This window comes from Streptomyces sp. NPDC056224, assembly GCF_042267665.1.
Taxonomy (GTDB): domain Bacteria; phylum Actinomycetota; class Actinomycetes; order Streptomycetales; family Streptomycetaceae; genus Streptomyces.
This window is the reverse complement of record NZ_JBHJTK010000019.1, coordinates 1-57,671: the sequence shown is the minus strand read 5'-3', so window position 1 is coordinate 57,671 and position 57,671 is coordinate 1. Positions and strand designations below refer to the sequence as shown.

The window sequence follows — 57,671 nt, the reverse complement described above, 5'->3', positions numbered from 1 at the left end:
GGTTGCCGTCTCGGTCGGTGAGCGTGAAGCCGCGCAGGTTGACGCTGTCGCGGCCGGTGTTCTTCACCTCGACCCATTCGCGGTTCAGAGCACGGTTGGAGCGGTCGTCGCGGCCGCGGCTGTCGTACTGGACGTCGCCGATGACGATCGAGGAGTGCCGGCCGTGGTGGCCGCGCCGGTCGTCGTCGTGGGCGGCGGCCGGGATGGCGGCCGCGCCGACCAGGGCGCCGGCGGCCAGGGCCACGGCGAGGAAACGGCGAGTGGCGGGAGAAGCAGACATGCAGATGGCTCCTTCGACAGACGGCCCGGCCCGGCCTCGTGCAAGCCGGGCGGACTCCGTACGGTCCCCGGCGTCCTTGCCGGGGAGCCACACTCTGGCCCGCACCCACCATCAACCGCCACAACTCTGGACGCGCGTTGCACAATGCGGACATGTCCGCAACCCTCCCTTGTAAGAGGCAAATGTCAAGCCCAGTTGACGCGGAACGGGCGGGAGGTGGGGGCAGCCCGTCCAGCACCGAAGCGAGGAGCTTTCGGCCACATAAGCAGCTATTCACGCCACGCCGCGTACTGTGCGCCGAATGAGTTCAGGGCTTTGTAACAGGCCCCTCCGCCCTCCCTTCGCACCGAGTTGCGTGCCACCGCTCTGATGTACGGATGCCTGTGACGACGCCGGACGTCCCACACCCGCACCCGGTCGATGGGCAGTCGTGTCGCCGAAGCCCGGCTGCCCGGCTGCTCGGCGGACCGGCCCGGACCGCGCCCTGCGCCCCGCACCCTTCGAGGAAGCGGCCCGAGCGGGCGGCGCGCGCCGTCGTTCCAGGGGCGCTGCGAACCGCGTGCCGCGGGTGCGCGAGCGGGGCCATGCACGGTTCGAAGAAAAACGTCGGCCGGAGGCGAATCCTTTCCGGACCTCCCCGCCTCTTATCCGTGTACCGGCCGACCGGGCCGGCAGAACCGGAAGGAAACACTGATGATGCTCACTGGCCTCGTAGTGATCGGAGCCCTGCTCGTGGGCGCGTGCAGCTGGCACCTGATGCGGCGCTACAAGAGCCGAGGCTGACCAGTCTGCGGGCGGGGCACCCTGATATGAGTCGCACATGAACCAACGTTTCCGCTGGCCGGACGAGCGGCTGATCAAGGCCGCTCAGGACGGCGACCTCGCTTCACTCACCACCGTCGTCATGGAATCGCAGCCCCATGTGCACAAGTTCGCCATTTCGCTGTGCGCCTCGCCACAGGACGCGGAGGACGCGGCGCAGGAGGCGCTGATCATCCTCTACCGGAAGATCGGCACTTTGCGGGCCACTGGCGCGCTCGCCTCATGGATGTTCCGCATCGTGCGCAACGAATGCCTCCGGCAGGTACGGCTGCTCGTCTCGGGGAGCGACGACGCGGCCGAGCCGGAGGCGACTGCGGAACCGTCCGCCGAGGACGCGGTGCTGCGCAGGCTGGAGGCGGAGCGGATCGCGGCTGCGGTCAGCGCCCTCCCCCGTGACCAGCGGCAGGTCCTGATCATGCGCGACGTGCAGGGCCTGCCCGGCAGGACCGTCGCCCATTCGCTCGGTCTGAGCAGCGCCGCGATGAAATCGCGCCTGCACCGAGCACGCGCAGCGCTGCGGCACTCATTGGCAGCGACGACCGGCCAGAGCCCTGCACCCATCTGCCAACCAGTCGGAGGAGACTCACAACCATGAACACCGCGAAGCCCGCGCAGGGCGCGCAGGCCCGGGCCACCGCACAGTCCGCGGCGCCCGAGATGAACTTCGCCAGCAAGTCCCTTCCGCGCCACCTGGCGCGCGGCGCCATCGGCTTCGGGTTGATCATCGGCTCGATCGCCCTGGTGCCCGTAGCCGGCCCGGCCACCCTGCTGGCGGCCCCGTTGGCGCTGATCGCCTTCCGCGGCTGCCCCACCTGCTGGATGGTCGGGCTGGCGCAGACCATCTCCCGCGGCCGCCTGGAACGCCAGTGCGCGGACGGCGTCTGCACCCTCACCAGGGCACACCCGTCGGCAAAGGGCACGGACGAGCCGACAGCCCGCATCGACGTCCCGGCCCCTTCCCGGTGACCAGGCCCGGAAATGGCCGTCGGGGAAGTAGCCGCCATCCGCCCAGTGGAACGTGGGGAGCGCGATTACGTGCGTCAGCGGCGATCCCGTCGTCGAGGGTGGCCGACGGCTTCACTGCCCGGACGTTCCGAGGGTCTGGTCGGCCGTCGCGAAGCGGTGCTCCGTCGGCTCCAGCCCTTCGTAGAGGTAGCCGAAGTACTCCGTTTCCGCCGTTCCGGTGAGCACCGCCAGCAGGAAGGCGAGGCACCCCATGTCGTGGTGCTCCCACAGTGGGCCGCGCCCCTCGTTGTAGAGCACGGTCCACTCGTCGGGGTGCTGACCGGGCCGCGCCAGCCAGTACAGGAACGCCCCCGTGCCCTCCTCGAACGCCCACGGCACGACCCTCGCCCCCGCCTCCAGCAAGCCGGCGGGCTTCGCCTCGAACTCCCACAGGTCGACCAAGATCTCGTCCCGTTCCGTCGTCTGCGCGTGCAGGTCGCAGTCGTCGTAGGCGGAGCCGGGGACGAGCAGCCAGATCGCCTCGTCGAAGATGCCGTCGCCGTACGTCTCGACGAGCTGCTTGTAGTCGGCGGGCAGAGCCGCACCGAGCGCACGCTCGGCTTGCGCCCAGTCCACCGCCGGCGGCGGATCGGCCGGCGGCGGGCAGAGGCGGACGAGGGCATCGAGGGCGGGCATGGCACGGACGCTACGGGAACCCCGGCCGGTGCCCGTGGGCGGGTCGGCAGGCCGACCGAAGCTCCGCGTCGGAACCGGCTGGGGTACCCGCTCGCCGGGGAGCCGGGCGTGACGTCAGTCCTGAGCGGGCATGGTCGCCGGCGCGGATGCTGGGCCCTGTTCGAGGGCGAGCGCCGCCTGGCGGGCCCGGCGCCGCGTGACCAGGGACTCGCGGGCGGCCTCGCGGGGGTGGCGGCGCCGCCAGTACGGGTTGTCGTGCGGCAGCTTGCTCGACACCCGGCCGTACATGCCGAAGCAGGCGATGAGCAGCCCCATGACGAAGCTGAACACCACATTGGCCATGCCGAAGTCCAGGACGTTGGCGGGACGGTCCAGGACGAAGATGTGGCAGAAGCCGCTGATCAGGAACAGCGTGCCGACGGTCATATTGAGCGTTGACGCGAAGTTGCCACCGACCACGGCACCGCCGATCAGGACGAGGCCCACGACGACCGAGATCAGGCTGAGCACGCCGTTGGTCGACATCCCGGAGATCCGGGTTCCGTCCGTGTCGAAGGGAGTGAGCTGGTCCGCGAAGCCAAGACAGCCGAAGACCAGCAGGATGACACCGCACAGGCCGGCTCCGTACCGGTACACCTGGGCCAGCCGGTGGTCGACGGGAAGTTCCTCGCGAAGCCTCATGACGCGTCCTCTCCTCCGTGTCCGGAAACGCCCTGCCCGCGGCAGAGCCGACATTCCGTCCATTTTCGTTAGCTTTTCTACCCAAGAGGGGCAAACGGTTGCAGCGTCTTCACGGACGCATCCGGGGCGCGCCCCGGGCACGACATACGTGAGGCATCCCCGGGCAGCCGGACCCGGGACCGCGGAAGCGAGGAGGCGCTGTCATGACGACCCCGCACTGGCTGTTCGGTGACCAGCTCGGGCCGCATTTCCTGACCGCCGGATCCGACGCGCCGCTGGTGATGATCGAGGCCCGCTCGGTCTTCCGTCGTCGCCGCTTCCACCGGGCCAAGGCGCATCTGGTGCTGTCCGCGATGCGCCACCGCGCCGCCGAGCTCGGTGACCGGGTCCGGTACGTCCACGCCGAGACCTATCGGGAGGGGCTGCGCGAGGCGGTCGGGGACGGCCCGGTGACAGTGCATCATCCGACGTCGTACGCGGCGCTGCGGCTGGTGCGTTCGCTCGACTCCGTGACCGTGCTGCCCGCGCGCGGTTTCCTCGTCGCGCACGACGACTTCCGCGCCTGGGCCGACGGGCACGGCGGGCAGCGGCTGCGGCAGGAGGACTTCTACCGCTGGGTGCGGCGCTCGCACGACCTGCTGATGGACGGTGACGGTCCGGCGGGCGACCGGTGGAACCACGACCACGACAACCGCGAGCCTCCGCCGAAAGGGGCGCGCACCCTGGGTGCCCCACCGCCCTACCGACCGCGGGAGGACGAGATCGACGAGGAGGTGCGCCACGATCTCGACCGCTGGGAGCGCGACGGTTCCGTCGGCTTCGTCGGCCGGGACGGCCCCCGCCGGTTCCCGGCCTCTCGGCGTGAGGCGCTGGCCGCGCTGCGCCGCTTCGTCGAGCACCGGCTCGCCGGGTTCGGGCCGTACGAGGACGCGATGCTGGCGCGGGACCCGGTGATGAGCCACAGTCTGCTGTCGTCCTCGCTCAACCTCGGCCTGCTGGATCCGGCGGAGTGCGCGGAGCGCGCCGAGGACGCCTGGCGGGCGGGGAGGGCCCCGGTCAACAGTGTGGAGGGGTTCGTCCGTCAGGTCGCCGGATGGCGCGAGTACGTCTGGCAGCTCTACTGGTACTTCGGCGAGGACTACCGCCACCGCAACGCCCTGCGGCACCACGAGCGGCTCCCGCAGTGGTTCCTGGAGCTGGACGCGGACGCGGTGCGGGCGCGCTGCCTGGCCACGGCGCTGGCCCAAGTACGGGACACGGGATGGACGCACCACATTCCCCGGCTGATGCTGTTGGGCAGTCACGCGTTGCAGCGGGGCTGGGACCCGGAGGCGGTGACGGACTGGTTCCACCGCTGTTTCGTCGACGGTTACGACTGGGTGATGGTCCCCAATGTCGTCGGCATGTCGCAGTACGCCGACGGCGGGCGCATGACGACCAAGCCCTACACGTCCGGCGGCTCGTACGTGAACCGGATGAGCGATCTGTGCGGCGGGTGCGCCTACCGGCCCGGTGAGCGGTCCGGCGACCGGGCCTGCCCGTACACCGCCGGGTACTGGGCCTTCCTGCACCGGCACCGGGCCCGCCTGGAGCGCAATCCGCGGATGGCGCAGCCGGTCCGCGGCCTGGACCGCCTCGCGGACCTGGAAGAGGTGCTGCACCAGGAACGGCAGCGCGGCGACGGGCCGCCCTGACCGGCAGCCGGCCGGCGCCGCAGGTCGTGCAGCGCCTGGCGCGGTGTGAACGCGCCGGTGATGTCGACATGCGAAGACGTCGGGACGGGGCGGCCGCGGCGTACGGTCGGGGGGTGGGCCCCGTCACTGGAACAGGAGCACCCAGATGCGCCTTTACGCCCAGACTCGAGCACGTCGTTGCCGGCAGGTGCTCGCTGATCTCATCGCCGTGGCCCTGGTGGTAGCCGCAGTGAGGTTCGCGCTGGCCGTCCGCAACGGGATCATGCTGCTGGCCGAGCCGGGGCGGAAGGTGGAGGACGCGGGCGGCAGTCTTGCCTCCGGCCTCGGCGATGCGGGCGATGCGGCCTCGAACGTGCCGCTGGTCGGGGGCATCCTGAAGAAGCCGCTCCAGTCAGCCGCCGAGGCCAGCAACGGGCTCTCCGATGCCGGGCAGTCGATGCAGGACGTGGTGGGCCGTGTGGCCGACCTGACCGCAGTCACCCTGATCATCACCTCGGTGGCGTTCGTTCTGGCGCTCTGGCTTCCCCCGCGCGTGCGCTGGATCCGGCGCAGTGCTCTGATCCGAGACCTTCTCGACGCACCCGGCGGTGCTGATCTGCTTGCCCTGCGCGCCCTGACCGGGCCGGTGGCAGGCCTCACCGCGGTCTCCGTTCCGCCGGGGGGTCTCGCCGACGCCTGGCGCCGGAGAGACGAACAGGTCATCGGGGACCTGTCCCGGGTGGCGCTCAGGCAGGCCGGCCTGCGTGCCTGAGGGCGAGGAAGTGAAAGCGTCGGGCTGTGTCAGTGGCCGGTGGCACGATGACGGCGTGCTGATTCAGGGATACGACGACAGCCCGCTGGTCGCCGGGGAGCCACTGCTGGCTCGCCCCGGCTTCTGGTCGAACTACCTCATGGCGATGTGCGGTGACGGGACGTGTGTCGAGCGTCCGGTTCCGGAGTGGTTCGGCGATGACGGCGCTGATGCCGATGCCTCGGCCGAGACACTCTTCGACCCCGAGCGTTGGCCCGTCTTTCGCGTGCCCGCCGCCGACGGTCGCGGAGTCGTAGTGATCTACCGCAACCTGGTCGGCGACTACGGGATCGACTACCTGCTCACCCACCCGGGCCGCAGCCACGCCCAGCGGATCGCCAACTGGGAAGGTCACTTGTCGGGGAGCGGGCTGACGTGGCAGGAACTGGTCCGGATCGCCAGCTCTCCGTCCTGCGAGGCCGAAGGGGTCCAGGACGTATCCGCACGCCTCCTGCTGGTCCTCCCGCTCTTCAATGACCTGGACATACCCTCGGCGGCACTGCCGAGAGTCAGCGCCGCCCTGACTGCGGCCGGAGCGCCGCAAGACACCGCCGCTGACGCGGCGCATCACCTGCTCGGCCACCTGGTGAGAAGGACCTCGCATGATCCCGGGTGGGGTTCGCCGCTGAGCAGCGGATAGAGGGTGGGGCAGGGTTCCTGATGCGGTTGCGAGTGAAGTGATCGTGGTGAGGCCGGTCCCGGCGTCGGCATCCCCAAAGGGACCGGCTTGCCAGAACCCGAGCCCGAGCCGAACACGCCGAGGCCAGTTGATCGCGCCCTCACTGTCTGCCGGCCCCGTCGCCGCCGAGGGAGGTCCCGGACGAGAATCGGAGCCCAGGACTGTCGACAATTGGGAGATGGCCGTGAGGCACACACTGAACTTGTGGCGTCAAGAGCTCGGAGAGGTGCCCGAGTCGGTCTGGCGACAGACCGAGCTCCATGTGCTGATCCTCGCGGACAACGGACTTACGGCCCTCCCGCCGGACATCGGGCAGCTCCACCGGCTGAACACCCTGGACCTGGGCCACAACGCGCTGACTTCGGTGCCAGAAGAACTCGGCAAGCTGACCGAGCTCAGCGACTGCCTCTACCTGCATGACAACGAGCTGTCTCGAATTCCCGACTCTTTGGGAAACCTGACCCGGCTGCGTTACCTCAACGTCGGTGAAAACTCCCTCACCGCCCTGCCAGAAACCATCGGCGGGATGAGCGGCCTCATCGAGTTCAGGGCGCAGCACAACCGGCTCACCGCCCTGCCCGATGCCATCGGCCAGCTCCGGAACCTGCGTGAGCTGTGGCTCCGGGGGAACGCGCTCGACCACCTGCCGTCGTCGGCAGCCGAGCTGCACGAACTGCGCCACCTGGACCTACGCGAGAACTCCCTGACCGGGGTGCCGGAGTCACTGGCCGGCCTCCCGCGGCTGCGTCAGATCGACCTGCGGAGCAACCGCCTAGGCCAGCTGCCCGACTGGCTCGCCCTGCTGCCATCGCTGGAGAAGCTGGATCTGCGTTGGACCGAGGTCGATCCTTCCCTACCGCTCCTCAGCGAGCTGGAGCGGCTGGGGTGCGTCGTCTTGACCTGACAGCCACGCCCCTTCGCGCCACGGTGCCGCTCTTTCTCGTGCCCACGCACAAGCGAGTTGATCACCAATACTCCAGCCGTAGTTCGTGATCTCGATCGTGAGGGGCGCCGAGGAGGCAGCTGGACGAGACCGACCACGCCGTCGCGGGCGTCCGTTCCTTCTCCGCCTACCCGAGTCCACCGAGACGGAGGGCGTTCCTTATCTCGCTGAGCTTCGCGGTCGTCGCCGGGGTCCACTCCTTCGCCTGCTCACCGAGACGGAGGGCGTTCTCAATCTCGCTGAGTTTCGCGGAGGACAGAACGCCCGCTCGCTCGATCAGGTCGTCCCGGGACACGGTGGTCAGCCACGTGCAAGGGGTAAAGCCCGGACGCGGCAACGCGAACCGCAGCACGCCTTCAAAGGGCAGTCCTTCCACGGCGCCTACTGCCACTTCGACGCCCAGACCGGTGATGTCGACACCCGCCCGAGCGACGACCTGCATCACCCGGATCCCGGACGCGTCGTCTCCCGACAGCAGCACGACCGGCCGCCGCTCGTCGAACTCCACCCACCAGACTTCGCCACGTTGCACATGTCCTCCTGACACAGGAACGGCGGGCGGACGCTGGGCGACCCCGACGCGCTGTGGAGACGGGTGCGGCCACCCATTGATCATTGGTGTGTGAAGACAAACGTTCACGCCGTGGCCGCAGGTCACAGCGTAGACCCTGCCCGCTGGCAGGAGGCGTTCGAGGGCCTGATGAGCCGGGTAGCGGGACGGTTCACACGGGTCGAACCCCGATTCCGGGTCCGGAAGTTGGTGCTCGGACTGCTGTCGGACCTGCCGCGCAAGAACTGCTGGACCATCGCCGAATGGGCCGGGGAGAGGACCCCGGACGGCATGCAGCATCTGCTGGGGCGGGCCAAGTGGGACGCCGACCGGGTCCGTGACGATGTGTGTGACTACGTGGTGAACCACCTGCACGACGACCAGGCGGTACTGGTGGTCGACGAGACCGGGGACGTGAAGAAGGGCACCGGCACGGTCGGCGTCCAGCGCCAGTACACCGGTACCGCGGGCAGGATCGAAAATGCCCAGGTCGCCGTCTACCTGGTCTACGCCGGCCGGCGCGGGCACGCGGCAGTGGACCGGGAACTGTACGTCCCGCGTTCATGGACCTCCGACCCTGACCGCTGCCGGGATGCCGGGATGCCGGACTCGACCAGGACACCGCCTTCGCCACCAAGCCGGAACTGGCCACTCGTATGGTTGCCCGGTTCCTGGACGCCGGCCACCAGGCCGCATGGGTCGCCGGCGACGAGGTCTACGGCGGCAACCCCAAGCTGCGAACCGCACTGGAGGAACGCGGCACCGGCTACGTCCTCGCGGTGGCCTGCTCGCACGAAGTCACCACCGGGGCGGGGAGGTTCCGTGCGGACACCCTGGCCAAGAAGGTGCCCAAGCGGGCCTGGCAGAAGCACTCCGCAGGGGCCGGGGCCAAGGGCCACCGTTTCTACGACTGGGCAGTCACAGACCTCGCCGACCCCCGACCCGGGAGTCGTCAGCTGCTGCTCCGCCGTAACCGCAGCACCGGCGAACTCGCCTACCACCGCTGCTACTCGCCCGCACCCGTGCCGCTGACCGTGCTGGTCAGAGTCGCTGGATCAAGATGGCGGGTGGAGGAGTTCTTCCAGTCGGGCAAGGGCATGGCCGCACTCGACGAGCACCAGGTCCGCCGCTATGCCTCCTGGTCCCGCTGGGTCACCCTCGCCATGCTCGCGCACGCCTTCCTCGCCGTCGTACGCGCAGACGAGCACACCCGCCCCGCACCCGATGCCCTAAAATTCCGCTCACCTGCAACGAGATCCAGCGCCTGTTCATCACACTCGTTGTCCGACCCGTCCACGATGCCGCCCACCGGCTCGGTTGGTCCGACTGGCGGCGCCGCCACCAGGCCCGATCCCAGGCCAGCCACTACCGTCGACAAGCCACTCAGGCATGAAGATCACGATCTAGGGCTGGAGTACTAAGCGCCGCTGAAACTCGTCAACAAACGCTGTCGCTGGAGATGAACGAAACCACCGCCGGCCCCGGTCAGGCCGGCGGCGGCCAGCGCGTTGATCAGAAACGTGCGGAGGGTGGTCAGGGTGAAAGCGCGGTGTTCGGTGCCGATATCGCGCTGGAACAGCAACTGTCGGCGTACACCCCCCATGTGCTCAGTCAGGTACGTGGCTACGTGCTCAGCCACCCTGGCCTCGCCCGAGCGGGTCCCGGGGCCACCTGACGGCGACAGGCGGGAACGGCCGCGTTCCTCAAGGGCGCCGGACGGTGAGCGTTGGCCACACCACGTGACGGCACTGAGGCGCACGGCCCGTCGTGCGGGTCAGCCGTGGTCCTCCCACTGCGCTTGGCAGAACCGGGCCCCGCTGACCATGACGTCCCCGGCCCGGGTGGCTCGTACGTACATGTTGAGGCCGGTCGGACCGGGATCCCCTGCACAGCCGAAGGCCACGCCCAGCCCGCTGTCCTCCAGGTACTGAATCAGGGACGTGTCCACGGCCTGGACCGGCATGCCGATCAGCCGGATGCCGGCGAATTCCACCTGTGGCCCGGTCCGTCCGTCAACAGTGACGGCGCCCAGGGTGGGGGGCCGCCCTGGGCCGCAGGCGTAGTGAGCGGTCACGCCGGCTCGGTCGAACCGGTCGTGGTTCAGGATCCGCTCCCCGGGGCCTTCCCACGGCTGCCCGAACGGATACCGGCCGCGACGGGCCGCCGGCTCCTCGTCCAACGCGCTAGCCACCTGCTGCGGATTCATGCCGAACTGGAGGGGACCGATGCTCTGCAGCGGTGTCCAATCCCAGCGCGGCCGATCTTGCTCGGCCGTCATGGGCCACGCCCCCGGGTTCGGTCGCTCATCACCGACATTGCGCCAGTTGGCGACCGGCTCGGATCCGTACGGATCCTCCGCCAGCTCACTGCTGACGAGCAGGGCATGGGTGATCACCGTGTCCTGCCGCAGCACGTACCCCTCGGGTGCCAGCCCCAGTTCCTGTGCGGCACCCATGGAGACGCCCCACGCCTCGATCTCCGGATCACCGCTCCAGTTCACCCGCACGGAAGTCCCCTCCCGGCGTGCGAGGTCCTGAATATCCGCGCGCGCCTCGGACGGCACTCGCGCAATCAGCTCAATGTCCCGCAGACGCACCAGCGGTCCGTCCATCGCATCGATCGCTACCGCGACCAGACCCGCCTCCGCCCCATAGATCCCTGTCACACCCCAGCCGGTGTAAGAGCCCCAGCCCGCGCCGCTGCCCAGCCCCTGTGAGACGTGGGCGATCGCCCCGTCCAGAGCCGATGCCACCTGGTCCGGGTTCATCCCGAACCGCAACGGCCCCACCCCCACCCATGGCTCAAGCACCCACTGCGCCCGCTCCCCGGGCTTCCTGTTCCACCAGCGCACCCCAACCCCCACGACCATTCCGAACACTCCCGGCACTTCTGCCGGTGATCCGCCCACCCTAGGCGCGACCTCCAACAACGGACTCCAGCACCGATGGCGCACGAGGATTGCGATCGCCCCCGGCGCGAATCGGCCGGACCGGGGAAAGCCGATCGCTCCCGCCGCTCCCGTCACGATGCCCCCGCCGGCGTGTTCAAAGCCGACACCGGCGACCTCGGCCCACGGTGCGGGCGGCCGCGACGGAGCCTCTGCTGGACTACTGGACCGCCCGTCGACGGCGTCGAGCAGCTCAGCGGACGCACGACCCGCTCCCCCGAGCCCAGGATCACGCGGATGCCGTCGGAACTCAGGTGAGTTGACGCCTTTGGCGTTATGTTCTTCCTGCATCGGAATTCGGCGGGGGAACGGACGCGATGATGAGCGAACAGTTATTACAGCCCGGTACGCGGTCCGCGCGTGGGCGACGGATCCTCGACAGCGCCCCGCTCCGGCTCGTCGCGGCCACGGTCACCATGCCGAACCGCGGGCGCAGGCCGTTCCAGCCCCAGGGGCACTCCTGGTCGCGGGAGTTCGAACAGACCCTTCCCGGCAGCCCGGAGTCCGACTGGGCGGACGATGCTGCCTGTCGGGCGGAGCTGCAGCGGGTGCAGCGCGGCGTCCACGCCTACGCCGTCGGCTTCGCCCGTCCGGCCGGCGTACGGGAAGCCGAGTCGGCGATCGGCCGGATTCCCTCGCCACGCGCCCCCGACGACCGGTCCGAGAGGAGCGGCAGCCCTGCAGCAAGCAGCACCCGGGACCCGCGCTGAACGCCCGGGAAGCCGGAGGCGGGGGCACGGCCACGGGCGGGGGACGTGGGATCGGGGAGCTGACCGGGTACGACGCGTTCATCTCCTACAGCCACAGCTGGGACAGGGAGCTCACCAAGGCCTTCCAGAGCCGGCTGCAGAGCTTCGACCGACCCTGGTACCGGTCGAGAAGCCTCAGGTTGTTCCGCGACGAGACCAACCTGGCGGCGAGCCCCCACCTGTGGCGGGAGATCGAGCGGGGGCTCACCGGGTCGCGATGGCTCGTGCTGATGGCCAGCCCGGCCGCTGCCGCGTCCCCCTGGGTCCGGAAGGAGGTCCGCTGGTGGCTCACCCACCGCTCGGCGGACACCATCCTCATCGCCTGGACCGACGGGACGCTCGTCTGGGACGACTCGCGGACGTCCTTCGACTGGTCGAAGACCGACGCCCTCCCGCGCGAGGAGATGGACGGCATCTTCGACCAGGAGCCCCGTTGGGTCGACCTGCGCTGGCTGCACAGCCCGGAGCAGGCCAGTGCGGCCGACCCGCGGCTGGTCGAGTGCGTGGCGGAGTTCGCGGCCCCGATCACGGGCAGGTCCAAGGACGAGGTGATCGGCGACCATGTACGCCAGCACCGCCGGACGATGCGCCTGGTGCGGTCGACCGTCGCCGTGCTCACCGCTCTGCTCCTGGCCGCACTCGCCGGAGGCGTCACGGCGTACACCCAGCGCAACACCGCTCGATCCCAGACCCTGGTGGCCCAATCCCGCCAGCTCGTCGCGGAGGCTTCGTCGATCCGCGACACCCAGCCCGACCTGGCCCGCCAACTGCTGGTCCAGGCTTATCGACTCGCCCCGACGGCCGAGGCGGCGGGGGCACTCGTCGACAGCCGCAGTCTCCCCCGCGTCATTCAGGGGCAGGGCGATCTCCGCGGGGTCGCGTACAGCAGCGGGGGGCTCCTCGCCGTGGCCGACGACCAGGTCCGGCTCTACGACCTCTTCACCGGCGCGCTCCGCGCCTCGCTGGAGGAACTGGAGAGCAGCGTCGCCGCCGTCGCGTTCAGCCCGGACGGACGACTACTGGCGATCGGCGACGCCGACGGCGGGGTACGGCTTCTGGACGTGACGTCAGCGGACAGTCCCAGGACCCTGGCGACAGTGCCCGCGGCGGCGGGCCGTACGAAGGAACTCGTGTTCGCGCCCGCCGGCAAGCTCCTCGTCCTGGCTCGGGCGGGCGGGTCCGTCCTCGACATCCGGGACCCCGCCCGGCCCCGCTCCCTGGGATCCCTACCCCCCGACACGATCGCGGCCAGACCTACGGGCACACTGATCCTCACGGAGGCGCACGAGAGCCCCGTACTGGGTTTGTGGATCCTGTCCGACTCCGCCCGGCTGACCCGAGTCGCCACCGTCACCTCGCCGTCCGACGATGTGTTCGCCACCGACGGCCGCGCCGCGTTCAGCGCGAACGGCCGCACTCTGGCGGTCGGCGGTGGGGACAACCGGGTGCGGCTGTGGGACGTCGACGACCCCGCCCGTCCGGCCGTCCGCTCGGATCTGAACGCACAGGGACGCGACGGCGTCAGCAGCATGCAGTTCTCCCTGGACGGGACCGTCCTGGCCGTGGGCGGCAGAGACGGCGTGATCACCCTGTGGGACGTCTCCGATCCCTTCCGCCCCCGCTCCGGAGCGCGCCTGACCGGTTACCCGGCATTGGCCTCCGTTTTCGGCCTCGCTTTCGGCCCCGACGGGCAGACACTTGCCTCCATCGCCAGCGCCCGGGAGAAGAAGGCGCTTGACGCCCGGATTCCTGCCGAAAATGCGGTACGGCTGTGGGCCTTGTCGGGTGTCGACCGGACCTCCACCGTCACGACCCTGCCGGTGAAGGGAACGTTTCCCCCCGCCTTCAGTCCCGACGGCCACCTGCTGGCCGCCGGTGGCAATCCCACCACCGTGTGGAGGATGGACGACAGGACCGGACCACACCTCGCCGCCACCGTGGAGTCGTTCAACGCCGGCGGTCAGGCTGCGGCCTTCGGCCCGGACGGCCACACCCTGTTCTCCGGTCTGCCCGTGGTCGCGTGGGACATGGCCGACTCGGCGGCCCCGCGGAAGGTGACCCCACAGGCCACGCGCTTGGTCGGTGCGCAGGGCATCAGCCTGAACCCCGCGCTTCCCCTGCTGGCGACGGGAGCAGGGCCCATGGAACCTCAACAGGTGGAACCGGGAACCGTACAGCTGTGGGACGTCGGCAACCGGACACAGCCCACCCTCGTCGACACGCTCGACGGCACCAAGGCCGGCCCCCAGGCAATCTCCTTCAGCCCGGACGGTGGGCTACTGGCGGCCCCGACCGGCGCGGGAACCGTACGACTCTGGAACGTCGCCCGGAACACCAGGCCCACCGTCGCCGGGGACATCGCCGTGGCGAAGGGAAGGGCCACCGCATTGGCCTTCGGCCCGCGCGGCCGCACCCTGCTCGTCGGCGACGACAGCGGGGCGATCACCACCTGGGACGTCTCGCGTCCCGAACGGCCCGTGCGCAGGGTCACTGCCGCCCGGCACACCGGCACCGTCAGAGGGCTCGCCCATCACCCCGACGGCGCGCTCGCGGCCAGTGCCGCAGAGGACGGGCGCATCCGGCTGTGGGACGTCAGCGACCCGGACCGCCTCGTCGAGATCGCCTCGCTCACCAGCGGCGGCCTGTACCTGCTGGCGACCGTGGCGTTCAGCCCGGACGGCAGCCTTCTCGCGGTCAGCGGCGACCGGGGCACGCGGCTGTGGAGCGTGGACCTGGCCGCCATCCTGCGACGGCTGTGCGCGGAGTCCCCCCGCATCACCCGCGAACAGTGGAACCAGTACCTCCCCAACCGAGCGTACGACCCACCGTGCGCCTGAGCGCACGAGAACGGAGGACACCATGGCCAGCGGCTTACGGGGCGCAAGCGCCCTGTCCATCGCGCTGCTCGCGCTTGTCCTGCTCACCGGCGCATGCAGCTCGCCCCGCCCGGCGCCGCCCGTCCCAACCGACACCCCCTCGCCCGCCGCCCCCCGGCCCGTCTCCCCGTCGCCCTCGCCCGCGCAGGGACCGGTGCTCGTCGGCCCGGCACCTGCCGACCTGCACGATGTGGACTGGGCGAAGACCCCCGTTCCGGGCGAGTTCTGCGATGTCCCGGGACTCGTGCAGCCCAATGCCGAGGGCAGGGCCACGGCCACGTCCCGGACCTGGGGCACCGTAGGCATCTCGCGCGGGATGAAGGTCAAGTACGGGGACACCGACGGTGACCAGCGCGACGAGGCAGCCCTCTACATGGGGTGTGATGACAACGGGGCCACGATGAGCGGGCAACTCGTCGCCGCATACGTCGTGTTCACCCGCAAGGGCGACAGCCTCGCCGCGATCGGTGCGATCACGCCGCGGCAGAAGTCCGCCCAATACATCACCGCGCTCGTCGGACTGGAGTTCGCGCCCGGCCGGATCACCGCGCACGAGAAGTGGTACCGCCAGACCGACCCCCATTGCTGCCCCACCGGGGACGCCGCTACGGTCTGGACACGGGAGGGGGACCGCCTGACTCCGGGCGAACCCCGTGTCGTCTCCTGACGCGGTCTCGGACAGGGGGCGATGCACAGGGTGACGCCGGTGAGGTACACGTCGGCCGGCCTCGACCCGGTCGCCATGGCCTCGGCCGGCAGCGTGCCCGACGCGCCGCCGGGGTGTGCCGCATCCCCGGCCGGCTACGGCAGTCGGCTGGTCCGCGGCCGACTCGGCGGCGCGGGCCGGGCGGAGTCGAGCGTGAGCTGATAAGCCGTCACTTGCCACTCTCCCGTCGCTCACCGCAAAGGGGCTGGTCCATGCCGGGCACGCCGACGATCCGACGACGACTCGACCGCCTGTTCGCCGGGTTCCTGGGTGCGCTGCTCGCGGTCGCGATGCAGGCCGCTCCCGCCCGGGCCGACGTGGGGGACATCACGGAGTACCCGATCACGACCCCCGAGAGCTTCCCCGCCGGGATCACGGCGGGCCCGGACCGGGCGCTGTGGTTCACCGAGTCCGACGCCAACAAGATCGGACGCATCACGACCGGCGGCACCGTCACCGAGTTCGCCGTACCCACCGCGTCGAGCTTCCCCTTCGACATCACGCAGGGCCCCGACCGCGCCCTGTGGTTCACCGAGGGTGCTGCCGACAAGATCGGGCGGATCACGACCGCGGGCGCGGTCACGGAGTTCCCCCTGCCTGCGGGCAGCTTTCCCACGGGCATCACACTCGGTGCCGACCGCGCCCTGTGGTTCACCGGGAACGGTACGAACAAGATCGGGCGGATGCGGCCTGACGGAACCGTCACGGAGTACGCCATCCCCACACCGGACAGCTTCCCTTACCACATCGCGGCCGGCCCCGGCGGTGTGTGGTTCACGGAGCTGATCGCAGGCAAGATCGGCCGTGTCGACTTCTTCGGCAACGTGACCGAGTACCCGCTCCCCACCGGGTTCGAGTTCCCGTCCGACATCGCGGCCGGCCCCGGCGGGATGTGGTTCACCGCGTCCGACCAGATCGGGAGGATCACCCAGTCGGGCACCATCACGCTCTTCCCCCGACCGAACCCGGGCGGAGGTGCCGACGGCATCACCCGCGGCCCCGACGGGAGCATGTGGTACGCCGACCAGTTCGGCCTCATCGGGCGGATCACCTCGACGGGGAAGATCACCGAGTTTCCGGTGCCGGGCGGCGCGGACAAGGTGCCCTTCAACATCGCGACCGGGCCCGACCAGAACGTCTGGTTCACCGAACTCCTCGGCAACGCCATCGGGCGCGTCGAAGCCCTCCCGGGCCGGGGGGCCGTCCCGAACGCCGCCGCCCCGCGACCGGCCCCGACGGGTCCGCGCCACGAGCGCCCCCGCCGCTTGCTGCCCTGCGGCACCGGGACACCTCCAGGGGCGGCCTCGTTCTGTCGCTGACGACACACCCGGGGGCTCGCCCCCGGACCGCCCGGTTGACCCCAGCGCGCCGTGCGGTCGAGGGTGAACTCCGGCCGCTGCTGCCCGAGTCGTTGCGGGGACGCAAGCGGCGATCGGTACGGGTGGGCTCCATACCCGTCTTCGCCGGTGGGCGGCGGTATACATGCTGGGGCTGTTCCCCCGGCGGCCGTCACGGCCGCCGGCTGTCAGGGTCGGGTTGTCGCTCCCCGGCAGGGGGAGCCGACCTTCATGCCTTTCAGGTAGCGGTCGTACTCGCCTGGCGGGAGCGGGTCGGGGGCCAGTGAGCACAGCGTCGCGCGCCACGCGGCGAGATCCACTGTGCGGCGTACGAGTGAACCGTCCGCTCCCATGGTCAGGACGGAGCCGTCCGCACCGTTGAAGGTGGTCACACCACCTTCACCGTGTCCCGTCATCGCCCAGCTGCCCCGCGCCTCGCCCGTGGCGGCGTCCCAGAACTGCAGGCCCGCGTCGCTCCCGGTGCCGTATGCGTGGACGAGCAGGGTGTTGTCGGCGCTGAAGGCGACGCCGTCCTGTCCCTCGGGGGAGACCGCGGCTCCCTGGGTGACCTGTCCTGAGGCAACGTCGAAGACGACGAGGCGGTGGTCGCCGTTGATCACCACGGCCTTCTCGCCCTGCCGGCTGATCGCCACCGACATCCGGAAGTCGGAGCCGCCCGGGATCTCACCCTCGTAGACCTGGTGCAGGCCCTTCTCAGCGCTCCAGCGCCACACTTTCAGCGCGTCACGGTCCGCCAGGGCGACGGTCGTGCCGTCCACGCTGACGGCCCAGGGCACGCCCGGGCCCGACCCGAAGGGCAGGGACTGCCGTACCTGCCAGGTGCGCGGGTCGATGACCTGGAGGGCGCCGTCCGTGATCCCGAGGAATTGGACGTGGTCGGGGAGAAAGGTCACCGGCACCACGGGGCGCTGCGGCTGCCAGGGAGCGCCGGTCCGGCGCCCGTCCCGCGGGTCCCACAGACTGAGTGCTCCGTCGTCGTCGGCCGTCACCACGCGCGCCCGGTCGGACGAGCCGATGACCCCGCTCCCCCCACGCTGACCGATCCGCCCGACCCGCCCGATCCGCTCAATGCCTTCGCTGCCTACGGCCCACAGCGCCGATCCGTCGGCCGTGGCCCGGACGGCGAGCCGCCGGTCCGGGGTGAGTTCGGCGGGCTTGAGCTGCTGTTCGTTGGGGAGCGTCGTACCGGCCTGGAAGCTGGTGGCCGAGAACAGAGTGACGGCGCCGTCGTTGGATGCGGCCACCACCCGGGTGCCGTCGCCCGATGCGGCGAGTGATACCGCGGGGTAGGTGAAGGCGCCGAGGACTCGCCGGCGGTTCGCGGCGTCGTGCATGACCACCGACTGGCCGTCGGCTTCGAAGTTGGGCAGGCCTTCGGCCGCGGCCGCCTCGGCCGGGGTCAGCCGCTTCCCGCCGCCCACGTCCCAGACGTCCGTGTGCGTACCGCCGCTCGTCGCTACGGAGACCCGGGCGCCGTCCGGCGAGAGGGTCACGCCGAAGCGGGCGTCCCTGTCGAGGCGGGCGTAGCCATCGAGGGCGCGGGGCGGGCTCCAGGTCCCGGAGCCGGGAGGGAGGATGCGTACGGTCCCCACCGACGAGTCCAGGGCCACGAGCCGGTGCGTGCCGTCGAAGGCCAGCTCGACACCATCGTCGACCGCGCCTTCCTTGAGGATCTGACTGCCGGAAGCCGTGTCCCAGACCGCCAAGTGAAAGACGGCCGAGGAGTCACCGGTCGGGGTGAAGAAGGTTGCGGCGACCCTCGTGCCGTCACCCGAGAAGGCGAAGGAGCGCAGCCTCATCTGTGCCCCGGCCAGGTCCTCGCCGTTGCTGGCGACGATCGTGCGCAGCAGCTTCCGTTGGGGAACGTCCCACAACTCGATCCCGTTGAACGGGGTTTCCACAGCCAGCAGGCGGCCGTCCCAACTGAACGCGAAGCCGCCCCCGTCCTGTGGCCATGCCTTGCCGACCAGGTCGGGCAGCCGTGTGCGAGACCGGATGTCATAGAGGTGTACGGCATACTTCCCGTCGCTCATGGCAGCCTGGTCGAGGCCCGAATAGTAGGCCAGCACCCCTCCATCGCGGCTCATCGCCACCCTGGTGGCCGGGGAGTGTCCGGCACCCTGGAAGCGAGCCACGCTCTCGTTCCCTCGTTGGAGGTGCTGCGTGGCGCTGTCGTTCGCGGCGATCGCGCGGCCCAGGGCCTGGGCCGCCTGGCCGGTGGGCTCGACGGCATAGGCGTACAGCGCGAACTGGGCTGCCTTGCGGGGGTCGCTGGGGGCTACTTCCAGGGCGCGGGCGGCGAGCGAGCGGGACGCGGCCGTCCGCGCGCGAGCCGAAGCCTCGCCGCTCTTCTGCCAGGCGACCACCCCGGCGGTCCCGAGCCCCAGGGTCAGTACGAGGAAGCCGGCGCCGGCCGCACGGAGGCGACGTCTGGCCTTCCGATCCTCCTGAACCGCCCGGCTGTCCAGGGCGTCCTTGCTCATGTCGTGAATCGGCGCGGCGAGGGTGACGACCTTGTCGCGGAAAGGGCGGCCCGGCGTGTATGAGAAGTCTTCGGCGTCCCGGAAGGCCCGCAGGTCCACCCAGAGGGGTTCGGCGCCGAACGCTCCGCTCAACTCTTCGGGGATCGCGGTGGTCCGCGCCCAGTCGAAGTCACCCCGTGCACCGTCCCAGACAATCTCACCCGCGGTGTAGGCCAGCAGCAGATGGTCCATGGAGCGGTTGGCCCGCCAGAAGGCCAGCTCCCGGCGGACCCAGTGGGAGGCGGCGGCTTCGGGCGAGCCGATGAGTACGAGGTACCGGGACTTGGCGAGCCCGGCGCGGATCGTCCCTGGTAAATCGCTGCTCGCGGCGAGGGAGGTGTGGTCCCGGAACACCTTCAACGACCGACGCCGTAGCCACCCCTTGCGCACCAGCTTCTCCAGCCCCTCCTGGAGCCCTTCGGCCAGTGGTACGTCCCGCTGCTGGCTGTACGAGATGAACGCGTCGTACATCGATTCCATGTGGCTCTCCCGGCAAGGCCTCTTGTCATGTGCGATCAGGCGCAATCCGTAGATTGCCACGGAGGTTGCAGCTCCCTCCACGCGTCCGCAGGCACCGATCAGTCGGCTCGCTCAGAATGCGACCGAATCGAGCGCTCCTTGGCACGCTCCCTCAAGAGGTGATCCGGGGGTGGCTGAAGGCCACGGCTTGGTGCAGGTCCGGCCGGACGACCGGATGACTGGGGTCCGCGACGTCCCACAGGCGGACCCGGTTGTCCCGGCTGCCCAGGGCCAGGGCCTGACCGTTCGCGCTGAACGCCACGTGCTGAGGTCGGGGAAGCGGCGAATCGGCGGGAGGGGCGGCAAGGGTGGCCGTCAAGCCCAGTTGGGCGGAACCGGAGAATGCCCACAGGCTCAGGACTCCCTCCTCCTGTTCGGTGGCGATCAGGTTGCCCGCGGGACTCGCGGCCACTGTGGTGCCGGGCAGCGGCCCGAGAGGACTCGGATGGGCCGGGTCCTTTACGTCGAGGACGGTTCCGCCTCGGTCCGCCAGGATGAACAGCCTCCCGCCTGCGGCGAACACGAGGGAGTCCACGGGACCGGCCGCGGCAGGCGTCACCGCCAGAGACATGGGCCGACGGCTCGAGGTCACATCGAAGAGCCGCACCCCGCCCTCGTGCGTCCCCACCGCAAGCAGGCGTCCATCCGGACTGAAGGCAACCGCGGTCGGATGGTTCTGTTGGGCGTTCAGCGCGGTGGGAGGGCCTCCAGCGGCCGGTTCGAGCAACCGGACGTCGTCGTCCACCACCGCCACGAGCCCTTGACTGCTGTACGCGGCCGCGCGCGCATATCCGCGGGCATGGATGACACGGGGCAGCACCCTGCTCTCGACCAGCGCGCCCGTCGCCTCGGCGGTCGGTGCGAGCCTGTAGGCCTGTACGAGCAGTTGCCGCGCCAGGTCGGGTTTGGTGTCCTTGATCGATCCGGCTTCCGTGACGAGCTGCCGGGACTGTGCCACCAGTGTCTGGGCCCGGGCGTTGTTGCGCTGGTCGTAGGCGCTGATCCCGCCGGCCACCGCGGTCAGGAGCAGCGCGGTGAGTACGGCGATCGTGGCTTGGACCAAGCGGATGGTCCGGCGGTGTTGGCGTACGTGGTCGCCGATCAGCTCGTCCTTGGACTTCCCGGTCAAGGGGGCGACGAACTCCGCTACGCATTCGATCAGTCGCGGGTCGGCTGCTGTGACCTCCTCCGGTCGCCGCAGCCAGCGCAAGTCCACCCAGCGTGGCTCGTGAGCGAACGCATGGGCCAGCTCTTCGCCCGGAAGGGCGTCGGTCCGTGACCAGTCGAAGTCCCGCCGCTCGGGGTTCCAGACGAGCGTGCCGGCGGTCCAGGCAATGAGCAGGGTGTCCACTGAGCGGTGGGTGAGCCACCAGCGGACCTCCTCACGTACCCAGGGAGAAGCTGCGGCAGCCGGACTGGCCATGAGTACGAGCCACCGCGACCGGGCCAGGCCCTGCTCGATCTCCGCCCACAGGTGGGGGCTTGCCGCGAGGTTGGTCTCGTCGCGGAAGAGCCTCAGGCTTCTCGGCCGGTACCACGGGCGGTCAAAGGTCTGCAACTGGCTCTGAAAGGCTTTCGCCAGGTCCTTGTCCCAGGCATGGCTGTACGAGATGAAAGCGTCGTATCCGGTCGCCCCGCTCCACTGCCGGCCCACTGCACCGCCTCCCCCGCGCGATGTTCAGCGCGCGTCTCGGGCAGTGCCGGGCGCCGGCCCTCCGATGCCCCCCGGCCGGCCCTCGGGGATACGCGGCCCGGGGACGGGCCGGATCAGTGAATCCGCATCACGTACGCCGGCGAGACGGGCGAAACCCACCGCGTATTCGTGGAGTTCGCTCTGCACCCGCTGCAGATCCGCCCGGCAGGCGGCGTTGTCCGCCCACGAGGACTCGGGGCTCTCGGGGTGGGCCAGTTCGAATTCCCTCAGACGGGGATGCCACTGCGACAGGAAGGGCCTCAGCTCGCGATTGAGCATGGTGATCGCGAGATACTCGACTGTCTGCCCGCCCGGTACCGGAGCGGAAGGGCGGGAGGCCTTCAAAGTCTCGCGTGTCGTGGCGAAGAGTCCGTACATGGAGGTCAGCGCTTCTCGGACCACTCCCTGGTCGCTGGCCAGCGGCTGGGTGGACACCCGCGTCACGGTTTCCACGAACATCTGCCAGGCGACCTGGCGGGCATCGTTGTTGACGGTGAACGTGAGTTCGCTCAGCTGTGGGACGGTCACCTTCACCTCGGTGAGGCGGGCGGTGCGCTGGTACCAGTGCAGGACGAGGACGGTCAGCGCCCCCGCGATTCCGCCGGTGACCACGAACAGGATGCGGCTGGTCACCTCGGTGAGGCTGAAGACGGCCAGCCCCGTCAGCGCACCGATGGCCGTCGCCGCGACCAGCCGGATCGCCGTACCCGCGCTTCCCCGTCGCCATCCAGACCGGGCGCCGGAACGCTCTAATCGTGCACTCATCGGCTCCCCTGCCAATCGTCAGTGAGGAAAACATATCGCCAACATCAGTCACGTGGAGTCGAGATGAACGCACTACCCCCGCGTAGCACGCCTGGATGCTGGAGATGCACGCACGCCAACCGGGCCATAGGGGGCGATAGCCCGCCTGCTCGCGCCGCGCGGTCCCCGAACCGACGCTGGACGCGATCGACCCGGGCCCGGCACATCGTCGAGCCGTCGCCAGGCGACCACGAATCTCTCCGCGACAATGTCTGCGGCGTTGTCGGCCGGGGCGGCCCGGCGGTACGGCGGTACGGCGGTACGGCGGTACGGCGGTACGGCGGTACGGCGGTACGGCGGTACGGCGGTACGGCGAAGCCGAGGACCGGGGCGATGTGCTCGGCACAGACGCAGCGGAGGCGCTCCTCGGCGGTGTCAGGGGCCACCGTCCGCCCCTGACCGGCGAACCGCGGCGGTTGGAAGGCGCTGCGAAGGCCGGCGGGGCCGTAGCCGGGCGGCAGGGCCCTCGGGGCGAGACTTCGCAGCGCGGGGAGGTCAGATACTGAGCTTGTTCTTTATCTTCTGGCGCTTCTGAAGTGGTCCGGGCAGGGTGGGCGGCATGACAGACAGTTCCGACCCCGTTCCTGCGGATGTGGATGACCGCCAGGTGATAGAGCACGTCCTCGGTCGCCCCTTGAGTCAGACATGGCCGACGGGTGCATTGGCGCCGGGTAGCCGGGTCACGGTCGTTCGTGCCCCGGACTGGGACGGTCCTTGGCAGGTCGAGTTTCCCGGAACGATCGATGCCATGGGTGCACCCGAACCCAACGAACATGCCCAGGCGCTCAGCGGCGAGTTCCTGTACTGGGTCTCCTTTGACACGCCGCAGTACGACAGTGACGGGGCCGGCCCCTATCGCAAGGCCCAGATCTGGGGTCGGTACCTGACCGAGCCGGAGCCCGAAGCGTAGGGGTGCCGCAGGTCACGCTGCTGCGTTCGAATCGACCGTCGAACTACGTCGCCCGCCTGGGCATTCGCCGGACGTGCGGGCGGCCTTCGTCTGACCATGTGCCGAAGCCGCGGACCCGCTGGACCTGGATCCTGATCGTCGCCCCCACCAAGCTCCGGATCGCCCGGCCGCTCGCCCGGCCGCTCGCCCGGCCTCTCGCCGCGGACCTCCGCCGGCCCTGGGCGAAACCCGCCACGGGTGACAGGTGGGGCGGGATGTGTGCGTCACCGCACCTGGCCGGCGAGAGCCTTCGCCAGGGCGCTGACGCGCGCGCTGTCCTGCGCACCGGGGCCGGCTCCTACCGCGACGACCAGGAACGCATCGCCCTTACCGTCGAGCTTCAGCCGTACGGAGGCGAGGTTCCCGCTCGCGGTAACGACCGGCTTGCCGGCTCCGGCCTCGCCGGCCTGCTTCAGGTAGGCGCTCAGGGCTTCGAGGTCCATCCCCGTCTGCTGCTGGATCGTTGGGGCGAGCGGGTTGATCGCCTGCCGGTCTCGCGTCGCAACGGTGTGCACCACGACGTCCTCCTGGCCGATGAGGAAGTCGCAGCTCACCAAGACGCCGGGATTCTGCGCCAGCACGTCCCCGGGCCGGGCCCGCTTCCCGCCTTCGGCGGTAGCGACAGGTTCGTCACCGCCGTCCGCGTGCCCCGGCCGGGCTTCCCCCTCCAGGCCGGCGGCCTTCGCTGCCTTGGCGATGTCGTAGGGAAGCGGGCAGGTATCCGCCCCCTTGGCCCCCATGGAGTCCGCAGTCTCGGTAAGCCCGCTCAGGCTCAGCGGTGTCGCACCGCCGCTCTGACAACCGGCCAGCAGGGCTGTGGCTGTCACGACGGCGATCGTCAATCCGTACCGACGGTGTGTCACGTGCGTCCTCAGCTCTCGTCCCGCCCGTTCCCTGTGCCCGCCGATCATAGGCATGGCATGCACACGCCCCGGTGAAGCCCTCCATGTGCAGGCGCAGCGCGCTTCGGGTCCACAACAGCCGCACGACCGGACGCCCGTACCCTCCTCGCGCCTTCGGCCCTCACCGCACCGAAAGACCGCAGTTCAGGGTCTACCTCGCCGCCCGGCCCCGACATCCACCGCGCCAGGACACGACAACCGCAGCGCCGATCGGACAACTCGCGCACCAAGTCCCACCTGTCACTGATTCACAATCGTCGTTCACCTCACTCGCAGCAACCCTTGATCACAAGCCGGTGTTTTCCCTAGAGGGCGCCGCGCGGCGGCTTGAGGCTGCTGAACGTCGCCCCGGCAGCGAGGACCGCGACGCCCGCCAGGAGGGCGGGCATGCTGGTTGCGGGGTGCAGGACGACGGCCCACGGCTGCGCTCCCCGGCCGCCGCTCTTCCAGCCTCCGACGGCGAGGACCAGGGGTATGGCGGTGAGAACCGGGGCTGCGATCCGGGCGCCGGTGAGGGGGTTGAGGATGAGCGCCAGGCCGAGGTAGAAGGCGGCGTTCCGGCCGATCGCCAGGGCCACGGCGTCCGCGCCCGCGAAGTGTCCGAGTACGGCCATGGTCAGGACGAGGATCGCGCAGGCGGCGGCGAGGGAGGTGTCGAAGCGGTGGACGGCGCGCACGGCGACTGTTTCAGTGGCGTCCCGGGCCCGGCCGGTGAAGGCGAGCCATGTCACGGCGGGGATGACGGTGATCAGCGCGGCGAGAAGGAAGTGTCCGGCCCCGCCGACCATCGCGGGCACGGGAATGCGGCTCTGTCCGAATGCCAGGCCTGCGCCGGCCGTCACAGCGGTGACGGCGGCGAGGGTGGGGACCTTACGGGATGCGGCCCACCAGTTCACCGGCCTGCTCCTTCAGGGTTCAGGGTCGGCTTCTGGTCGCAGCCGGTGAGCGCGGCCCGGTTCGTTTCGTACCACGCGTGCTGACGGTCGGAGGGCAGCGTGAGGACCTTCTGGGCGAGTTTCGCGTCGTCGGGGGAAACGCGGCCCTGGACCGGAGCCGGAGGGGCTTGGGTGGCGATGGCGGTCAGCCATGCGGTGAGCGGTCCCCGGGCCGGGAACGCCGGGTACTTGTGGCTGGTTCGGGCGCATTCGGGGATGGGGGGCAGGAGGGTGTTGGTGAGGTTGGCGGTGATGTCCTGCTCGCGGACCTGGCCTTTGCCTCCGAAGCCGGCCTGTCCGGGCTTGAGGTCACGGTTTTGGGTGAGGGAGGAGTGCACGGGAAGCCCGGCGTCTCTCAGACGGCCGGTGTAGGTACGGGTGGTCGCCGCGATCCGGGTGCGTCCCGGGGTCTCGGGCCACAGGCATACTTCCGGGACGCCTGCGGTGTCGCAGACCAGAGCGTCGGGGTTCCGGTCGGCGACCGGGTCATAGTCCATGTTCACGACCAGGAACACCGAGGCCGCGGACGCGGCGACAAGGGCGGCCAGAGGCTTCCAGCGGCCGGCCCCGGCGATCGCGAGCAGGCATGCGGTGATGATCCCGCCGGTGAACAGGAGCGGCGCCCACACGGCCACGGGGTCGATGACCGATCCGACCGAGCAGCAGCTGTCGTACGCGCCGGCGACCAGGTGGCGGGGCCACGGGGTGTCCCAGGATCCGGGGAACGCGGTCAGGCAGAAACCGGCGACCATCGCCAACGGTGCGGCCGCAAGGTGCGGAAGACGGCCGCCCAGGAGGTATCCGGCCAGCGTGGCGGCCGCCATCAGCAGCGCGTACACCACGAACATGCCCAGGTGGGAGAAAGGCGGAAGCGTTCCCGCGGCCGAGACCGCGACACCGACCGCGATGAGCATCCCGGCAACACCCATCGCCCACACCGGGACGAGCAGCGGCAGCGCGATGGCGAGCCGGCTGCGGGAAGGGGTCTGCCCGAAGACGTTGCCCCGGCGCAGGCGTGCGCTTTCCCACGCTCCGCTCGCCGCGCACGCGGCCGCGGCGAACGGGATCGTGTAGGAGGCGTTGCCGAGGACGGACGGCCCGTAACCGGGGACGGTGCCCGTGGTGATCGGCTCCGACAGGAGCAGCAGGACGTAGCCGGCGAGGAGGACGAGCATGAGTCCGGCGGAGGAGGACCGCAGGAGAGTGGCGATACGCATCGGTCAGATCTCCCGTCCGACGAGCATCACGTAGGCGGCTTCGGCCTGCTCGCGTCCGCGCGTGCCGGCCGGTGCCAGGGCGTGGAAGTCGGCGGGGCTGCCCTGGAAGCAGGTCTTGCCGTGGGCGAGGACGGCCACGTGCGTGTACAGGTCGGCGAGGTCTTCGGTCTGGTGCGTGGAGACGACCACCTGCACGCTGCCGGCGAGGTCGTCAACGAGCTCGCGGAACACCAGGCGCTGCGTGGGGTCGAGGCCGGCGGTCGGCTCGTCCATCAAGATCAGCTCACTGCGGTGGGTCAGCGCCCCCGCGATTCCCATGCGGCGGAGCTGCCCGCCGGACACTTGGTGGCTTTTACGCTCCGCGAGGCGCGTGAGGTCGACGCGGCGCAGCGCGTCCTCGGACGCTTTCCACGCCAAGTCCTTCGGCATGCCCTTGAGCCATCCCGCGTAGGCGACCTGTTCGCGTACGGTCAGCCCGGGCATGGGGGTGATCTGCTGGGGGATCCACGCCACGCTTTTGCGGTAGGCGGCCAGATGGCGGCCCTTTGCGGTGCCTCCGTCGAAGGTGACCGACCCGGAGGAGGGGTGCAGGTGGGAGGCGGCGATGGCCATCAGTGTGGACTTGCCGGCTCCGTTCGGGCCGAGGAGGACCGTTGCCCGCGCATCGATCCGGAGACTGAATTCATTGAAAACGGGTGTCTTCCGCCCGTACCGGAACGAAACACGATCAAAAACCAGAGGCATGGAGGAACGCACAATCCGCCACCCCACCGCCAGCGGGATGGCTTTCGTCGTGGGACAGTTGACAGGCGAGGGTCCCGGTGCTGAATCCACCGGGACCCTCGGCTACTTGTTCAACAACCGTACTACCAGGCGACCTTCACGTAGTCGACGGAGATGTACGTGCCGCTGGACACGTCCGTCAGCGCGAAGTAGTAGTTACCCCGGTCGTCCGGGTCGCCGTAGTCCACCCACCCGCAGTAGTTCGTCCGGGTCCCCTTGGAACGGTCCGGAGCGGAGGAGATGTCCTTCCACAGCCGCAGACCGGCGTAGTTGAACCCGTCACCGCCGTCCGCGACGCAGCCCTGGAAGTAGATACCCGTGTAGTCCCAGGTGTCGTTGTTGTCCCACCAGCGGCGCGACTCGTTACCCGCCCGCCACGAGTCGATGGACGACTCGAACTGACCCTCCGCCGTCACGCCGGCGTGCGCCGGAATCACCGACACCGCACCCAGCAGCGCGGCTCCGGCCATCGCCCCGGCCCACGACTTCAAACCGATCTTCACTCGATCCCTCTTCCGTGTATCCGGCACCGCCCCCAGCGGGCGGCACCCTCGGGGGTCTGCAATCCGACCCCTGATCCGGCCTGCGACTACCAGGCGACCTTGACGTAGCCGATGTCGATGTAGTCGCCATTACCGACGTCCGTCAGCGCGAAGTAGTAGTTGCCCGCGTCGTCCGGATCGCCGTAGTCAACCCACCCGCAGTAGTTGTTCCGGGTGCCCTTGCTGCGGTCCGGGGCGCTGGAGATGTCCTTCCACAGGCGCAGCGACGCGTAGTCGTAGCCCCGGTAGTCGTCATCCGACCGGCATCCCTCGAAGTAGATGCCGGTGTAGTCCCAGGTGTCGTTGTTGTCCCACCAGCGGCGGGACTCCGTCGGAGCCGTCCACCACGAGATGCGGGACTCGAACTGGCCTTCCGCGGTGACGCCCGCGTTGGCCGGCGCGATGCCGCCGATCCCGAGGAGCACAACACCTGCCATCAGACCGGCCGCTTTCTTACGCCGGGTACTCATCGGTTTCCCCTTCCCCTGCAGCACGTTGGCCCTCTGTGAGGGCATGGCGGAGGGAGGAGATGTCGTGCGAGGCCTCCCCCCGAGGCGAACCGAACGCTGACCGCGGAACGCCCCTGGCACAGCCGCCGTGGGCCGAGTGCGACGTCCTCACTCCAACGGAGCTCGGAGGCGCTCCATGGCCGGCGTCCAGACCGGAGGGGGCTCGCCTCCCGGCGTGGCTCCGCTTCGCGGCCCAGGGCCGAACTCTCGGGCCGGAGGTCCTGCGCGTTCCCTGGCAATACTGGAACCCACGAAACACCCCCTCACCATTGGCACTGACCGGCCCACGACTCAAAGCTGCGGCGTTACTCCCGCCACTTCGAACCTATGCCCGCGTTGCGGTCCGTACTGTGCGTGGAGTGCGCGACTCCTCAACACTGCATGCAACCCCGGGGGGGGTGTCTCTATGTCCTTCGTCAAGAATGTGATGCCGTGTATGGGGCTGTTTGGGGTGGTTATGCGGCGAGGGTGACGGTGGGGGTTCTGGACTCGTAGAAGGTGCCGTCGCGGAGCGTGGCGAACAGGACGCTGATGCGCTGGCGGGCGAGGCGGAGGAGGGCCTGGGTATGAGTTTTGCCGCGGGCTCGTTGCCGGTCGTAGTAGGTGCGGGAGGCCGGGTCGGCGTTCATGCAGGCGAAGGCAGAGAGGAACATGGCGCGTTTGAGCTGCCGGTTTCCTCCCCGTGGTGCGTGTTCGCCGTGGATCGAGGTCCCCGACGACTTCGTCGTCGGGGCGAGGCCGGCGTAGGAGGCGAGGTGGGCGGCGCTGGGGAAGCCGGCTCCGTCGCCGACGGTGACCAGCAGGACGGCCGCGGTCCTGACCCCGACTCCCGGCATCGAGGTCAGGACCGGGTGAAGAGGGTGGGCCTCCAGCAGGGTGCTGATCTGGGCTTCCAGGGCTCGGCGCTGTTCGTGGACCGCGGCGAGGGAACGGGCCAGCGACGGGATGACCACGTCGAGGGTGCCGGTGCCCGGGACCACGACGGTCTGTTCGTCGAGGGCGTCGAAGACCTCGTCGATCAGCCGGGCGGCCATGCGGGGGGCCTTGGGACGGATCGCCTCGACGAGTCTGCGGCGGCCGGCTTTCCGCAGAGCGTTCGGGGATCCGTAGCGCTCGAGGAGCCAGGTGACGGCCGGGTGGTCCAGTCGCGGACCGAGCACGCGTTCCAGCGACGGGTGGAACTGGGTGAGCAGGCCGCGTATCCGGTTGCTGGTGCGGGTCGCCTCGGCCGCGAGGTCCTGGTCGAAGCCAGTCAGCACCGTGAGCTCGGCGGTGATTTCGTCGGTCAGCTCCAGCGAACGCAGAGTGTGGGGCATCGTCCGGGCCGCGTCCGCGATCACCGCCGCGTCCTTCGCATCGGTCTTCGCCTCTCCCGGGTAGAGGTCGGCGATCCGCCGCATGGCCAGTCCTGGCAGGTAGGCGACCTCGCAGCCCGCGTCCCGGGCAACGGTCAGAGGCAGGGCGCCGATGGACGCGGGCTGGTCCACGATCACCAGCACGGCGCCGAACTTGGCCTTGAGCTTGTCGAAGACGGCCCGCAGCTTCGGTTCGCTGTTGGGCATCGGCTTGTCGAAGACCTTCTTCCCGGCCGGGGTCAGCCCGTGGCCGTGGTGAGCGGTCTTGCCGACGTCCATCCCGAGGAAGACGCCTATGCCTTCGGTGTTTAACATCGCACCCTTCCGCAGGTGTTGACCGTGCCGGCCTCGGCGGTGGCACCGTGCTCGCGCATCCACGTTATGCAGACCTGCCGCCCGCGAACTGCCCGGCATTGCACCGGGCCGGGCGGTGGCCGGGTCTCTCATCAGCGTCTCCGACGGCACCCCTCGGGCCCGGCGACACCACCCCCCAGGTCATCCGATCGACAGAGGGGACACAGTCATACCGGGCCCGGAGGCCAGTGGCCCCATTGCAGGACCGCGAAAAACATAACGGGGGGAACAGCTGAGGCTGTCACTTCTCGGAAGTGACAGCCTCAGGGCGGTCCACGCGCCAACGCGGAGCAGCCGATGTCCCACGCAGCATGGTTTGCAGCCAGTAGCCGTCAGGGGACTGTCCAAGCGGTGCCTCACCGGCCTGGTTGCTCCAGCGTCGGCCGGAGGCGACCGGAACACAACCTCGACTTGGACAAACCAGAGCCAACACATGGCTCATAGCCGCACCTGTGGCTGAAAAAAGCCCATCACAGTGCCCCGAGACCGCGCCCCGGATGCCTCTCGGTCACAAAGTTCCCAGGTCAGGAGCGAGTGAGAACTGCTTCAGGACTGGCTCGTTCACGGCGTCCCACGGCGTCGTCCCGATGGAACGCCGGCGAGCCAAAAGGCCCGGCGACCACGCTCGTCCGCCCGTTCACGGTCATGGGGCTGAGATGATTGCGAACGGCACCACAGCCGTGGGGGGAACGCCAAATACCCCTGCGTGCACGCCTTTTGCAGCCAGTAGCCGCTGGCGAGGCGCCACCTGCCGGCGTCTCGCCAGTCCACTCGTAGTGAGGACTGTCCTTCCATGCCCATGAAGCCCAGTACGCCCGGCTCCAGCACGCCCGGCTCCGGCATGCCCGGCTCCGGCATGCCCGGCTCCGCCGCGGTCGAGCCCCCGGTCGCGCCGTTACCCCGCCCCGACGAGCCGCCCCGCCTCACGCTTCCCCTGGTGACGGGCGTGATCTCCTTCCCCGTACTCGGTACGATTCTGGCCGTCACCGGCATGCCGAGCTCTGAGATCTACCCTCTCCTCGCGTACTGCGGGGGCATCGGAGCCGCCGTCCTCATCGCGGCCAGCGGGGGAAGGAAGCTGATCACCGGCCTCGCGGAGCTCGTACTCCGTGTGAGCCAGTGAGGGGACGGACATGGGACGCTCCGAGAACCCCGTCGACTTCTCCGTTCCCGAACGCGGCCGCCTCGCTTCTCAGCTGCGCCAGTGCCGGGTGGCGGCCGAGCTCACCTACGAGCAGCTCTCCCTGCGGAGCGGGCTGTCGTCCGCGACGCTGAAGCGCGCCGCCGCCGGCAGGAAGACCCCGACCGAGGTCACCGTCGTCCGGTACGTCAAGGCGTGCGGGGGCAGCGATCTGGAGATCGCTGCGGCCAAGGCCTACTGGCGGCGGGCACGGGCCGCCGAGCGGGGGTTCACCGGCCGGAGTCTGCCCAGCCCCTCGCTCATCGGCACCGAGGGCGAACTGAGTCAGGCGTTGGTCAGCCTGTACCAGAAGGACGGCGCTCCCTCACTGCGCGAGATGCAGCGCAGGGCGGGCAAGGAATGGCTGGCTCTGAGCAGCGCCTCCCGGATCGTCAACCGCCAGGCGCTGCCGACCACGCCCGCCCAGATGGAAGCATTCCTCCGGGCGTGCAGCGTCCCCGAGAAGCAGCACAAACCGTGGCTGGACGCTTGGAACAGGGTGGTCGGACCCGGGCGGTTCGTGGTCACCAGGACCGAGCGCCTGGAGAAGTGGCGGCTCCTCAGGAACTCGGTGGTGCACCAGGATCCGCGGACCTTCGCCGAGATCGTCCACTCCATCCCCGGCATCCCGCAGAGTGAGCGCGCGACGCCCGGGGCGATGTGGGACCGGCTGCTCTACGAGTCATTCGTGACCCTCGACCACGAGGTCTTCGGCAAGCACCTGCGCGCCACGATTTCGTAGGGAGTCGTATCCGTCAGGCACACGCCTGCTCCCCCACGAGCGGGAGGGCCCGACCCCAGAAACCGCCCTGTCGCCGCGGGCCCCTCGCGTGTCAGGGACCTGCAGGTCGCGGCCGGAGTGATGACCGGCCACGACCGCTCACTGCCGTCCGCCGGCCAGGCCGTGCCAGAGTCGGTACGACGCACCGTCCTCCTCACGTGTCCTTGAGGGAGCAGTCACTCCGGGTCTGCGTGCTGGGGTGAGCGGCCTGGACAGCACAGCACCGCCGCCCCGGACCCCCACGTCATGTGCGGGGGCCGGGCCGGCGGTGCCGTGCTGCGTGTGTCGGGGTCGTTCTACGGCATGGTGAAGTAGCCGAGGAGGTCGGTGATGACGTGGTTGCTGCCGCCCCAGCTGTTGAAGACGCTGACCTTGCCTGATCCGACCGGGGTGGTCACGTGGTTGGGGACGGTGGCACCGGGGAGGGTGTTGAGGCTGCTGGCACCGGGAAGTGTGCCGCCGAAGGCGTACGCCGTCAGGAAGCCCGGGCCGGTGGTGTCGGTCGCGGTGACGTTCAGGACCGCGCCCACCGCGTTCGCCGGCAGACCCGACACCGTCGTCGTGGCACCCGGGGCGAGCTTGCCCGTGGTGCGGGTGTCGGCGAGACGCTTCGGGACGACCGGCTTGAACAGGGCCTTGCCGTCCTTTCCGTAGTAGCCCACGGCATCCAGCACCAGGTGCGTGGAACCGGAGTTGGTGAACAGGGTGATCGTGCCGTCCGGGCCGACCGGCACGATGGCCTGGTTCGACTTGTCCTTGCCCGGCTCCACGTTCAGGTTCGAGGTGGCGGTCCGCTTGGCCGGGTCGGGGTAGGCGATGACGTGCGCGTTCTCCGTGGAGCCGGTCCCGGTCAGGTTGAGGGCGACGGCGGTGGCGTCGGCGGGGATGCCGCCCACGCCGGCGACCTTGACGGTGCGGGACGTGCCGCCGGGCAGCGCGCCGCCGGTGGCGCGGGTGTCGAGCAGCCGGGCCGGGGCGATCGGGGTGAACCGCTGCCCGATGTTCGGCTGGTAGTAGCCCACGAAGTCCACGATGATCGATGCCCAGCCGGAGTTGAGCTGCATCAAGGCTCCGTCGTAGCCGCCGATGGGGACGGTGACGGTGTTGGAGGTGGTGCTGCCGGCGAGGACGTTGACGTTCGAGGTCGCGGGACGGTCCTGCCCCTCGGGCCAGACGGTGAGGTGGGTGTCCTCAGTAGCACCGGTGACGGTCACGTTGAGGACGACCGCGGTCATGCCGCCCGAGAGCGGGAACTCCGGCCGGTTGAGCCCGATGGGCAACTGCATCGAGAGGGGGACGCCACCCGGCATGGAGGGGGTGTCGTCGCGGCTGTCGTAGAACCGGAACGGCTCGGTTGCGACGTACCCGGACGCCGCGTAGTCGGCCTTGAAGGTCTGGCTGGAGGTGGACGTGGTGCCCTTGGAGTCCTGGACGGTGAGGGTCACCTTGTAGTCGCCGGGTGTCCGGTAGGTGTGCGTGACCTGGGACAGGTCGGCGACCTGCTTGATGGTGCCGTCGCCGAAGTCCACATCGACGCGGCGGAGCGGCCACGGCGCCGCGGTGGCCGACGGGTCGACCCGGACGGTCAGCGGAGAGATGCGCTCGGTCGGGCCGTCCGAGGAGGGCAGGACCTGCGCGGCGGTGAAGGCCGCGGTCAGCGCACCGGCCGCGGTCACCTTGACCGCCTGCTCGGCGAAGACCTTCTTCCCGGCGGCGTTGGACGCGGTCACCTTGACCACGCACGCGCACGGAGAGCTGTAGACGTGTGAGGCGACGGCCTCGGCGGCCTCGCCCTGCCGGGTGACGACCGGGGCGCTCCCGTCGCCGAAGTCCACGCTGTACGACATGGCGGTGGGCCAGCGGCTGTTCGACGAGGCCTTCACCTCAACCTTGGTGCCCACCGGCGCCCAAGGCTGGTCGACCGACATGGTGACCGCGCTCAGGTTGTCGTGGCCCTCGTAGGCACCGCGGTCGAGGAACCCGCCGTCCTTGCCGGTGTTGGCCACGCGGGGGTCGTCCATCGGGCCGTAACCGTCGAAGTCCAGGGAGGCCAGCGCACCCGGCGCCGTCGCGTCGGCGGAGTCGACCAGGGCGGCGTTGAGGTCCGCCGGGTTCACGAAGTCGTGCAGCCCTTGGCCGGTCGCCGCCCGAAACTCCGAGAGGGTCTTGTAGTCGGTGCCCGCCCAGTTATAAGGAGCCGCCGTCACATCGGGCTGGCGTACGAGGACGTTGTAGTCGGCGCGGGTGCCCGCCGCCGCACTCTGCGCCACCAGGAGACTGTGGCGCGCTGCTGCGGGCGTCGCGCAGGAGGCCTGGGAGCTCTCGGTGTAGACCTCGTTGTTGAACACCGAGGAATCGGTGGAACCGCCACTGACCGAGATGCCCGCACCGCAGTAGGTGATGACGGTGTTGTTGGCCAGTGCCGTGCCGGGGGCGTCCGCTACGGCGACCGCGGGCCGGGAACCGCTGTTGCGGAGGCTGTTGCGGTTGAGGACCGTGCGCTGGGCGCCAGCCCCGATCTGCGCAGCGATGATGTAGCTCCGGCTGACACGTACGTCCGCGCTTCCCGTACCGATCACGAGCTCGCCCGGAAACTCGGAAGCCTCCATGGTGATGTCGCTGGAACGCTCGACCTTGGTGCCCCGCAACGTCCTGATCCCACGGAACACCAGGTGCGAGGCACCGTCGATGGTCAGGAGGTTGACCAGTTCCGCCTTCGCCTTCGAGATGCTGCCGGGGGCGGTGGCGAAGGTGATCGGCTTGCCCGGCTCTCCGGAGCGGTCGATCGTGACAGCGCCAGGGTAAGAGCCCGGCGCGATCCACACGGTCTGGCCCGCTTTGGCCGCCTTGGCCGCCGGCTGGATCGAGCAGAACGGGGCGTTCTGCGTTCCGGTGCCGATATCGGAGCAGTTGGCGTTCGTGCCGTTGTTCACGAACAAGTCAGTTGGGGACTCGGCGGCGGAAACCGCCGGTATGCCGAGGACGGTGACGAGGCCCGCAGTGAGCAGGACCGCCGCACGAGTAGGACGCACCAGCAATATTCCTTCGAGGCCAGGGGCTTCGTGGATTTCGGCGCGGCGCTGCAGGATGCTGACGCCGAACGGCCCGTTTCCCCATGGGCATCAGGCCCATGAGACTCCACAGAGACGCTGCTCATGATCCCTTATCGGGCAGCCGTTGTCACTAGAGAATTGAACACGCTCAACATTCGTGCAGCCGTGTGCTTGTCAGCATCCGCCTCGGAGCCTGATGGGCATGTTCCGGCGGTTCTCAGCGCTACAGCGGCGCGTTGAGCGCGGCGTCACGGCGGCCCACCTCGGCGGCCGCCGGATGCGCTGCGGGCGGGGTCGGGGGCATGGCGAGCAGCTTCTCGACGTTCCTGTCGCGGAAGGTCAGCCTCATCCGGACCTTGATGGGCGGCAGGTTCGTGTACTGCACGATGGCCGTGAAGTCTCGAACCAGGCGCAGTTCGGATGCTCATGCATGCCTGAAGGCGTAATCTGGACTCGTCGGCTGCTGGAGACCCGAAGTGTCAACCGAGTTGCAGGGCCGAGTCCAGACTTCTTCTGAATTTCTCTCGGATGTCCGGGCCGCAGAACGGCGCGTCCTCATAGCGCAGTGCACTTGACTGCAATTCAGCATGAGTGACGACCGTCGTTTGCGTGATTTCGCATTTCCCGTACATCATGCTCGTGAGAGCGACACGGCGCGAACTTCGCCGTGCCTGCAGGGAGGGCATAGTGGCGTGCAACCGATGGGCGACGTGCTGTCGCCGGCCATTACCTGGACCGGGTTGCACGGGGAGACTCCGTCCGCGTGATTGCTATATATGGCGCGGCAACGTGCGCCCAGACGGTAGGTGGCGCACCCGGCGTGCCCACGCCCTGCTCATCCGTCGCTCTGGTCCACCGAGTATCGCCGTCGGATATGGCAGCACGGCGACACCTAACGACGGTGGATCTCTCACTTCACCGAAGCACCAGCTCCCGGCCGTTTAAATTGGAGCCAGGTCACTTACCAGCTCACAGCAGAGCTTGAAGGAGGCATCGTACGAGCCCCGGGGCTGCATACACAAACGAGACTGTAACGGGCGGGCAGATCCTCGAAAATGAGTACAGGATCGATGTTGACTTGAGCCCTTGGTCGTTCGCTCGACCTTGCTATTTGATACGTAAAGCAATCCGTGGCACATGAGATTGTGCCCTTGGAGGTGATGAACATGCGACGCCTGTTCACTACTGTGGCCCTAGTGATCCCTCTCGCCTTCGCGGGAGGCACGGCGGTCGCGGTACCCGAGAGCGCCCCTTCTGCGACCAGTGCGGCGATCGGAGCGGAGGCGCGTCATGTGGCGACACCGAAAGCATCGGACGTCTGCAACTACACCATCAACCGTCCAACAATCAAGTTCGGCTCCTCAGGAAGGGCAGTGAAACAAGCCCAGTGCTATCTAAACAGAGCCATGAGTGAAGCAAACCTGGCCGAAGACGGGAAGTTCGGCCCGGTCACCAACGCAGCGACGAGGCGGTTCCAGTCTTGCGCCGGCATTACCGTGGACGGAATCATCGGAGCCCAGACATGGTCGTCTCTTGTTTTCTGGGCCAACGGGTCGGATTTCGTATGCTGATCGCCAGCGTCACGCAACCGGCGTCCGGCGCCTGGAAAATCCTGTCCCGCATGTGCCGTGGACGCGGGTGCGGGGCATCCCCTTGGTCTGCGGGATCAGCGGGATCAGTACGAGACGACTGACGAAGGGGGACTTGCCTGGAGTCCGGGCCGGAGTGGACATCGGCAAGGATCACCATGCCGTGGTCATCAACGCAGAGGGCAGCCGGCTGCGGTCGCTCTGCCCGGTCCTTGCTCGTCTGGCGAAGAGCCTCAAGCCGCAGTGCAGCCTGTGGATCTGTTCGAACCGTACAAGGGGTTGAGGGCGGGCGACCAGCGACTGGGGTGCTGCTCTCCAACTCCCTGAAGGGTCTTGGTGGGACTGGGATGTGATCGCCTGGGACGGCAGGCAGTTCCGGCTCGCTGCTGGCCATGATCTGACCTACCACCATGGTCTGGAGCTGGTTCTCCGCGAGCCGGTCTTCATCAGTTGCCCGTCGAGCTTTCACGATCCGACCTTCCGCGCTCCGTCGCCTGCCGAGCTTCGGCAACTCGCTTGTCAGCTCGGGGAGAAGCCCGAGAACCCCTCCGTCGTGGTTGCCTTCGAGGCCGACGCCGACGGGCAGCAGCCTGTCCCGTGCCCATTCGCCGCCGAGCGACTCAACATCGTCCAGGAGACCGTTCCGAGGTACCGGGGCGTTGCAGCACCCGGGCAGCGCTTCGCACCCTGGGTGCGGCTTCCCTCCGAGTAGACGCGGGGCCGTGCAGCCGCCACTTCGATCGTCGGACGGGCGGGGAAGGCCCGTGTGGGACTCCGGGTACATGGATGTGCCAGCAACAGCGGACTGCTTCCAGGTAGGTTGATGTGGCATCCCCGCCTCATAGGGCCAGAAGGAGCCGTCACGTGAGCACCCCGCCCCGGCCACCCAGCACTCCCACGGCCCCGCCTTCAGCTCCGTCGCCCGACCCCGCACCCTTACCGCCCGGTCTCCCGCCGGTGAGGCGCTGGGCAGAAGTCGCGACGTTGATATCAGCGCTCACCGGCCTTGCCGGTCTGCTTCTCGGATTCTTCGGGCTTCCCGTGGTGGTGAACTCACCCACAGCGAGGATCGGCACGGAAAAGCCTCAACCGACCGTAACTGTGACGGTGACCGCAACGCCGCAGGCCGCAGAGACGCCAGCTCCTGCCGGCACGGGGCCCGCCCTGCCCTCCGGCTCCAAGAGCGTCTCAAAGGCGGGCATCCGGATGCCTTCCGACTACCACGTTCTCCTCTCGGATGACCCGATCGAACTCCATAAGGGCTACAGCGGCGACCTCGGATTCATGAGTGACGTAGGCCGTGGCATTGAAACCGCCCGCGGAGGCACCTTGGTCCTGCTGGATCGCGGCCAGCAGGGCTCGCTGGAAGCCTGCAAGGCCGAGACGCGCTTCACCGACACCATCCTCCCGCAGCGCCTGATCAACGGCTCCCAGATCTGCGTACAGCGAAACGGTCACGTCGGACTGATGACCATCCGTGAGGTTCCGCAAGAACGTGACGGAAACACCTTCATCACCTTCGACCTAACGGTCTGGCCGTAAAGGGTGTTGCAAGAAGGCTGTCGGCGGGCGGGTAGGGCTCAGTGGTCGTTGACCTGCTCCTTCACCCGTGAGGGCGAGATCGTAGCGGGGCGACGACGGCCTGGACGGCGCGGTGGAGGCCGCCTCGTTCTGGCGCCGGTCGCGGAGGATCCACCAGTTCTTCAGGCGTGCGAAGGCGTGCTCCGCTCGGGCGCGGACGCGCCGGTGTTCGGTGTTCGGTGTTGTCCTCCTACTGCCCGCGCAGCAGCAGCCGTCCAGCCCTTCTGCGGTACGGACGATGAGCCCGGCGCCCAGGTAGGCGCCGTCCGCGAACACGGTGCTGCGGGCGGCCGGACGACCGCCGCCGGTTTCACCACCGTCGCCCGGCCCGCCGCCTCCCCCGCTCTCCGCGGCAACCGACGGACGCTGCACCCACCCGGGTGTTGAACAGCATGAGGGCGTTGAGGACCAGGCCCAGCGCCCCGGGACGTCCTCCCAGTGGCGTTCGAATCGGGCGGGGTCGACCCGGCCGCGGGCGGCGTCCTGGCAGGCGCCGCAGTCGGGGGTGGGCGGGGGCCTTCCCCTTCCAAGGTCAGCCTTCGATTCCCGTGGCGGTGTGTGGGCGCGGCCACGGCCAGGAGTTCCGACTGCCAGTTCTGCAGCGATCGGTTCCAAAGGCCGGCGGAGCCGAGGTAGCCGCCCCAGGACACCGGGGGCAGGAGGTCACGGAGTTGCCGATCGTTGTAAGCGGCCGTACCGGCGATGGACTGGGCGAGCCAGGACAGTCGGATTGCCTACCAGCTCCGGCAGCCGGCGGTCCGGCCGTGAGAACTGGGCGGTGAGACCTGCGCGGGGCGGACCGCTCGGGGGGTGGGTCCGCCCCCGGGGATGCCGGATCAGGTGTGAAGGAGGCTGTTGGTGCCGTCGTGGCCGTCGGCATAGTCTTCGTCGAACCAGTAGTCGCCCGCCGCCAGGTAGCGGAAGGAGTGCACGCTCTTCACCGGCAGGCCGACGGTGACGGCGCGCGTCCCGTCGCTGCGGGGCTCAAGGGTGTGGGCGCCGGGCTTCCACTCGTTGAAGTCACCGACGACGCTCACCGGGCCGGGCGGGATGTCGGCGGGCAGGACGAAGGTGACCTGAGCGCGGTCCTTGAGCAGCTTGCGTTCGAGCATGGCGGGGAGCTCCTGCGGATGGGATGGGCTGTTTCCCCTCATCCTGCGGCCCACACAGAGCCCGGGCACCCGCACGCGGCCGCGCGGCGCCCGGGCTTCACCCGCCCGGTGCCACCATGGACGAGCGCGGCACGCGCCGGGCGTCAGCAGCCGGCCGCGAACCGATGTCGTCGCTGGACCTGCCCCACCAGAGCGCCGGGCCCGATCGCGAACGCCCAGGAAGGTTCGGCCTTTCCGGGAGCCGGAGCCGGAGCGGGAGCCGGGGCCGGGGCCGCGGTGGTTCCGGGGCGCCCGGCCGCCTGGGGTCAGCCCGGGCAGCCAGTGGTGCGGCCTAGCGGTGCGGCCCCTTGAAGTCAGTGTCCGAGGGCGCTCTTGAGCTGCTGCTTCGTCATCGTCGAACGGCCCTCGATGCCCCGCTTCTTCGCCTCCTGATACAGCTCGTCCTTCGTACGTTCCGACGAACCGCCCCCACCGGATCTCTCGCCACCCCGCTGCGAGGCCGACTTGCCCTGCATGGAACTGCGACTGGCCGTCTCGCTCTCCCCCGAACGCGCACGTTCTTTGTTCACCGTGCGGGAAGCCATCTCCTTCGCACGGCCCTCCGACATGCCTCGCTTCTCCCCGGACTCCTTGATGTGCTCGTACTGACGCTCACGCTTCGGGCTGGAACCTCTGGGCATGACGCACCCCTTTCTCGACGGTGTCGGGTCACCGCCATGCTGGGCGCAGGCAAGCAACGGCGCACCTCCGCCCGGCCGGACGAGGGGCCCGGCCTGCCCGCCGGTGTTGTACCGGGCCTTCGCCGAGTCCGTGGACGCGAGCGCTGTCAGGCGGACGGTGCCCCTTCGGGAATGCCAGTACGCCAGAGGGCCCAGCACACCGGTTCCTGGTACCGGGCTCCGCCGCCCTGCGCCGGCCTCGGCTCCACCGGGCGGCCGCGACACCCACTCGGGCCCTGCTTCGCAGCGCTCAGCACCGTGTGAGGACCTCGACAGCCGATGAGGATCGGCAAGCTCAACGCTCCGTTACGGGAAAACGCTCTCTCCGGGCACATTGCCCGGATCAGCCACCCAGGAGCGGACTGGGCGCCGTCAGCCGAGGGCACTGAACCACACGCGTATCCGCTGCTGCGAACAATCAGGTGGTGTGTGGCTCGGACGGCACGGGTGTGGCTTGTGCGATGAGAAGTGCCACGTCGTCGTGGTCGTCGGGGTGGCGCAGGGAGTGCAGGAGCCACTGGCAGGTCTCGTCCAGGGAGCGGCGCGGTTCGTCGAGGGTGTGCAGCAGGGTCTCGAGGCGTTCGTCGATCGGGTGGTGACGGGTTTCGACGAGTCCGTCGGTGTAGAGGACGAGCCGGTCGCCCGGTTCGAGGTCGAAGGCGCTGGTGTGGAAGGGGACGCCGCCGACACCGAGTGGCGCGCCGGTGAGCAGGTCGAGGAGTCGGGGGCGGCGGCCGGCCGGGGCGAGGACGGGCGGGAGGTGTCCGGCGTTGGCGATGCGGCACTGGTGGGCGCGGGGGTCGAAGACGGCGTAGATGCAGGTGGCGATGTAGTGCTCGAGTCCCTGCGTGATCTTGTCGAGGTGCTGGAGTACTTGGTCTGGGTCCAGGTCGAGGTCGGCGAGGGTACAGGTGGCGGTGCGCAGGCGGCCCATGGTGGCGGCGGCGTCGATGCCGTTGCCCATGACGTCACCGACGACGAGTGCGGTCTTGTCGTCGGCGAGGGGAATGACGTCGTACCAGTCGCCTCCGACCTCCTGGGTTGCCTGGGCGGGCTGGTAGAGGGAGGCGACGTGGAGGCCTGGGAGCGGTGGCGGGTGGCCGGGCAGAAGGCTGCGCTGGAGGGTCTCGGCGGTGTTGCGGACGCTTTGGTGCCATCGGGCGTTGTCGATGGCCACGGCAGCCCGGCCGGCCAGCTCGCCGGCGAGGAGTACGTCGTCCTCGTCGAACGGGAGCGGGCTGCGGGCGCGCAGCAGGTCGAGGGCGCCGAGGATCTCCTTGCGGGCTATCAGTGGCACGACGAGGTAGGAGTGCACGCCGGCCTGGGCGAAGGCTGTCGCGGCATCGGCATCGCGGGCGATGCGCTGCAGATCGTTGCCGTCGACGTGAGCGATGACGATGGGCTGTCCGGTGTGGACGCAGCGGGTGATCAGCCGGTCAGCTCCGTACGCCGCAAGGTCGCCGACGCCCAGGGAGGCGGTGGCCGCGCGGCTGGGGTAGGCGGCGGCGACGGCGAGTGCCCGGAACGTCTCCGGGCCCGGCTCTCGGGAAGGGGTGGTGCGGCGGAAGGCCAGGACGTCGTCGAGGACGTCGACGGCGGCGACGTCTGCCAGGTCGGGCACGGCGACGTCGACCAGCTCCTGCGCGGTGTGCTCGACCTCCAGGGTGGTGCCGACGCGGGCGGAGGCGTCGGCGATCACCGCGAGGCGGCGTCGGGCCCGGTCCGCTTCGGTGGTGGCCCGGTGGCGTTCGCTGACGTCGACCACCGAGTTCGCGACGCCGATCACCCGGCCGCTCGGGCCGTCGATCCGGTAGTACGAGACCGACCAGGCGTGGTCGTGGTCCGGGTCCGCGAGGGTGCGGCCGACGGTGTACTGGTCGATCAGGGGTGTGCCGGTGAGCAACACCTGGCGCAGCGCGGACTCGATGGTGTCGACGTCGAGGAACGGCAGGATGTCGTGGGGGTGCTTGCCGATGTGGTCGGCGGCAGAGATGCCGTTGATGCGTTCCAGGGCGGGATTGACCAGCAGGTAGCGCAGGTCGGTGTCCATCAGGGCGATGCCGATGGGAGCCTGCGAAACCAGGCGCTGGGACAGGGCCAGGTCGGTCTCCACCCGCTGCAGCGTGCTCTGGTCGGCGGCGATGCCCAGGGCGTAGACGTCGCCGAGGTCGTCCAGCAGCCGCATGTTTCGGAATTCCACCAGGCGCGTGCTGCCGTCCTTGTAGCGGATGGGGAACGCGCCGGCCCAGCTCGCTCCGGTGCTCATCACCTCGGCGAACAGTCTGATCACCAGGTCTTGGTGCTCCTCGTGGACCAGGAGGTTCGCCGCGTATTGTCCGAGGGCCTCCTCGGCGGTGTATCCGAACACCTCATCGGCCTGCGGGCTCCAGAACACGATCCGCCCACGGGTGTCAAGCACGACGGCGGCGACGCTGAGGAGGTCGAGCAGCCCTCCCGGCGGCGACGGCGCCGCCCGGCGGTCCCGCTCCTTCGCTGAGAGCGGTTCGTGGGCACCCATCGTGGAAGGCTCCCTCCTCGCGGAGCCCCCGGAGGACGCGCGCCTACCGCGGGCTCTCTCTTCCATGCTGCGCCCCGAACCCGCTGCTGCACGATCCGAGGCAGCGGGGTGCTCGGGGCGGGGCTCGTTCAGCGGCGGATGATGGTGGGGCCTGCAGCCCCTTTGCCGGATCGGGTGAGGCCGAAGGCGACCGGCTTCCCCGCGCGGCTCCGCAGCTCTCCGGCTCCCCGGCTCCCCGGCTCTCCGGCTCTCCGGCTCTCCGGCTCCCCGGCTCCCCGGCTCTCCGCCTCCGCAGCTGCAGGATGTGTATTTCGACGGAGGCAGGCTGTGGCCAGGGAGACACAGTCGGTCAGCGCGGGATGCCTGCTGGTGCCGGATCGAAGTGGCCCGATCGAAGTGGCCGGGTAGGGGTATTACCGGCTTGTCCGCCCATCGCCGCAGCCGACCACCAGCCCTCGGTCCACGCGAACAGCGATGACCCCGCCCGGCAGTTGGCGTGGCGTCGGCTGAAACCGCGCGGCATGGCGACCGGCCCGGCGAGATCCTTCGGGGCTGCTGGCGACCCTTCCTGTTCTGCACTCGTCACCGACCATGGTGTTGTACGTTCACCCCATCTGGCGGGCCGGTTGGTTCGCGCCGCGCGGATTCGGACGTGGCCGTGGCGGGAACCGCTGGTGGAGGGGCCGGGGAATCCTGAGGGGGAGACATGGCGTATCAGGTGGAGTTGCCCATCGGCGCGGCGGGCGGGCCACAGGACGTGGTCAGGGTCGAGATCTCGCCGATCGGCGAGGACGGCCTGGTCAGGGTGGCGCGGCCGGGGCAGGTGATGGCGCGTGCCTCGCGGTCCCTGGGTGAGATGGTGAACGGAATCCGGCCGGTCGCGCAGAGTTTCGTGGATGGCTTCCGTGGCATGGTCCACGGACCTGACGAGCTCAACCTCGAGTTCGGGCTGTCGTTGTCCGCGGAAGCTGATGTGATCATCTCCAGTACGGCGGCCCAGGCCAACTTCAAGATCTCGCTCACCTGGCACCGTCCCCCGTCCGACGGGATCGGCGCCCCCGCGGAGCCTGTGCAGTGACCCCGTTAGGCCCGCAGGCGGCGGAGGGTACCGGACCGAAGGCTCTGAATGCGGCAGTACTGCGGATCCGCGATGTGCGGGGAGATGCGGTGGGCCTGGGATTCCTGGTCTCCCCGGAGCTGGCTCTGACCTGTGCACACGTGGTGTCCGCGGCCCTTGGAACGCCGCTGGACCAGGGGCCGCCGGCCGACGCCCGGCTCCACGTCGATCTGCCGCTGCTGGCCGCTTCCGGGTCGGGTGGCACGGACGTGACCGCGAGCATCGACACCTGGCTGCCACCGCAGGAAACGGGTGGCGGGGACGTGGCGGTGCTGCGGCTGGATTCCCCGTTGCCCGGTGCTGTCCCGATTCGGCTGGTCGAGGACGACATGGTGTGGGATCACCCGGTGCGGGCCTTCGGCTTCCCGGCCGGGCGCCCGGGCGGGGTATGGCACTCCGGTGTCCTGCGGGCGGAGCAGAGCCAGGGGTTGCTGCAAGTCGACCTGACCGGAACGGGCTATCCGGTCTCCAGGGGCTTCAGCGGCACCCCCGTGTGGGATGAGGACTTGGGCGGCGTGGTCGGCATGATGGCGGTCGCCGAATCCGGGCAGCCCTCGGCCAGCTATCTGATCCCGACCGCCAGCCTGCGGAGTTCATCGCCCGAGCTGCGCGGTCTGACGCTGCCCCCGTCGCCGTTCCGCAGCCTCAAGGCGTTCCAGGAGTCCGACGCCCCGCTCTTCTACGGCCGACAGGCTGAGAGCGGAGAACTGGCCCGAGCCCTGGCCGGCGAGCGATGGGTCACGCTCGTGGGAGCCTCCGGAGCCGGAAAATCGTCTCTTGCACTGGCCGGGGTCGTACCGAGGCTACGGAAAGGGGGTGCCGTAGCCGTCGTCGTGCGCCCCACTCTCGGCAGCAGTCCGCTGGCGGCCCTCGCGGCCGTGCTGCTTCCGATGCTGGAACCCGAGCTGTCGGAGACACAACGCCTGCTGCGGCTCTCCGAGCTGACCGAGGTTCTGAGGCAGGGCGGACTGGCCGATCTCGTGCCCCGGCTGCTGGAACTGCGAAACAGCCGCCGACTGCTTGTGGTGGTCGACCAGTTCGAGGAACTGCTCGCGCTCACCCCGCAGGCCGTCGGCGAGCTGGCAGACGTCCTGTTCGCCGACGCTCTCCCGCGTACGGTCCGGGTGCTGACCACCTTGCGGGCCGACTTCCTGGAGATCGCACTCGCACACCCTCGCCTCGGGCCCGCCCTCAGCCGACGCGTCCACGCGCTCGGACCGCTCAGCCCCGAGCGGCTGCGCGAGGTAGTGACCGCGCCCGTCGACGCCATCCCCGGCGTGCGGTACGAATCCGCCCTCGTGGACCGGATCCTGGAGGACACCGGCACCGAGCCGGGTGCCCTGCCGCTGCTGGGCTTCACCCTCGACCTGCTGTGGCAGGAACAGCGCAGCGGCCTGCTCACCCACCAGGCATACCGGGACCTCGGCGGAGTCACAGGCGCGCTGAGTGCCCACGCCGACCAGGCCTGGAACGAGCACGTCCCGAAAGAGGACGAGCCGGCAGCGCGACGTCTGTTCACCCAGCTCATCCGCGTTCCGATGGGCTCGCCGGCCGCGACGCGCCGGATGGCCCTGCGAACCGAACTGGGCGAGCAGGAGTGGCGCATCGCCCAGCAGCTCGCCGTCACCCGGCTGTTGGTGACCGGCCTCAGTGCCGAAGGCGTCGAGACGGTCGAGTTGACACACGAGGCGCTGATCAGCGGCTGGGAAAAGCTGGCCGTGTGGGCTGCTGAGGACCGGACCTTCCTGGAGTGGCGGGAGTCCCTGCGCCACGACATGGACCGCTGGGAGCGCGCGGAGCGCTCCCCCGAACTGCTGCCGACCAACGTGGCGCTGGCAGCCGCCCAGGCATGGGCGACCGAACACGACGGCGACCTGACCACGGCGGAACGCGCCTACCTGGACAGCGGGCGGACGTACCGGCGTTCCCAAGCCCGCTGGGTGCGGTTGCGACAGTCCGTTGTCACCGTCTTCACGGTGGCGGTCGTGACGTTCGCGATGCTGTTCGCCTACGCGCGCCAGCAGAGCCAGGAACGCGAGGCGCTGGCCACCTCACGCGCCCTCACCCAGGCATCGCAGGACGAAGCGTCCACCGACCCCGCCCGCTCGGTCATGCTTGCCCTGGCCGCCTACCAGACCTCACCGACCCAGGAAGCCCGCAACCAACTGCTGCGGACGTACCTGATGCACTCGAACAAGAGCCGGATGATCTCCGGCCTGCTGGGAACAGTCCGGACCTTCCAGATGAGCCTCGACGGCAACGTGGTGCTGGCCACCTCGAAGACCGGCCGGGCAACACTCTTCGTGCACGCCATCACCGGGGACGTCCGCATCGCACAGGTACCCTCCGTCGGCCAGGTGGAGTACCCGCTGGTCTCAGCGGACGGGAAGCGGGCCGGCTACGTCCAGGAGGACGGGAAGGCCGCCTGGTTCCCCGTCGACCAGGACGGTGACCAGCCGATGGGCGAACTGCACCGACTGCCTGAAGCACTGGGAACAGCCGTCGACGCGAACAAGGGCTTGGGCCCCACGATGTCGCTGGACGGCACCCGGATCGTCGCCAGGGTGCTGGACAACCTGATCTGGTGGGACCTGGACAGCGGCACCATCGCACGTTCGACACCCGCACCCGCGGATGACGGCAACAAGGACATCGACGCTCTGTGGATCGGCCCTGACAACCGGAGCCTGTTGCTGCTCCGCTCCGGATGGGGGAACGGCAACACGGCTCTGCACGTCTACGACCCGGCAACCGGCGCGACACGAGTCGTCGTGACCGACGTGGACCAGATCTCGCTCTCCGGTGACCGCACGGCAGCCGTGGTGTGCCGCCAGTCACAGCCCGGCGCGGCGGCACTGAGCCTCATCCGGATCTCCGACGGTGCCCAGCAGGGAGAGCCGTACAGCGAGCAGGACAAGCGTTTCAACACGGGCACCTGCCTCGTCGATGCAGTCAGCGCGACGGGCGGCACGGTAGGCATCTGGCACTCCGACACCCTGAGTGTGGTGGACCTGCTCCGGAACAAGGTGCTCTCCCGCACCCCCGCGAAGTCGGCTGTCTCCTCCCGCCAGTTGGTGTCCGCTGCCGGAAAGCTCTTCTACGTCACGTGGGAGGGCTCACTGATCACCTACACCGACCTCGCTCCCGGGGGCGGCGTACTCCAGATCGGCCAGCAAGGGCTCACCAACGACGGAACCCGCACGATCAGCGTCCTCGCGGACGGGTCCGCCATACAACTGCGTCCCGCAACAGGAGACAACAGCGTTCTGCTCGCCGAAGCCGCGCGCCGCAAGCCGTACTGGAAACCAGGAGATGCGAACCAGCTGCGGCTGAACGGCGACGGCAGCCTGCTCGCCAGCCAGGAGGGACAGAACGTGATCTCCGTCCGCGAGACCTCCACCCTGCGGGAAGTGGCGGTCATCACCGCCGCCGAACCGCCGCCCCTGCCCACGAGCACGCCGTCCATCCTGGGACCCGCCGAACCGGCCGGGGACGCCGCGAAGTGGGACTTCCACTACTACTTCGACGCCGGCGGAAACGTGCTCACCGTGTCAGGGACCGTGGTGCAGCAATGGGATTCGTACACCGGCCGCGAACTCGCACGCTTCGACGCGAAAGCCCTGCAGCCCAAAGACGCCCCCGAGGGCCGGCCGCACATCTCGATAGGCCCCTATCCGGCCCCGAACAAGGTGGACGTGGTCACCTGGGGTGATCCTGATGTCCGCATCGTTGACATCACCACAGGCGCTGTCACCGAGACTGTGAGGACCACCGAAGACGTCCTGGCCGTGCAGTTCGACCGCAGCGGTCGCTACTTCGGGTTGATGCGCCGCGGATCGATCGTCGAGCTGTGGCGACGTGACCCGCTCCGTAGGGAACTCGGCCCGCTGCGCAGCACCGCCGAGGACCTGATCACACCGACCGTCACGCGGTTCATCGACCGGGACGGCCGCTTCGTGATCGCCGCCAACAACGCCGTACGGATCTACCGCGTTGGGGAGCGTGCCCCGCAGGACTCCTTCGAATTCGGTGAACCGCCCGGCAGCGCTTCGAACCGCTCATACTCGTTCATGGACATCTCAAAGGACGGCAGCACAGTAATCTACGTGGACCCGTCCGGAACCGGCGGCCCCCTCCGGCTCGACCCGCGGATGTGGCAGCGCGACCTGTGCAAGATCATCGGCTACCGCCAGTTCACTGATGACGAGCGGGCCAGCCTTCCGGCACGCGTCCCGGCGCAGCCCTTGTGCGCCGAACGTGAGGCGTGATCCTCGTGGATGCCCCGGTCGTACGCCCCCGCAACGTCGGGATGGTTGATCTGCGCGGCGGCCACCGCCTCCCGTTCGAACCGGCGCGTCCGAGCCGTAGCCCCAACTCTTCATGTGTGGAGCTCAGTTCCCCGAGCTCCACCCGCCACCCCCGATGACGAAGACCGTGTCGGCCGACAGGCTACGGCTCACCGCACCACCGTACGCCGCGTCGCGTGATCGGCGCCTCGTACCCTGCGCCCAGCTGCAGGGGTTGGGCTGGCCCCCTGCCCCGCTCTATGCGCCTGGCCAGGCACCTGAACGCACTGCCTGCCCGCGCCGCGGTGGCGTCGGCACCGGTCGGACGGAGGCGTGCCGAGCCCTCTGCGACGCCCACGCCGAGATGTCGGCGTTCATCAAAGAGGTGACCGACAGCACGGCCATGGCAGCCGGCAGCACCGGGTACGCCGGGGACCAGCTCCAACTCAACGAGCACCGGCCTGGCTCGCTATTCGCCGACGCTTCCGTCGATCGCTTCGCGCAGCAGGTCGGCGTGGCCGTTGTGCCGCGCGTACTCCTCGATCATGTGGGTGAGGACGTAGCGGAGTGAGATGGTCTCGCCCCGGAAGTCGACGGTGTCGTCGAGGGAGCTGAAGGCGGCGGCGACGGCACGGGCGCGGGCACACTCCTCGTACCAGATCTCGAACGCCTCGTCGGCGTCGGCGTCCTCGACGTGGAACTCGGCGAACGTGCCGCCGACCTCGCCGGGCCAAGGCGTTCTGACGTCCTCGGCGTTCAACGTGAAGCGGAACCAGCCCCGCTCGACCGAGGCCGCGTGGCGCACCAGGCCCAGGAGCGTGAGCCCGGAGGTCGGGATCGCCTTCCGCTTCAGCTGTTCGCCGGTCAGACCCGCGCATTTCATGTCCAGGGTCGCCCGCTGGTAGTCGAGGAACGAGGTGAGCGAGGCGCGGTCGTCGGCCGCCTTCGAGGGGTGCATGCGCTGGTCGTCATTCACCGGACGATCATGGCCCGACCGGTGCGTGGCCGGCGCTCAGTCCGGGCCGAGGTCCAAGGCCGATTGTCAGTGGTGGATGGGAAGATCGGAGCATCGAGTCGGAAAGCGGGGGATCCTTCATGTCCGGAAACCAGAACTACATCAATCACGTTGCTCTCGTGTTGGATGCCAGTTCGTCCATGTCACACCTGAGCCGTAAGGTCGTCGAAGTCGCCGACCAGCAGATTTCGTATCTGGCCCGCCGATCGCAGGAACTGGACCAGGAAACCCGCGTCACGGTGTACGTCTTCGCAGACAAGGTTGAGTGCGTCATCTACGACAAGGACGTGCTGCGCATGCCGTCCCTGAAACAGCTGTACCGGGCCGGTGGAATGACGGCCCTTCTGGCGGCCACGCTGAAGTCACAGCGGGAGCTGGCGCAGACAGCTCAACTCTACGGCGACCACAGCTTTCTCACGTTCGTCCTGACCGACGGGCAGGAGAACGCAAGTCACCGCTGCCCGGATGCCCCTACCAGGGACCCTCGTGAACTGGTGCGGGCTGTGGCCACGATGATCGACACTCAGGAGGACAACTGGACGCTGGCGGTGCTCGTGCCGGACCAGATGGGCAAGCGCGAGGCCATGCAGTGCGGCTTCCCGAAGGACAACATCGCCATTTGGGATGCCACGAGCACACAGGGGCTGGAAGAAGCCGGACAGGTCATCCTGAAGGCCACCGAGAACTTTATGGTGGGCCGCACGAAGGGCATCCGCGGATCGCGGGCGGTGTTCTCCACGGGTGGAGAGACCGTCAACAAAGAGACCATTGAGGCAGCCGGTCTCACCGCGATCAAACCGTCGCAGTACCAGCTGATTCCCGTGGCTCGCGAAACCGCGATCCGGGACTGGGTCGTCGAATGCGGGCACAGCTACCGAACCGGTTGTGCGTTCTACCAGCTGAGCAAGTCAGAAAAGATTCAGGCACAGAAGCAGATTGCGGTGCTGGAGAAGAAGACGGACCAGATCTACACGGGACCGGCGGCCCGAGCCCTGCTCGGCCTGCCCAACACGGAAGTCCGCGTCACGCCGGACCACAACAACGACTTCACGATCTTCGTGCAGAGCACCAGCGTGAACCGGAAGCTGGTGCCGCACACGCGGCTACTGCTGATGATCTGATGCCTTGGAAGCCCCACCAGTCCGACTGACGGGGCTTCCGTCACGGCGACTTCCAGAGCGCGCGGGTTGGCTCGGCGCGCGGGTGAGGGAACTGCGTGCCGAGGCGGGGTCGGACGGGAACGATTTCGCGGCGGCGCCGGGGCGGCAGCGACGTGAGCCGGTCGGTCCTGGGAGAGGAAGCCGACTGGCCCGGACATGACCGGCTGCCTCCTCGCCCCGCCCCGAGGCCCAAGCACGCCACCTGCACTCGGGGCCGCCGGCACATGCGTCGAGGGCCTCAGGCCCGGGGGTGGTGCTGGTCGACCCGGGGGTGGGTTTCTACGATCACAGGCGTGCGTCATTCCTTCCTTCACCACGGCCGTCGTTTGTCCTACCTCGATTTCGGTGGGCCCGGCCAGCCCGTATTGGCCCTGCACGGGCACTACAACGAGGCCGCCGCGTTCGCTCCCCTGGCCGCCGCGCTCTCGCCGGATTGGCGGGTGTTGGCGCTGGACCAGCGTGGGCACGGGGAATCCGATCGCGCCGACTCCTACGGCCGGGACGGCTACGTCGCGGACGTGGCCGCCTTCCACGACCACCTCGGGCTCGGCCCGCTGCCGGTGGTGGGGCACTCCCTCGGCGGGGTCAACGCCTACCAGTACGCCGCCCGCCGCCCCGAACACGTCGCCGCCCTGATCGTCGAGGACATCGGCGCTGTCGTCGACGTCGACACCGCCTTCACCCGCCGCCTGCCCGGACCCCAACCCACCCGGGAAGCCCTGGCCCAAGCACTCGGAACGGCCGCACCCTACCTGGAGTGTTCCTTCCGCAAGAAGGACGACGGGTGGGGCTTCTCCTTCGACATCGACGACACCATCGCCTCCCAGCAAGCCCTCACCGGCGACCACTGGGCCGACTGGACCAGCCTGACCTGCCCGACCCTCCTCGTCCACGGAAGCCACAGCGACGAGATCACCCCCGACCACGCCCGCGAGATGCATGCCCGCCACCCGGGCCCCGTCCACCGCGTCGAACTCGCAACCGGGCACGTCGTCCACCACGACGCCCCTGACGACTTCGCAAACGCCCTCCGTACCTTCCTCACCACCTGACGCCGACGCACACATCCCAGGGCCGAGCACGGCATCCGTGTGTTCGGCCGGGCCCGCCCCAGCGCGCATCAACTGGGCAAGCCGAAGCCATCGAACTCGACGCGTATGGCAAGACGGCCCGTGAAACCACCGCCACGGACCGCACCGTCTTCACCCTGACTCACGACGGGAGGCTCACCGCCCAGGGGTCATGAGTCAAGGAGGTCGTCCTCGCCAAGACCACCGTCCAACCGCTGGTCGCGGCCGGTTGCAAGCTGACCGGCAGAGGCTGGCGCAGCACGTACGACCGCGGGCAGGGGCCGCCGAGGCCGGACGGGAAACGGGTGTGCGATTGTCGGACGCGCGTGATAGTCACTACGTTCACGAGGGGTTGGTCAATGGCACCCCTCTGTTCGAACACAGCAAGGGGTGGGGACATGGCGTTGCTCCGTCAATGGGGGCTCACGCTGGGGAAATGGGTTGGCCGGCCACCCGCGCAGGTGCAGAAGGATTCCGGCGACCCTGACGTGCGGCGCGTGCGGGAGGCCGCCGCGGCAGGAGACTGGAGCACGATACGGGAGGTGCTCGAAGCACGCCCCGAGAGCGAGGACCGCACGGAGCTCCTGTGGGCCGTCGGCGAGACGGCGGGGGCGGAGCGGTGGCTCGCCGAAGTCCTCGAAGCGGAACCGGACGCGACGCTGCCCCGGCTCGTAGCGGGGATCCGCCACATCGGCTGGGGGTGGGAGGCGCGGACCGGAGCCCGCGCGAAGGACGTATCCCGCGGGCAGTTCGAGGTGTTCCACGCACGGCTGCGCACGGCCGAGCAGTGGCTGTACGAGGTGGCGGAGCGCGAGCCGCAGTGGACCTCGCCCTGGTACGGCCTTCAGGTCACCGGCCGCGGTCTCCAGGTGGGCCAGACCACCGCGCGACGCCGGTACGAGGCGACGGTGCGACGTGACCGGCACCATCTCGGGGCGCACCAACAGCAGTTGCAGCAGGTCTGCGACAAGTGGGGTGGTTCGCATGAGGAGATGCATGCGTTCGCGCGTACGTCCGCGTACGGCGCTCCCGGCGGCACGCTGCTGGGCCAGCTCGTGGCGATCGCGCACATCGAGGAATGGCTCTCGCTCGACACGGGACCGGACGCCGTGTACATGCGCCGTCCCGAGGTGAAGGCCTCCCTGCGGGAGGCCGCCGACCACTCGTTCCGGCACCCGGACTTCGTCCGCCGGGGAGCTTGGATCCAGGTCCTCAACACCTTCGCCATGGCCTTCTCGCTGGCCGGGGACCGCGACGCCGCGCGCGAGTGCTTCCATGCCACCGAGGGGCGCGTCACCAAGTTCCCCTGGTACTACCTGGACGGTTCCGACCCGGCCGCAGCCTACCGGGAGCAGCGTTCGTCAACCGGGCGCTGAGCCGGGGTCCTCAACGGCGAGCGGCGGCTGGTCCCGTCGCCGTCTCCTCGGCCGCGTCGCAACCGTCCTGCGCCGCACCGGCCGGGCCCGCCCGTCGAAAACCTCCTGTCCGACTCTCCGTCTCCCGTGGGATGCGCCCGGGACGGCGGATCCGACGCGTCAGGGCCCGCGACCACCCGCGGCCCGCTCCCGTCCACATCGGTCCGAGACCGTTCCTCGCGTCGCACCCCCGTATCCGGCCGTGCCCTTCCGCACCCAGCCGTACCCTTCCATCCGCCTTCCCGCCTGCGCCGCTTTCGCGGCGTGGGCGCGCCCACCGAAAGACTTCGCCAGGTGCCCGATTCCGAGACCGCCCATACCTTCCAGGTCGACTTGCGCGGCCTGGTCGATCTACTCTCGCACCACCTCTACTCGAGCCCGCGCGTCTACCTGCGCGAGCTGCTGCAGAACGCCGCGGACGCCATCACCGCCCGGCAGGCGGTCGCGCCCGGCGCGCCCGCGACGATCACGGTGCGCACCGGTGACACCATCACCGTCACCGACACCGGCATCGGTCTGACCGAGGCCGACGTCCACCAGTTCCTCGCCACCATCGGGCGGAGCTCGAAGCGGACCCCCGAGGGTGTCCTGGACGGTGCCGGGGTCGATGCCGCCCGCGGGGAGTTCATCGGCCAGTTCGGCATCGGTCTGCTCGCCTGCTTCGTCGTGGCCGACGAGATCACGGTGCTCAGCCGATCCGCGGCCGACCCGTCGGCGCCCGCCGTGGAGTGGCGCGGCCACTCCGACGGCCGATACACCATCCGCACCCTGCCGGCCTCGGCCGTGCCCGAGCCGGGCACGACCGTCCGCCTCGTCCCCCGCGCCGACAACGCCGAGTGGACGAGCCCGGAGCAGGTGGTCTCCCTGGCCCGGCACTACGGCGGTCTCCTGCGGTACGAGGTCACCGTCGTCGGGTCGCGGGGCGAGACCCACCGGATCAACGAGACGCCCCCGTGGGAGCAGACCCACCGCTCCCCACTGGCCCGCCGCGAGGCACTGACCGCGTACTGCCGCAGCCTCTTCGACTTCACCCCGCTCGACACCGTCGAGCTCGACCTTCCGGCGGCCGGGCTGCGCGGCGTCGCCTACGTCCTTCCCACCGCCGTCAGCCCGGCACAGCGGGCGGGACACCGCGTGCATCTGAAGGGCATGCTGCTCACCGACCAGGCGCCCGAACTGCTGCCGGAGTGGGCGTTCTTCGTGCGCTGCGTGGTCGACACCACCAGCCTGAGGCCGACCGCGTCCCGGGAGGCGTTGTACGAGGACGGCACCCTGTCCGCCGTACGGGACGCCCTCGGCGACCGGATTCGCGACTGGCTCACCGGACTCGCCGCGAGCGACCCCACCCTCCTGCACCGGTTCATCGACACGCACCACCTGGCGGTCAAGGCGCTCGCCCGTTACGACGACGAGCTGCTGCGCATCGTGCTCCCGTGGCTGCCGTTCGAGACCACCGACGGGAACGTCACGCTGGAGGAGTTCACTCGGACGCACCCGACCGTCCTGGTCACGCGCAGCGTCGAGGAGTTCCGCCAGGTCGCCCCCATCGCCGCGGCCGCCGGCCTCGGCGTCGTCAACGGCGGATACACCTACGACCGCGACCTCGTGCACCGGCTGCCCGAGATCCGCCCCGGCACGGCCGTCACCGACCTCGACCCGGCTACCGTCACGGCTCATCTCGACGCCGTGGACCCGTCCGCGGAACTGCGCGCGGCGGCTTTCCTCGCCATTGCCCGGGAGACGATCGGCGTCCACGACTGCGACGTCGTGCTGCGTGACTTCCAGCCCGTCACCGCCCCCGCGCTGCTCCTCGACAACCGGGATGCGCGTCACGAGCGGACCAGGTCGAGCCTCGCCGCCGACAGCGACGGTCTGTGGGCCGACATCCTCGGCTCCCTGCGCCACGAGACCCCCCGCGCCCAGCTCGTCCTGAACCACCTCAACCCGCTGGTCCGCCAAGCGATCACGATCACCGAGCGCGGACTCGCCGTCACGACCGCCGAGGCCCTCTACGGGCAGGCCCTGCTGCTCAGCCGCCGTCCGCTCCGGGCGAGCGAGAGCGCCCTGCTCAACCGGGCCTTCATCGGCCTGCTCACCCACGCCATGCACCAGACCGGCACGGCGGCACCCGGATCCGAGCCCCGGAAGGAACTGTAGATGCTGGACACCCCCGAGGCCGTGGTCGAAGCGCTCCGCGAGAACAACGACCGCCCCCACGGCCTGCAGCGCACCATCACCGCCGAGGAGCTCGTCGAAGCGGCCGAACCCTTCGACAAGCCCGAGGTCCTCGCCACGGCCCTGCTGGAGCTGATGGCGGCGTACGAATTCACCGGCGAACACCGCAAGTCGCCCGTCGTCTTCGCCCGCATCCTCAAGCTCTGGGACGGCGCTCCCGAATCCTTCAGCCAAAGCAGTAGGGACGTCGTCACCCACTTGAAGCGCCAGAAGACCTGGTGGGCCTGCGAAGCCTGCGAGATACGGCACCACGCCCGGTACCAGGTGACGTCGGGCGACGACGCCGGAGCTCTCGAGACCTGGCGGCCCGTGCTCGACGGGGCCACGGGCTGTACCGAGGAACCGCAGATGAGCCAGGCGCGCGCGCTGCTGCCGCTGCTGCGCGCCGGCCGTGCGGACGAGGCCCGCTCCCACCATCTCACCGGCTACCGGCGGGTCCGGGGCCACGCCGGCATGCAGAACGAAGTCGGCCTGCACCTGGAATTCTGTGCCCTCTCGCGCAACGAGGGCCGTGGGCTGGAGATCCTCGCGGAGAACCGCCCGCTGTTCGGGGCGACCGGCGCTCCGCTGGCCCGTCTGGGTTTTCTCACCGGCGCCGAGGTGCTCCTCGCCCGACTCGTCGAGGAGGGGCACACCGACACCGTCGTCGCCGGCCCGCCCGGACGGAACTGGACGGCGTGCGAACTCCTCGCCCACGTCCGTACCGAGGGGGACCGGCTCACCAACGCGTTCGACGCGCGCAACGGCACCACGGCCGTCGGGGACCGCCGTCGGCTGCGCCTCGCGCAACGCCCGCTGCTCGACGAGCCGCTGCCGCTCGGACTGCGCACCTGCGTCACCCGCCCTGCCGCGGCGGTGGCCGTCACCGCGGCCACCGCGGTGGCGGACGTTCCGGAGGACTTCGTCGCCCTGGTGCGCGAGGCACGGCGCATGGCGCGGGTGGGGCATCCCGCGGACACCAGGCTTTGGACCCGCATCGCCGAACGCCTGGCCGACGGCACCGCCACGCACGACGACCGGCTCGGCCCGGAGGATCTCCTGCACGCCGAGCTCGCCGAGCAGCGCGCGTACCTGCTCGTGCAGGAGGACCGCGACCCGGAGAGTGTCGCCGAGCTGAAGCGGGCCGCCGAGCTGTTCGAGCGGCTGGGTATGCCGTGGCACGCGCTTTCCGCACGCACCCGCGCCCTCGCGTGGACAACCGTCTCCGGCGACTATGCGGACGACGTGGACGACGCGGCTGTGCAGGAGGGCCGCGCAACGGACCACGACGCCGAGCGGCCGGACGCGGCCGCGGTCCGGACCGCCCTCGACGAGGCCCTGAGCGAGGCGGAGCGCCTCAAGACCGAAGCCCCGTTCACGGACGGGACCCTCGCAGAAGAGGGGGCGGCTTCGGGAGCCGATGGGGAGGCGGAGCGCGTGTTGGAGTACCTCACCGTGCTGTACGCCCACACCTTCGCCGCCTATCAGGAGGCGCTGCGGCAACTGCCGGAGGCCTCCGGCTCCGCCATGGAGCGGTTCGAGGAGTCCGTCCGTACGCTGCAGGCGGAGGCGGAGCGCCTGTCCGTCCGCCACCAGGTGGCCCATGCCCGGCAGTTCGTAGCGGACATGGCCGGCCGGCGTGGTGACGTCGCGCGCGCCGAGGCTGAGCTTCGGACGGCTCTGACCGACGTGGATGCCTCCGGGCGACCGTGGCGCGGTACGCGCCTGCGCGCCCTGCTCGCCCAGATCCTGCTGTCCAAGGACGAGCCGGCGGAGGCGGTGGAGCTGCTGCACCAGGCGCTCGCCGACGCGGTCCGTTACGACGACACGGAGTTCGCCCTGGCTCCGACGTACGCGCTGCTCGGCCACGCCGCCTCGCATCTCGGGGACTACGGCGGTGCCGTCCGTCACCTCTCCGAGGCGGCCGCGCGGTTCGACCAGGACGGGGCGCACAACGAGGCCACCGACATCCGGCTCCAGCTCGCCGACGTCCTGGCGCGCAGTGGGCAGCAGGCCGATGCCGTCGCCGTACTGGAATCCGTCCTTTCCGACGAGATGGCCTCCTCGCTCGACGAACGAATGATCGCCCAGGCGCGTCTGACTCTGGCGCGCGGGCTGCGGGAACTGGAGGAGTGCCTGCCCGCGGCCGAGGAGTTCCTGCGGCTGGCGGACACCGTCGCCGCCTGGGAGGACGACCGCGCGGTCCACACCCTGGTCGCGGCGGAGGCGGCCATCACGCTGGCGATGGCCGACCGCTGGGACGCGGCGGACACGGCGTACGAGCGCGCCGCCGCGTCGCACGCCGAGGCACCGAACCCGTCCTTGATCATGCACATGATGTGCGAATTCGCTCGCCTCACCATGCTGTCCCGAGGGGCCGACGGCCTCGACGCGGCACTGGACCACCTGACACGGGCCGACGCGATCGGGGCCGCCGTGCCGGAAGAGACCGAGGGCTTCGTCCCCTGGTACGGGAGAGGCACCGTGCACTACCGCCGTGCCCGTGTCCTGGCAGAGGCCGAACGCTTCCCGGAGGCCATGGCCGAGGCAGAGGCCGCCATCGCCGCCCACGAACAGGGAGGAGAGCACGGCGAGGTGCCGCGTGCTGAAGCGGTCCGGATCGCCGCCCTGATCGAGGGGAGCAGCCTCGGCCGGTTCAAGGAGGCCATCGCCCGGCTGACGACGGCAGCGGCGCGCTGCCGCAAGGCGAACCTTCCCGAGGCCGCCCAGATCCTCGACGCCCTGCGGCAGGACTACCTGAGGCGACGAGAGGGCTGAGGGTCCCGGCCCGGCCCCGGCCCCCGCGAACTACGGACCGCAGGGGCCGGGTCCGGCTCGGACATCCCATCGCCTCGCCCGGGCCAAGGCCGAGCAGCAGCAGACGAAGAAGCAGCCCTCGCAGACCCCCGGTCATCCGCTGGACTCAGCTCGATGCCGGCCGCCGGCTGGGCTGGGCTGGGCTGGGCCGGCCGAGGCCGGAACCCGGGGCCTTGGGCCCGGAAGAATCACGCGCGACCTGTGGCTGTACGCGCGTCCGCCCCCGCCCGGAAAGGGGCGGGGG

At 69.6% G+C, this 57,671-nt stretch carries 46 protein-coding genes and 3 pseudogenes (1 of these 49 running past the window's edge); 26 read left to right on the top strand and 23 right to left on the bottom strand.

Going from position 1 to position 57,671, the window contains the following annotated elements; all coding sequences use genetic code 11:
• A protein-coding gene (locus ACFCZ1_RS22060; RefSeq protein ID WP_376679980.1) for a lamin tail domain-containing protein crosses the window boundary here: on the bottom strand, positions 1–280 show its 5' portion. 212 nt of this gene lie to the left of the window's left edge; 280 of the gene's 492 nt are visible here — the first part of the coding sequence; the start codon lies at positions 278–280; its stop codon lies off the left edge, out of view.
• A gap of 820 nt (positions 281–1,100) precedes the next feature.
• Here ACFCZ1_RS22060 and ACFCZ1_RS22055 point away from each other — a divergent pair.
• The gene (locus ACFCZ1_RS22055) at positions 1,101–1,697 is read left to right on the top strand and encodes an RNA polymerase sigma factor (RefSeq protein WP_376679979.1); all 597 of its coding nucleotides are present in this window, start codon (positions 1,101–1,103) and stop codon (positions 1,695–1,697) included.
• Entirely contained in the window at positions 1,694–2,068 is a 375-nt protein-coding gene (locus ACFCZ1_RS22050; RefSeq protein ID WP_376679978.1) for a hypothetical protein, read from the top strand. The genes ACFCZ1_RS22055 and ACFCZ1_RS22050 overlap by 4 nt, the downstream gene beginning before the upstream one ends.
• Positions 2,069–2,179: 111 nt before the next feature.
• On the opposite strand, the gene ACFCZ1_RS22045 is transcribed toward ACFCZ1_RS22050, so the two are convergent.
• Together ACFCZ1_RS22045 and ACFCZ1_RS22040 are read right to left on the bottom strand one after the other, a co-directional pair.
• A complete protein-coding gene (locus ACFCZ1_RS22045) occupies positions 2,180–2,743 on the bottom strand; it encodes a hypothetical protein (RefSeq protein ID WP_376679977.1) in 564 nt (187 codons plus the stop codon).
• 114 nt (positions 2,744–2,857) lie between these two features.
• Complete coding sequence (locus ACFCZ1_RS22040; RefSeq protein ID WP_376679976.1) at positions 2,858–3,424, bottom strand: DUF4383 domain-containing protein; 567 nt, start codon at positions 3,422–3,424, stop codon at positions 2,858–2,860.
• 203 nt (positions 3,425–3,627) lie between these two features.
• On the opposite strand from ACFCZ1_RS22040, the gene ACFCZ1_RS22035 reads away from it, so the two are divergent.
• The 4 genes from ACFCZ1_RS22035 to ACFCZ1_RS22020 all read left to right on the top strand — a co-directional run bounded on the left by ACFCZ1_RS22035 (position 3,628) and on the right by ACFCZ1_RS22020 (position 7,491).
• On the top strand, positions 3,628–5,118 hold the full coding sequence (locus tag ACFCZ1_RS22035; RefSeq protein WP_376679975.1) for a cryptochrome/photolyase family protein: 1,491 nt from the start codon (positions 3,628–3,630) through the stop codon (positions 5,116–5,118).
• 145 nt (positions 5,119–5,263) lie between these two features.
• The gene (locus ACFCZ1_RS22030; protein ID WP_376679974.1) at positions 5,264–5,869 is read left to right on the top strand and encodes a hypothetical protein; all 606 of its coding nucleotides are present in this window, start codon (positions 5,264–5,266) and stop codon (positions 5,867–5,869) included.
• A 55-nt stretch (positions 5,870–5,924) separates the two neighbouring features.
• Positions 5,925–6,548, top strand: a complete 624-nt coding sequence (locus ACFCZ1_RS22025) for a hypothetical protein (protein ID WP_376679973.1) — start codon at positions 5,925–5,927, stop codon at positions 6,546–6,548.
• Positions 6,549–6,765: 217 nt separating this feature from the next.
• Positions 6,766–7,491 carry a leucine-rich repeat domain-containing protein gene (locus tag ACFCZ1_RS22020; RefSeq protein ID WP_376679972.1) on the top strand — a complete coding sequence of 242 codons (726 nt, stop codon included), beginning with the start codon at positions 6,766–6,768 and terminating at the stop codon, positions 7,489–7,491.
• Positions 7,492–7,657: 166 nt separating this feature from the next.
• Here the strand turns inward: ACFCZ1_RS22020 and ACFCZ1_RS22015 are convergent, their stop codons facing one another.
• Positions 7,658–8,062, bottom strand: a complete 405-nt coding sequence (locus ACFCZ1_RS22015) for a type II toxin-antitoxin system PemK/MazF family toxin (protein WP_351408166.1) — start codon at positions 8,060–8,062, stop codon at positions 7,658–7,660.
• A gap of 168 nt (positions 8,063–8,230) precedes the next feature.
• Between ACFCZ1_RS22015 and ACFCZ1_RS22010 the strand changes: the two are divergent.
• Together ACFCZ1_RS22010 and ACFCZ1_RS22005 are read left to right on the top strand one after the other, a co-directional pair.
• A pseudogene (locus ACFCZ1_RS22010) lies at positions 8,231–9,473 on the top strand (IS701 family transposase).
• A gap of 66 nt (positions 9,474–9,539) precedes the next feature.
• Entirely contained in the window at positions 9,540–9,755 is a 216-nt protein-coding gene (locus ACFCZ1_RS22005) for a hypothetical protein (RefSeq protein ID WP_376679971.1), read from the top strand.
• A gap of 99 nt (positions 9,756–9,854) precedes the next feature.
• On the opposite strand, the gene ACFCZ1_RS22000 is transcribed toward ACFCZ1_RS22005, so the two are convergent.
• Positions 9,855–10,958, bottom strand: a complete 1,104-nt coding sequence (locus ACFCZ1_RS22000) for a hypothetical protein (protein ID WP_376679970.1) — start codon at positions 10,956–10,958, stop codon at positions 9,855–9,857.
• A gap of 386 nt (positions 10,959–11,344) precedes the next feature.
• On the opposite strand from ACFCZ1_RS22000, the gene ACFCZ1_RS21995 reads away from it, so the two are divergent.
• The 5 genes from ACFCZ1_RS21995 to ACFCZ1_RS21975 are packed head-to-tail and all read left to right on the top strand — an operon-like array spanning position 11,345 to position 16,677.
• Positions 11,345–11,737 (top strand): hypothetical protein, encoded by a 393-nt coding sequence (locus tag ACFCZ1_RS21995; protein ID WP_376680040.1) that lies wholly within the window; start codon positions 11,345–11,347, stop codon positions 11,735–11,737.
• Positions 11,734–14,613 carry a TIR domain-containing protein gene (locus tag ACFCZ1_RS21990; protein ID WP_376680036.1) on the top strand — a complete coding sequence of 960 codons (2,880 nt, stop codon included), beginning with the start codon at positions 11,734–11,736 and terminating at the stop codon, positions 14,611–14,613. Before ACFCZ1_RS21995 ends, ACFCZ1_RS21990 begins: the two co-directional genes overlap by 4 nt.
• Before the next feature lie 22 nt (positions 14,614–14,635).
• Positions 14,636–15,319, top strand: a complete 684-nt coding sequence (locus ACFCZ1_RS21985; protein WP_376679969.1) for a hypothetical protein — start codon at positions 14,636–14,638, stop codon at positions 15,317–15,319.
• Between the two features lie 39 nt (positions 15,320–15,358).
• On the top strand, positions 15,359–15,520 hold the full coding sequence (locus ACFCZ1_RS21980; RefSeq protein WP_376679968.1) for a hypothetical protein: 162 nt from the start codon (positions 15,359–15,361) through the stop codon (positions 15,518–15,520).
• 50 nt (positions 15,521–15,570) lie between these two features.
• Positions 15,571–16,677 (top strand): hypothetical protein, encoded by a 1,107-nt coding sequence (locus ACFCZ1_RS21975; RefSeq protein ID WP_376679967.1) that lies wholly within the window; start codon positions 15,571–15,573, stop codon positions 16,675–16,677.
• A gap of 206 nt (positions 16,678–16,883) precedes the next feature.
• Here the strand turns inward: ACFCZ1_RS21975 and ACFCZ1_RS21970 are convergent, their stop codons facing one another.
• From ACFCZ1_RS21970 to ACFCZ1_RS21960, 3 genes are all read right to left on the bottom strand, one after another.
• Positions 16,884–19,718: a toll/interleukin-1 receptor domain-containing protein gene (locus ACFCZ1_RS21970; protein ID WP_376679966.1), complete on the bottom strand. Its 2,835-nt coding sequence runs from the start codon at positions 19,716–19,718 to the stop codon at positions 16,884–16,886.
• A gap of 151 nt (positions 19,719–19,869) precedes the next feature.
• A complete protein-coding gene (locus ACFCZ1_RS21965) occupies positions 19,870–21,411 on the bottom strand; it encodes a TIR domain-containing protein (RefSeq protein WP_376679965.1) in 1,542 nt (513 codons plus the stop codon).
• Positions 21,412–21,435: 24 nt separating this feature from the next.
• On the bottom strand, positions 21,436–22,215 hold the full coding sequence (locus ACFCZ1_RS21960) for a hypothetical protein (protein ID WP_376679964.1): 780 nt from the start codon (positions 22,213–22,215) through the stop codon (positions 21,436–21,438).
• Positions 22,216–22,813: 598 nt separating this feature from the next.
• On the opposite strand from ACFCZ1_RS21960, the gene ACFCZ1_RS21955 reads away from it, so the two are divergent.
• Positions 22,814–23,164 (top strand): ferrous iron transport protein A, encoded by a 351-nt coding sequence (locus ACFCZ1_RS21955; RefSeq protein ID WP_376679963.1) that lies wholly within the window; start codon positions 22,814–22,816, stop codon positions 23,162–23,164.
• A 263-nt stretch (positions 23,165–23,427) separates the two neighbouring features.
• On the opposite strand, the gene ACFCZ1_RS21950 is transcribed toward ACFCZ1_RS21955, so the two are convergent.
• The 7 genes from ACFCZ1_RS21950 to ACFCZ1_RS21920 form a co-directional block, all read right to left on the bottom strand.
• Positions 23,428–24,030: a hypothetical protein gene (locus ACFCZ1_RS21950; protein ID WP_376680039.1), complete on the bottom strand. Its 603-nt coding sequence runs from the start codon at positions 24,028–24,030 to the stop codon at positions 23,428–23,430.
• A 380-nt stretch (positions 24,031–24,410) separates the two neighbouring features.
• The gene (locus ACFCZ1_RS21945; RefSeq protein WP_376679962.1) at positions 24,411–25,001 is read right to left on the bottom strand and encodes a hypothetical protein; all 591 of its coding nucleotides are present in this window, start codon (positions 24,999–25,001) and stop codon (positions 24,411–24,413) included.
• Positions 24,998–26,257, bottom strand: a complete 1,260-nt coding sequence (locus tag ACFCZ1_RS21940; RefSeq protein ID WP_376679961.1) for a hypothetical protein — start codon at positions 26,255–26,257, stop codon at positions 24,998–25,000. Before ACFCZ1_RS21940 ends, ACFCZ1_RS21945 begins: the two co-directional genes overlap by 4 nt.
• Positions 26,258–26,260: 3 nt before the next feature.
• Positions 26,261–27,001 carry an ATP-binding cassette domain-containing protein gene (locus ACFCZ1_RS21935; RefSeq protein ID WP_376679960.1) on the bottom strand — a complete coding sequence of 247 codons (741 nt, stop codon included), beginning with the start codon at positions 26,999–27,001 and terminating at the stop codon, positions 26,261–26,263.
• Between the two features lie 122 nt (positions 27,002–27,123).
• A complete protein-coding gene (locus ACFCZ1_RS21930) occupies positions 27,124–27,543 on the bottom strand; it encodes a hypothetical protein (RefSeq protein ID WP_376679959.1) in 420 nt (139 codons plus the stop codon).
• Between the two features lie 86 nt (positions 27,544–27,629).
• Positions 27,630–28,052 carry a hypothetical protein gene (locus ACFCZ1_RS21925; protein WP_376679958.1) on the bottom strand — a complete coding sequence of 141 codons (423 nt, stop codon included), beginning with the start codon at positions 28,050–28,052 and terminating at the stop codon, positions 27,630–27,632.
• Positions 28,053–28,546: 494 nt separating this feature from the next.
• Positions 28,547–29,761 (bottom strand): IS110 family transposase, encoded by a 1,215-nt coding sequence (locus tag ACFCZ1_RS21920; RefSeq protein WP_376679957.1) that lies wholly within the window; start codon positions 29,759–29,761, stop codon positions 28,547–28,549.
• A gap of 832 nt (positions 29,762–30,593) precedes the next feature.
• Here ACFCZ1_RS21920 and ACFCZ1_RS21915 point away from each other — a divergent pair.
• Both ACFCZ1_RS21915 and ACFCZ1_RS21910 read left to right on the top strand, forming a co-directional pair.
• The gene (locus ACFCZ1_RS21915) at positions 30,594–30,923 is read left to right on the top strand and encodes a hypothetical protein (protein WP_376679956.1); all 330 of its coding nucleotides are present in this window, start codon (positions 30,594–30,596) and stop codon (positions 30,921–30,923) included.
• A 10-nt stretch (positions 30,924–30,933) separates the two neighbouring features.
• Positions 30,934–31,722: a helix-turn-helix domain-containing protein gene (locus ACFCZ1_RS21910; RefSeq protein ID WP_376679955.1), complete on the top strand. Its 789-nt coding sequence runs from the start codon at positions 30,934–30,936 to the stop codon at positions 31,720–31,722.
• 335 nt (positions 31,723–32,057) lie between these two features.
• Here ACFCZ1_RS21910 and ACFCZ1_RS21905 read toward each other — a convergent pair whose 3' ends face one another.
• Both ACFCZ1_RS21905 and ACFCZ1_RS21900 read right to left on the bottom strand, forming a co-directional pair.
• Positions 32,058–34,793 (bottom strand): PKD domain-containing protein, encoded by a 2,736-nt coding sequence (locus ACFCZ1_RS21905; protein WP_376679954.1) that lies wholly within the window; start codon positions 34,791–34,793, stop codon positions 32,058–32,060.
• A gap of 244 nt (positions 34,794–35,037) precedes the next feature.
• Entirely contained in the window at positions 35,038–35,199 is a 162-nt protein-coding gene (locus ACFCZ1_RS21900) for a hypothetical protein (RefSeq protein WP_376679953.1), read from the bottom strand.
• Between the two features lie 781 nt (positions 35,200–35,980).
• On the opposite strand from ACFCZ1_RS21900, the gene ACFCZ1_RS21895 reads away from it, so the two are divergent.
• The 3 genes from ACFCZ1_RS21895 to ACFCZ1_RS21885 all read left to right on the top strand — a co-directional run bounded on the left by ACFCZ1_RS21895 (position 35,981) and on the right by ACFCZ1_RS21885 (position 37,945).
• Positions 35,981–36,385 (top strand): peptidoglycan-binding protein, encoded by a 405-nt coding sequence (locus ACFCZ1_RS21895; RefSeq protein ID WP_376679952.1) that lies wholly within the window; start codon positions 35,981–35,983, stop codon positions 36,383–36,385.
• A 367-nt stretch (positions 36,386–36,752) separates the two neighbouring features.
• Positions 36,753–37,115, top strand: coding sequence for a hypothetical protein (locus ACFCZ1_RS21890; RefSeq protein ID WP_376679951.1), 363 nt, complete (start codon positions 36,753–36,755; stop codon positions 37,113–37,115).
• Positions 37,116–37,360: 245 nt separating this feature from the next.
• A complete protein-coding gene (locus ACFCZ1_RS21885; RefSeq protein WP_376679950.1) occupies positions 37,361–37,945 on the top strand; it encodes a hypothetical protein in 585 nt (194 codons plus the stop codon).
• Between the two features lie 61 nt (positions 37,946–38,006).
• Here ACFCZ1_RS21885 and ACFCZ1_RS21880 read toward each other — a convergent pair.
• From ACFCZ1_RS21880 to ACFCZ1_RS21860, 5 genes and pseudogenes are all read right to left on the bottom strand, one after another.
• Positions 38,007–38,275: pseudogene (locus tag ACFCZ1_RS21880) on the bottom strand (transposase); the annotation flags it as partial.
• A 284-nt stretch (positions 38,276–38,559) separates the two neighbouring features.
• Positions 38,560–38,709: pseudogene (locus ACFCZ1_RS21875) on the bottom strand (DUF6766 family protein); the annotation flags it as partial.
• Between the two features lie 111 nt (positions 38,710–38,820).
• Positions 38,821–39,096: an isoamylase early set domain-containing protein gene (locus ACFCZ1_RS21870; RefSeq protein WP_376679949.1), complete on the bottom strand. Its 276-nt coding sequence runs from the start codon at positions 39,094–39,096 to the stop codon at positions 38,821–38,823.
• A 353-nt stretch (positions 39,097–39,449) separates the two neighbouring features.
• Positions 39,450–39,776, bottom strand: a complete 327-nt coding sequence (locus ACFCZ1_RS21865; protein WP_376679948.1) for a plasmid stabilization protein — start codon at positions 39,774–39,776, stop codon at positions 39,450–39,452.
• Positions 39,777–40,233: 457 nt separating this feature from the next.
• Positions 40,234–42,333 (bottom strand): SpoIIE family protein phosphatase, encoded by a 2,100-nt coding sequence (locus tag ACFCZ1_RS21860; RefSeq protein ID WP_376679947.1) that lies wholly within the window; start codon positions 42,331–42,333, stop codon positions 40,234–40,236.
• A gap of 706 nt (positions 42,334–43,039) precedes the next feature.
• On the opposite strand from ACFCZ1_RS21860, the gene ACFCZ1_RS21855 reads away from it, so the two are divergent.
• Entirely contained in the window at positions 43,040–43,411 is a 372-nt protein-coding gene (locus ACFCZ1_RS21855; protein WP_376679946.1) for a CU044_2847 family protein, read from the top strand.
• An 89-nt stretch (positions 43,412–43,500) separates the two neighbouring features.
• Positions 43,501–47,718: a trypsin-like peptidase domain-containing protein gene (locus ACFCZ1_RS21850; RefSeq protein WP_376679945.1), complete on the top strand. Its 4,218-nt coding sequence runs from the start codon at positions 43,501–43,503 to the stop codon at positions 47,716–47,718.
• A 487-nt stretch (positions 47,719–48,205) separates the two neighbouring features.
• On the opposite strand, the gene ACFCZ1_RS21845 is transcribed toward ACFCZ1_RS21850, so the two are convergent.
• On the bottom strand, positions 48,206–48,712 hold the full coding sequence (locus ACFCZ1_RS21845; protein WP_376679944.1) for a DinB family protein: 507 nt from the start codon (positions 48,710–48,712) through the stop codon (positions 48,206–48,208).
• Between the two features lie 119 nt (positions 48,713–48,831).
• Between ACFCZ1_RS21845 and ACFCZ1_RS21840 the strand changes: the two genes are divergently transcribed.
• From ACFCZ1_RS21840 to ACFCZ1_RS21820, 5 genes are all read left to right on the top strand, one after another.
• A complete protein-coding gene (locus tag ACFCZ1_RS21840; RefSeq protein ID WP_376679943.1) occupies positions 48,832–49,872 on the top strand; it encodes a vWA domain-containing protein in 1,041 nt (346 codons plus the stop codon).
• Positions 49,873–50,204: 332 nt separating this feature from the next.
• Entirely contained in the window at positions 50,205–50,963 is a 759-nt protein-coding gene (locus ACFCZ1_RS21835; RefSeq protein ID WP_376679942.1) for an alpha/beta fold hydrolase, read from the top strand.
• 560 nt (positions 50,964–51,523) lie between these two features.
• Positions 51,524–52,357, top strand: coding sequence for a hypothetical protein (locus ACFCZ1_RS21830; protein WP_376679941.1), 834 nt, complete (start codon positions 51,524–51,526; stop codon positions 52,355–52,357).
• Between the two features lie 333 nt (positions 52,358–52,690).
• Positions 52,691–54,553 carry an HSP90 family protein gene (locus ACFCZ1_RS21825; RefSeq protein ID WP_376679940.1) on the top strand — a complete coding sequence of 621 codons (1,863 nt, stop codon included), beginning with the start codon at positions 52,691–52,693 and terminating at the stop codon, positions 54,551–54,553.
• Positions 54,554–57,388: a hypothetical protein gene (locus tag ACFCZ1_RS21820; protein WP_376679939.1), complete on the top strand. Its 2,835-nt coding sequence runs from the start codon at positions 54,554–54,556 to the stop codon at positions 57,386–57,388. It abuts the gene before it with no gap.
• Positions 57,389–57,671 lie beyond the last annotated feature (283 nt).

Bases quoted from the DNA above. Each gene is read 5' to 3' on its own strand.
- ACFCZ1_RS22055 (WP_376679979.1), top strand. From the start codon at position 1,101: ATGAACCAACGTTTCCGCTGGCCGGACGAGCGGCTGATCAAGGCCGCT.
- ACFCZ1_RS22050 (WP_376679978.1), top strand. From the start codon at position 1,694: ATGAACACCGCGAAGCCCGCGCAGGGCGCGCAGGCCCGGGCCACCGCA.
- ACFCZ1_RS22045 (WP_376679977.1), bottom strand. From the start codon at position 2,743: ATGCCCGCCCTCGATGCCCTCGTCCGCCTCTGCCCGCCGCCGGCCGAT.
- ACFCZ1_RS22040 (WP_376679976.1), bottom strand. From the start codon at position 3,424: ATGAGGCTTCGCGAGGAACTTCCCGTCGACCACCGGCTGGCCCAGGTG.
- ACFCZ1_RS22035 (WP_376679975.1), top strand. From the start codon at position 3,628: ATGACGACCCCGCACTGGCTGTTCGGTGACCAGCTCGGGCCGCATTTC.
- ACFCZ1_RS22030 (WP_376679974.1), top strand. From the start codon at position 5,264: ATGCGCCTTTACGCCCAGACTCGAGCACGTCGTTGCCGGCAGGTGCTC.
- ACFCZ1_RS22020 (WP_376679972.1), top strand. From the start codon at position 6,766: ATGGCCGTGAGGCACACACTGAACTTGTGGCGTCAAGAGCTCGGAGAG.
- ACFCZ1_RS22005 (WP_376679971.1), top strand. From the start codon at position 9,540: ATGAACGAAACCACCGCCGGCCCCGGTCAGGCCGGCGGCGGCCAGCGC.
- ACFCZ1_RS21995 (WP_376680040.1), top strand. From the start codon at position 11,345: ATGATGAGCGAACAGTTATTACAGCCCGGTACGCGGTCCGCGCGTGGG.
- ACFCZ1_RS21985 (WP_376679969.1), top strand. From the start codon at position 14,636: ATGGCCAGCGGCTTACGGGGCGCAAGCGCCCTGTCCATCGCGCTGCTC.
- ACFCZ1_RS21975 (WP_376679967.1), top strand. From the start codon at position 15,571: ATGCCGGGCACGCCGACGATCCGACGACGACTCGACCGCCTGTTCGCC.
- ACFCZ1_RS21970 (WP_376679966.1), bottom strand. From the start codon at position 19,718: ATGGAATCGATGTACGACGCGTTCATCTCGTACAGCCAGCAGCGGGAC.
- ACFCZ1_RS21960 (WP_376679964.1), bottom strand. From the start codon at position 22,215: ATGAGTGCACGATTAGAGCGTTCCGGCGCCCGGTCTGGATGGCGACGG.
- ACFCZ1_RS21955 (WP_376679963.1), top strand. From the start codon at position 22,814: ATGACAGACAGTTCCGACCCCGTTCCTGCGGATGTGGATGACCGCCAG.
- ACFCZ1_RS21940 (WP_376679961.1), bottom strand. From the start codon at position 26,257: ATGCGTATCGCCACTCTCCTGCGGTCCTCCTCCGCCGGACTCATGCTC.
- ACFCZ1_RS21935 (WP_376679960.1), bottom strand. From the start codon at position 27,001: ATGCCTCTGGTTTTTGATCGTGTTTCGTTCCGGTACGGGCGGAAGACA.
- ACFCZ1_RS21925 (WP_376679958.1), bottom strand. From the start codon at position 28,052: ATGAGTACCCGGCGTAAGAAAGCGGCCGGTCTGATGGCAGGTGTTGTG.
- ACFCZ1_RS21920 (WP_376679957.1), bottom strand. From the start codon at position 29,761: ATGTTAAACACCGAAGGCATAGGCGTCTTCCTCGGGATGGACGTCGGC.
- ACFCZ1_RS21915 (WP_376679956.1), top strand. From the start codon at position 30,594: ATGCCCATGAAGCCCAGTACGCCCGGCTCCAGCACGCCCGGCTCCGGC.
- ACFCZ1_RS21910 (WP_376679955.1), top strand. From the start codon at position 30,934: ATGGGACGCTCCGAGAACCCCGTCGACTTCTCCGTTCCCGAACGCGGC.
- ACFCZ1_RS21895 (WP_376679952.1), top strand. From the start codon at position 35,981: ATGCGACGCCTGTTCACTACTGTGGCCCTAGTGATCCCTCTCGCCTTC.
- ACFCZ1_RS21870 (WP_376679949.1), bottom strand. From the start codon at position 39,096: ATGCTCGAACGCAAGCTGCTCAAGGACCGCGCTCAGGTCACCTTCGTC.
- ACFCZ1_RS21865 (WP_376679948.1), bottom strand. From the start codon at position 39,776: ATGCCCAGAGGTTCCAGCCCGAAGCGTGAGCGTCAGTACGAGCACATC.
- ACFCZ1_RS21860 (WP_376679947.1), bottom strand. From the start codon at position 42,333: ATGGGTGCCCACGAACCGCTCTCAGCGAAGGAGCGGGACCGCCGGGCG.
- ACFCZ1_RS21855 (WP_376679946.1), top strand. From the start codon at position 43,040: ATGGCGTATCAGGTGGAGTTGCCCATCGGCGCGGCGGGCGGGCCACAG.
- ACFCZ1_RS21840 (WP_376679943.1), top strand. From the start codon at position 48,832: ATGTCCGGAAACCAGAACTACATCAATCACGTTGCTCTCGTGTTGGAT.
- ACFCZ1_RS21820 (WP_376679939.1), top strand. From the start codon at position 54,554: ATGCTGGACACCCCCGAGGCCGTGGTCGAAGCGCTCCGCGAGAACAAC.